This window comes from Pseudomonas fluorescens, assembly GCF_902498065.1.
In the GTDB taxonomy this organism is placed as follows: Bacteria; Pseudomonadota; Gammaproteobacteria; order Pseudomonadales; family Pseudomonadaceae; genus Aquipseudomonas; species Aquipseudomonas fluorescens_BJ.
The window spans coordinates 1-56,632 of the sequence record NZ_CABVIR010000005.1 but is presented as its reverse complement, the minus strand read 5'-3'; the positions used below and the strand labels follow the sequence as shown (position 1 = coordinate 56,632).

53 protein-coding genes and 1 pseudogene (1 of these 54 cut by a window edge) are annotated in these 56,632 nt (G+C 60.2%); 34 read left to right on the top strand and 20 right to left on the bottom strand.

Translation table 11 applies throughout. From position 1 onward, the window contains the following. The 5 genes from F8N43_RS18605 to F8N43_RS18585 all read left to right on the top strand — a co-directional run. A protein-coding gene (locus F8N43_RS18605; RefSeq protein WP_150654151.1) for a cytochrome c oxidase subunit 3 crosses the window boundary here: on the top strand, nt 1–509 show its 3' portion. Its footprint begins 79 nt before the window's first position; only the last 509 of its 588 coding nucleotides appear in the window; the start codon falls outside the window, past its left edge; it ends in the stop codon at nt 507–509. 10 nt (nt 510–519) lie between these two features. Further along, nucleotides 520–777: a cytochrome C oxidase subunit IV family protein gene (locus F8N43_RS18600; RefSeq protein WP_150632305.1), complete on the top strand. Its 258-nt coding sequence runs from the start codon at nt 520–522 to the stop codon at nt 775–777. 194 nt (nt 778–971) lie between these two features. Beyond that, nucleotides 972–1,412: a c-type cytochrome gene (locus F8N43_RS18595; RefSeq protein ID WP_150632306.1), complete on the top strand. Its 441-nt coding sequence runs from the start codon at nt 972–974 to the stop codon at nt 1,410–1,412. A gap of 3 nt (nt 1,413–1,415) precedes the next feature. Further along, the gene (locus F8N43_RS18590; protein ID WP_150654150.1) at nt 1,416–2,843 is read left to right on the top strand and encodes a cbb3-type cytochrome c oxidase subunit I; all 1,428 of its coding nucleotides are present in this window, start codon (nt 1,416–1,418) and stop codon (nt 2,841–2,843) included. A gap of 79 nt (nt 2,844–2,922) precedes the next feature. Next, on the top strand, nt 2,923–4,764 hold the full coding sequence (locus F8N43_RS18585) for a nitric oxide reductase activation protein NorD (protein WP_150654149.1): 1,842 nt from the start codon (nt 2,923–2,925) through the stop codon (nt 4,762–4,764). 8 nt (nt 4,765–4,772) lie between these two features. On the opposite strand, the gene F8N43_RS18580 is transcribed toward F8N43_RS18585, so the two are convergent. Both F8N43_RS18580 and F8N43_RS18575 read right to left on the bottom strand, forming a co-directional pair. Further along, nucleotides 4,773–4,955 (bottom strand): protein DnrP, encoded by a 183-nt coding sequence (locus F8N43_RS18580; protein ID WP_150632352.1) that lies wholly within the window; start codon nt 4,953–4,955, stop codon nt 4,773–4,775. 5 nt (nt 4,956–4,960) lie between these two features. Then, complete coding sequence (locus tag F8N43_RS18575) at nt 4,961–5,644, bottom strand: Crp/Fnr family transcriptional regulator (protein ID WP_150632309.1); 684 nt, start codon at nt 5,642–5,644, stop codon at nt 4,961–4,963. A gap of 470 nt (nt 5,645–6,114) precedes the next feature. On the opposite strand from F8N43_RS18575, the gene F8N43_RS18570 reads away from it, so the two are divergent. Both F8N43_RS18570 and F8N43_RS18565 read left to right on the top strand, forming a co-directional pair. Next, nucleotides 6,115–7,305: an NnrS family protein gene (locus F8N43_RS18570; protein ID WP_150654148.1), complete on the top strand. Its 1,191-nt coding sequence runs from the start codon at nt 6,115–6,117 to the stop codon at nt 7,303–7,305. A gap of 28 nt (nt 7,306–7,333) precedes the next feature. Further along, entirely contained in the window at nt 7,334–7,771 is a 438-nt protein-coding gene (locus F8N43_RS18565; protein WP_150632311.1) for a CopD family copper resistance protein, read from the top strand. Nucleotides 7,772–7,926: 155 nt separating this feature from the next. Here F8N43_RS18565 and ytfE read toward each other — a convergent pair whose 3' ends face one another. Continuing rightward, on the bottom strand, nt 7,927–8,601 hold the full coding sequence (gene ytfE, locus F8N43_RS18560) for an iron-sulfur cluster repair protein YtfE (protein WP_150632312.1): 675 nt from the start codon (nt 8,599–8,601) through the stop codon (nt 7,927–7,929). Between the two features lie 155 nt (nt 8,602–8,756). Between ytfE and norR the strand changes: the two genes are divergently transcribed. The 7 genes from norR (at nt 8,757) to ubiT (ending at nt 15,329) form a co-directional block, all read left to right on the top strand. Further along, nucleotides 8,757–10,286, top strand: a complete 1,530-nt coding sequence (gene norR / locus F8N43_RS18555) for a nitric oxide reductase transcriptional regulator NorR (protein WP_150632313.1) — start codon at nt 8,757–8,759, stop codon at nt 10,284–10,286. Between the two features lie 78 nt (nt 10,287–10,364). Next, entirely contained in the window at nt 10,365–11,012 is a 648-nt protein-coding gene (gene pdxH / locus F8N43_RS18550) for a pyridoxamine 5'-phosphate oxidase (RefSeq protein WP_150632314.1), read from the top strand. Between the two features lie 91 nt (nt 11,013–11,103). After that, the gene (moaB, locus tag F8N43_RS18545; protein ID WP_150632315.1) at nt 11,104–11,658 is read left to right on the top strand and encodes a molybdenum cofactor biosynthesis protein B; all 555 of its coding nucleotides are present in this window, start codon (nt 11,104–11,106) and stop codon (nt 11,656–11,658) included. Beyond that, the gene (gene glp, locus F8N43_RS18540) at nt 11,655–12,890 is read left to right on the top strand and encodes a gephyrin-like molybdotransferase Glp (protein WP_150654147.1); all 1,236 of its coding nucleotides are present in this window, start codon (nt 11,655–11,657) and stop codon (nt 12,888–12,890) included. The genes moaB and glp overlap by 4 nt, the downstream gene beginning before the upstream one ends. 77 nt (nt 12,891–12,967) lie before the next feature. Beyond that, a complete protein-coding gene (ubiU, locus tag F8N43_RS18535) occupies nt 12,968–13,963 on the top strand; it encodes a ubiquinone anaerobic biosynthesis protein UbiU (protein WP_150632317.1) in 996 nt (331 codons plus the stop codon). A gap of 11 nt (nt 13,964–13,974) precedes the next feature. After that, the gene (locus F8N43_RS18530) at nt 13,975–14,865 is read left to right on the top strand and encodes a U32 family peptidase (RefSeq protein ID WP_150632318.1); all 891 of its coding nucleotides are present in this window, start codon (nt 13,975–13,977) and stop codon (nt 14,863–14,865) included. After that, complete coding sequence (ubiT, locus tag F8N43_RS18525) at nt 14,859–15,329, top strand: ubiquinone anaerobic biosynthesis accessory factor UbiT (RefSeq protein ID WP_150632319.1); 471 nt, start codon at nt 14,859–14,861, stop codon at nt 15,327–15,329. The genes F8N43_RS18530 and ubiT overlap by 7 nt, the downstream gene beginning before the upstream one ends. A 59-nt stretch (nt 15,330–15,388) precedes the next feature. Here the strand turns inward: ubiT and F8N43_RS18520 are convergent, their stop codons facing one another. The 4 genes from F8N43_RS18520 to F8N43_RS18505 form a co-directional block, all read right to left on the bottom strand. Continuing rightward, nucleotides 15,389–15,775, bottom strand: coding sequence for a putative zinc-binding protein (locus F8N43_RS18520; protein ID WP_150632320.1), 387 nt, complete (start codon nt 15,773–15,775; stop codon nt 15,389–15,391). Nucleotides 15,776–15,851: 76 nt separating this feature from the next. Next, nucleotides 15,852–16,526 (bottom strand): Crp/Fnr family transcriptional regulator, encoded by a 675-nt coding sequence (locus F8N43_RS18515; protein WP_150632321.1) that lies wholly within the window; start codon nt 16,524–16,526, stop codon nt 15,852–15,854. A gap of 86 nt (nt 16,527–16,612) precedes the next feature. After that, nucleotides 16,613–17,260 (bottom strand): two-component system response regulator NarL, encoded by a 648-nt coding sequence (gene narL / locus F8N43_RS18510; protein WP_150632322.1) that lies wholly within the window; start codon nt 17,258–17,260, stop codon nt 16,613–16,615. After that, nucleotides 17,257–19,059: a HAMP domain-containing protein gene (locus F8N43_RS18505; protein WP_150632323.1), complete on the bottom strand. Its 1,803-nt coding sequence runs from the start codon at nt 19,057–19,059 to the stop codon at nt 17,257–17,259. Before F8N43_RS18505 ends, narL begins: the two co-directional genes overlap by 4 nt. Nucleotides 19,060–19,363: 304 nt before the next feature. Between F8N43_RS18505 and F8N43_RS18500 the strand changes: the two genes are divergently transcribed. The 13 genes and pseudogenes from F8N43_RS18500 (at nt 19,364) to F8N43_RS18445 (ending at nt 35,716) form a co-directional block, all read left to right on the top strand. Next, complete coding sequence (locus F8N43_RS18500; RefSeq protein WP_150632324.1) at nt 19,364–20,668, top strand: MFS transporter; 1,305 nt, start codon at nt 19,364–19,366, stop codon at nt 20,666–20,668. Further along, the gene (locus tag F8N43_RS18495; RefSeq protein WP_150632325.1) at nt 20,646–22,043 is read left to right on the top strand and encodes a NarK family nitrate/nitrite MFS transporter; all 1,398 of its coding nucleotides are present in this window, start codon (nt 20,646–20,648) and stop codon (nt 22,041–22,043) included. Before F8N43_RS18500 ends, F8N43_RS18495 begins: the two co-directional genes overlap by 23 nt. A gap of 69 nt (nt 22,044–22,112) precedes the next feature. Beyond that, the gene (locus F8N43_RS18490) at nt 22,113–25,886 is read left to right on the top strand and encodes a nitrate reductase subunit alpha (protein WP_150654146.1); all 3,774 of its coding nucleotides are present in this window, start codon (nt 22,113–22,115) and stop codon (nt 25,884–25,886) included. A gap of 1 nt (nt 25,887) precedes the next feature. Beyond that, on the top strand, nt 25,888–27,426 hold the full coding sequence (gene narH, locus F8N43_RS18485; protein WP_150632327.1) for a nitrate reductase subunit beta: 1,539 nt from the start codon (nt 25,888–25,890) through the stop codon (nt 27,424–27,426). Between the two features lie 2 nt (nt 27,427–27,428). Next, nucleotides 27,429–28,184, top strand: coding sequence for a nitrate reductase molybdenum cofactor assembly chaperone (gene narJ / locus F8N43_RS18480; RefSeq protein WP_150654145.1), 756 nt, complete (start codon nt 27,429–27,431; stop codon nt 28,182–28,184). Further along, nucleotides 28,177–28,857 carry a respiratory nitrate reductase subunit gamma gene (gene narI / locus F8N43_RS18475; protein ID WP_150654144.1) on the top strand — a complete coding sequence of 227 codons (681 nt, stop codon included), beginning with the start codon at nt 28,177–28,179 and terminating at the stop codon, nt 28,855–28,857. Before narJ ends, narI begins: the two co-directional genes overlap by 8 nt. 10 nt (nt 28,858–28,867) lie before the next feature. Further along, nucleotides 28,868–29,818 (top strand): peptidylprolyl isomerase, encoded by a 951-nt coding sequence (locus tag F8N43_RS18470; RefSeq protein WP_150654143.1) that lies wholly within the window; start codon nt 28,868–28,870, stop codon nt 29,816–29,818. A gap of 25 nt (nt 29,819–29,843) precedes the next feature. Continuing rightward, on the top strand, nt 29,844–30,836 hold the full coding sequence (gene moaA, locus F8N43_RS18465; RefSeq protein WP_150654142.1) for a GTP 3',8-cyclase MoaA: 993 nt from the start codon (nt 29,844–29,846) through the stop codon (nt 30,834–30,836). A gap of 260 nt (nt 30,837–31,096) precedes the next feature. After that, nucleotides 31,097–33,112: a ribonucleoside triphosphate reductase gene (locus F8N43_RS18460; protein ID WP_150632332.1), complete on the top strand. Its 2,016-nt coding sequence runs from the start codon at nt 31,097–31,099 to the stop codon at nt 33,110–33,112. Between the two features lie 32 nt (nt 33,113–33,144). Beyond that, complete coding sequence (gene nrdD / locus F8N43_RS18455; protein WP_150632333.1) at nt 33,145–33,312, top strand: anaerobic ribonucleoside-triphosphate reductase; 168 nt, start codon at nt 33,145–33,147, stop codon at nt 33,310–33,312. Beyond that, nucleotides 33,309–34,004 (top strand): anaerobic ribonucleoside-triphosphate reductase activating protein, encoded by a 696-nt coding sequence (locus F8N43_RS18450; RefSeq protein WP_191623705.1) that lies wholly within the window; start codon nt 33,309–33,311, stop codon nt 34,002–34,004. The genes nrdD and F8N43_RS18450 overlap by 4 nt, the downstream gene beginning before the upstream one ends. Before the next feature lie 38 nt (nt 34,005–34,042). Next, nucleotides 34,043–34,621 (top strand): annotated as a pseudogene (locus F8N43_RS29935) (MCP four helix bundle domain-containing protein); the annotation flags it as partial. Between the two features lie 33 nt (nt 34,622–34,654). Then, nucleotides 34,655–35,716 carry a methyl-accepting chemotaxis protein gene (locus F8N43_RS18445; RefSeq protein ID WP_412072595.1) on the top strand — a complete coding sequence of 354 codons (1,062 nt, stop codon included), beginning with the start codon at nt 34,655–34,657 and terminating at the stop codon, nt 35,714–35,716. A 33-nt stretch (nt 35,717–35,749) separates the two neighbouring features. On the opposite strand, the gene F8N43_RS18440 is transcribed toward F8N43_RS18445, so the two are convergent. The 4 genes from F8N43_RS18440 to F8N43_RS18425 are packed head-to-tail and all read right to left on the bottom strand — an operon-like array spanning nt 35,750 to nt 38,851. Further along, nucleotides 35,750–37,129 carry a 4Fe-4S binding protein gene (locus tag F8N43_RS18440; RefSeq protein WP_150632335.1) on the bottom strand — a complete coding sequence of 460 codons (1,380 nt, stop codon included), beginning with the start codon at nt 37,127–37,129 and terminating at the stop codon, nt 35,750–35,752. Next, the gene (locus tag F8N43_RS18435) at nt 37,117–37,971 is read right to left on the bottom strand and encodes an FTR1 family iron permease (protein WP_150654141.1); all 855 of its coding nucleotides are present in this window, start codon (nt 37,969–37,971) and stop codon (nt 37,117–37,119) included. The genes F8N43_RS18440 and F8N43_RS18435 overlap by 13 nt, the downstream gene beginning before the upstream one ends. Before the next feature lie 22 nt (nt 37,972–37,993). Continuing rightward, nucleotides 37,994–38,326 carry a cupredoxin domain-containing protein gene (locus F8N43_RS18430; protein ID WP_150632337.1) on the bottom strand — a complete coding sequence of 111 codons (333 nt, stop codon included), beginning with the start codon at nt 38,324–38,326 and terminating at the stop codon, nt 37,994–37,996. After that, nucleotides 38,327–38,851: an iron transporter gene (locus F8N43_RS18425; RefSeq protein WP_150632338.1), complete on the bottom strand. Its 525-nt coding sequence runs from the start codon at nt 38,849–38,851 to the stop codon at nt 38,327–38,329. A gap of 206 nt (nt 38,852–39,057) precedes the next feature. Between F8N43_RS18425 and F8N43_RS18420 the strand changes: the two genes are divergently transcribed. Beyond that, the gene (locus F8N43_RS18420) at nt 39,058–39,270 is read left to right on the top strand and encodes a DUF3079 domain-containing protein (protein WP_150654140.1); all 213 of its coding nucleotides are present in this window, start codon (nt 39,058–39,060) and stop codon (nt 39,268–39,270) included. A gap of 76 nt (nt 39,271–39,346) precedes the next feature. Here the strand turns inward: F8N43_RS18420 and F8N43_RS18415 are convergent, their stop codons facing one another. Further along, nucleotides 39,347–39,553: a hypothetical protein gene (locus F8N43_RS18415; RefSeq protein WP_150632340.1), complete on the bottom strand. Its 207-nt coding sequence runs from the start codon at nt 39,551–39,553 to the stop codon at nt 39,347–39,349. 233 nt (nt 39,554–39,786) lie between these two features. Between F8N43_RS18415 and F8N43_RS18410 the strand changes: the two genes are divergently transcribed. Further along, nucleotides 39,787–39,981 carry a hypothetical protein gene (locus F8N43_RS18410; RefSeq protein WP_150632341.1) on the top strand — a complete coding sequence of 65 codons (195 nt, stop codon included), beginning with the start codon at nt 39,787–39,789 and terminating at the stop codon, nt 39,979–39,981. A gap of 54 nt (nt 39,982–40,035) precedes the next feature. Here F8N43_RS18410 and F8N43_RS18405 read toward each other — a convergent pair whose 3' ends face one another. Together F8N43_RS18405 and F8N43_RS18400 are read right to left on the bottom strand one after the other, a co-directional pair. Next, nucleotides 40,036–41,067, bottom strand: coding sequence for an AraC family transcriptional regulator (locus tag F8N43_RS18405; protein WP_150632342.1), 1,032 nt, complete (start codon nt 41,065–41,067; stop codon nt 40,036–40,038). Nucleotides 41,068–41,076: 9 nt separating this feature from the next. Then, complete coding sequence (locus F8N43_RS18400; protein ID WP_150654139.1) at nt 41,077–41,991, bottom strand: GGDEF domain-containing protein; 915 nt, start codon at nt 41,989–41,991, stop codon at nt 41,077–41,079. Between the two features lie 381 nt (nt 41,992–42,372). On the opposite strand from F8N43_RS18400, the gene F8N43_RS18395 reads away from it, so the two are divergent. The 5 genes from F8N43_RS18395 to F8N43_RS18375 all read left to right on the top strand — a co-directional run bounded on the left by F8N43_RS18395 (nt 42,373) and on the right by F8N43_RS18375 (nt 48,935). Beyond that, nucleotides 42,373–44,901, top strand: a complete 2,529-nt coding sequence (locus tag F8N43_RS18395) for a TonB-dependent receptor (protein WP_150654138.1) — start codon at nt 42,373–42,375, stop codon at nt 44,899–44,901. A gap of 74 nt (nt 44,902–44,975) precedes the next feature. After that, nucleotides 44,976–46,889, top strand: a complete 1,914-nt coding sequence (locus F8N43_RS18390; protein ID WP_150654137.1) for a phytase — start codon at nt 44,976–44,978, stop codon at nt 46,887–46,889. A gap of 96 nt (nt 46,890–46,985) precedes the next feature. Next, nucleotides 46,986–47,687, top strand: a complete 702-nt coding sequence (gene tolQ, locus F8N43_RS18385) for a protein TolQ (RefSeq protein WP_150637199.1) — start codon at nt 46,986–46,988, stop codon at nt 47,685–47,687. Nucleotides 47,688–47,700: 13 nt separating this feature from the next. Further along, on the top strand, nt 47,701–48,147 hold the full coding sequence (gene tolR / locus F8N43_RS18380) for a protein TolR (protein ID WP_150632347.1): 447 nt from the start codon (nt 47,701–47,703) through the stop codon (nt 48,145–48,147). Next, nucleotides 48,144–48,935: an energy transducer TonB gene (locus tag F8N43_RS18375; protein WP_150632348.1), complete on the top strand. Its 792-nt coding sequence runs from the start codon at nt 48,144–48,146 to the stop codon at nt 48,933–48,935. The genes tolR and F8N43_RS18375 overlap by 4 nt, the downstream gene beginning before the upstream one ends. Nucleotides 48,936–48,985: 50 nt before the next feature. Here the strand turns inward: F8N43_RS18375 and F8N43_RS18370 are convergent, their stop codons facing one another. The 6 genes from F8N43_RS18370 to F8N43_RS18345 all read right to left on the bottom strand — a co-directional run bounded on the left by F8N43_RS18370 (nt 48,986) and on the right by F8N43_RS18345 (nt 56,379). Then, entirely contained in the window at nt 48,986–49,333 is a 348-nt protein-coding gene (locus tag F8N43_RS18370; RefSeq protein WP_150632349.1) for a DUF6124 family protein, read from the bottom strand. A gap of 348 nt (nt 49,334–49,681) precedes the next feature. Continuing rightward, the gene (locus F8N43_RS18365) at nt 49,682–51,868 is read right to left on the bottom strand and encodes a lipase family protein (RefSeq protein ID WP_150654136.1); all 2,187 of its coding nucleotides are present in this window, start codon (nt 51,866–51,868) and stop codon (nt 49,682–49,684) included. Between the two features lie 12 nt (nt 51,869–51,880). Continuing rightward, nucleotides 51,881–52,675: a hypothetical protein gene (locus F8N43_RS18360; RefSeq protein WP_150654135.1), complete on the bottom strand. Its 795-nt coding sequence runs from the start codon at nt 52,673–52,675 to the stop codon at nt 51,881–51,883. Nucleotides 52,676–52,688: 13 nt separating this feature from the next. Next, nucleotides 52,689–53,462: a hypothetical protein gene (locus F8N43_RS18355; protein WP_150634197.1), complete on the bottom strand. Its 774-nt coding sequence runs from the start codon at nt 53,460–53,462 to the stop codon at nt 52,689–52,691. Then, nucleotides 53,459–54,313, bottom strand: a complete 855-nt coding sequence (locus F8N43_RS18350; protein ID WP_191630142.1) for a DUF4123 domain-containing protein — start codon at nt 54,311–54,313, stop codon at nt 53,459–53,461. Before F8N43_RS18350 ends, F8N43_RS18355 begins: the two co-directional genes overlap by 4 nt. Continuing rightward, complete coding sequence (locus tag F8N43_RS18345; RefSeq protein WP_150654134.1) at nt 54,310–56,379, bottom strand: type VI secretion system tip protein VgrG; 2,070 nt, start codon at nt 56,377–56,379, stop codon at nt 54,310–54,312. The genes F8N43_RS18350 and F8N43_RS18345 overlap by 4 nt, the downstream gene beginning before the upstream one ends. Between the last annotated feature and the right edge of the window lie 253 nt (nt 56,380–56,632).

The following is a 56,632-nucleotide window of genomic DNA, read 5'->3' as shown; positions in this document are numbered from 1 at the left end:
CCGAGCTGTCGGTGTTTGCCATTCTGATTCTGGCGTTCGCCGTGACCCAGACGCTCAAGCCGCAACTGTTCAGCGAAAGCCGACTTTTGCTCAACACCTCGACGGGCCTGGCGATGACCCTGAGCCTGCTCACCGCCGGGCTCTTCGCGGCGCTGGCGCAGGAGCAAGTCAGGCGCTCAAGGCCGCGCCCCGGTGCTTTCTGGCTGCTGGCCGCGTTGCTCGCCGCCAGTGTGTACGTGGTGTTGAAAGTCAGCGAGTACCGACACTTGTTGGCCTCTGGGCTGGACATGGAGCACAACACGTTTTTCACGCTGTACTGGATCCTCACCGGGTTTCATTTCCTTCATGTAGTGCTCGGCATGTTCATCCTCGGATGGCTGGCCGAGCGTTGCCGTCGTGGGCTGCACGACGCCCATAACCGCAGTGGTTTTGAATCCGGCGTGTTGTATTGGCACATGGTCGATTTGATCTGGGTCGTGCTGTTTCCGCTGGTCTACGTGCTGAGTTGACGAGGTTTTCATGTCTGTTTCCAGGGTACTGCTCGTCTGTTGGGCGGCGCTTGCGACGTTAAGTGTGTGCACGGTGGTGTTGGCCCACATTGGCGCGACATCGCTGCTGTCGATTGCCATCTTGCTGGTGGCGGTGGGCAAGGCGTGGCTGATCACCGAGGGCTTCATGGAGATGCGCCACGCTCCGCGACTGTGGCGCCGGTTGATGTTGAGCTGGGCGTTGGTGTTGGCGGTGGTTTTGGGGTTGATGCTGTTAGTGGTTGATTGAGTACATATCCGTTATCGCAGGAACGGATATGTACACCCTCAAATAAACCGACCATCTGACACAAAGCGCTCCCACATTCGATCTGCGTTTCCAGTAATACCCGACCAAAACCATCTGCCTTTCTTGATCGCCATCAAGCAGGTTTCAACCCTTCGCTTCCTATCATGGACGGGCCAAGCAAAGAGGAAGCGACCATGTCAGAGACCTTCACCAAAGGCATGGCCAGGAATATCTACTTCGGGGGAAGCATCTTCTTCTTCCTGGTATTCCTGGCCTTGACCTATCACACGGAACAGACCTTCCCGGTGCGCAGCAATGAAGCGCAGTTAACCGAGTCAGTGATTCGCGGCAAGACAGTCTGGGAGCAAAACAACTGCATCGGCTGCCACACGCTGCTGGGCGAGGGCGCCTACTTTGCGCCTGAACTGGGCAACGTCTTTCAGCGGCGCGGCGGGGAAGAGGGCTTCAAGCCTTTCCTGCATGCCTGGATGAAAATGCAGCCGCTGGGCGTACCGGGCCGGCGCGCGATGCCACAGTTCAAATTGAGCGAGCAGGAGGTGGATGACATCGCCGAGTTCCTCAAATGGAGCTCGAAAATCAACACCAATGGCTGGCCGCCAAACAAGGAGGGCTGAGCGATGAGTATTGCCAATCCACATCTGAAATTCGCCTCGCAAGCCGTGGCCAAACCGTACTTCGTGTTTGCCCTGATCCTGTTCCTCGGTCAGGTGCTGTTCGGTTTGATCATGGGCCTGCAATACGTGATCGGAGACTTCCTGTTCCCGATCATTCCGTTCAACGTGGCGCGGATGGTGCACACCAACCTGCTGATCGTCTGGCTGCTGTTCGGCTTCATGGGGGCGGCCTACTACCTGATTCCGGAAGAAGCCGATCGTGAGCTGCACAGCCCGAAACTGGCGATCATCCTGTTCTGGGTGTTCGCGGCTGCCGGTGTGCTGACGATCCTCGGTTATCTGCTGGTGCCTTATGCGGGCCTCGCCAGACTGACCCACAACGAGCTGCTGCCGACCATGGGCCGGGAGTTCCTCGAGCAACCGACCATCACCAAAATGGGTATCGTGGTGGTGTGCCTGGGCTTCCTCTACAACATCGGCATGACCCTGCTCAAAGGTCGCAAGACCACCGTCAGCATGGTGATGATGACCGGGTTGATCGGGCTCGCGGTGTTCTTCCTGTTCTCCTTCTACAACCCCGGCAACCTGGCCCGCGACAAGTTCTACTGGTGGTGGGTGGTGCATCTTTGGGTGGAAGGCGTGTGGGAACTGATCATGGGTTCGATGCTCGCCTTCGTGCTGATCAAGATCACCGGGGTAGACCGGGAAGTCGTGGAAAAATGGCTCTACGTGATCATCGCCATGGCGCTGATTACCGGGATTATCGGCACCGGTCACCACTTCTTCTGGATTGGTGCGCCCGAGGTCTGGTTGTGGGTCGGCTCGATCTTCTCCGCACTCGAACCGCTGCCGTTCCTGGCCATGGTGATCTTCGCGTTCAGCATGGTGAAGAACCGTCGTCGGCAACACCCGAACCGCGCGGCCACGTTGTGGGCCAAGGGCACCGTGGTAACTGCCTTCTTCGGCGCTGGCGTGTGGGGCTTCTTGCATACCCTGGCACCTGTCAACTTCTACACCCATGGTTCACAACTGACGGCGGCTCACGGTCACCTGGCCTTCTACGGCGCTTACGCCATGATCGTGATGACCTTGATCAGCTACGCCATGCCACGGCTGCGCGGATTGGGTGAGGCCGGCGACGAGCGCTCGCAGACCTTCGAAATCTGGGGCTTCTGGTTAATGACCTTGTCGATGGTGATGATTACGCTGTTCCTCACCGCTGCCGGTGTCGTACAGGTCTACCTGCAACGCTGGCAGGTCGATGGGGTGGCCTTGCCCTTCATGTCCACGGTCGAACATCTGCAGGTGTTGTTCTGGGCTCGTTTTGGCGCCGGTCTCGGTTTCCTCGCAGGGCTGCTCTGTTACCTGTTCAGCTTCAAGCAACGCGGCCGCGCAGCCTTGCGCGCCCCGGCTGCTGTTGTCCCTTCATGAGCCGGTGTAACGGCTAGAAAAGGTCGGCCCGGCTGATACAGCGGGCCGTTTTTTTGGTTTACAGAAAAGGGCAAATACCATGGCCTTTACCGTCGAACTGGAAGAGTGGGTAGGCAGTGTCTGGCATCGTTTCATTACCCGACGCGCCAGCCCGGACTTCCCCGAAGCACGGGTCGAACTGGCCAGCCTGCAACGCCCGCTGGCGCTGCTGTTCCGCGCCATGGGCGGCGCCAGTGGCGTCGGTGTCGAAGCCGCCAGCGACCGCGATCTGCTGCTGCGGCGCAACCTGTTGCAGCAAATCGCCGGCACCTGCAAACAAGTGCCATTGGCGTGGTGCGACGAGGCCAATCTTCGGCTGCCGGCGAGCCTGGCGGTGTTTCCTGAAGTCGCTTTGAACGAGGAACTCTATCGTTGGCTCGCGCTACTGGCGGCTCAGGCCGGGCAGATGCGGCATTGGGGGCGGGACAATCAGCGCTGGACCCAACAGCTGTTGCAGCGCTTTCCCGCGTTGCGCGCTCGGTATAAACGTTTGGTCGATGCTCATCTGCAATTGCGCCCGGATCCGTCCTCCTTGACCGCCAGCGAAGCAGCCTTGGAACGCACGTTGTGCCAGGCATTGCGCGAGCCCGGTAGTGTCGAGCATTTTCCTCGCAGCGAACGCGCCGCCTGGCCGCTGCCTCTGTGGTTGTACCCGCCGCAAAACCTCGCCAGCCCGCAGGCAGCCGATCTGGGGGATGAGTCCGAAGAATCGTTGACCACGTCACCCGGCGAACAGAAAGGCGGACGCAAACGCGCCACGCGGATCGATGAAAGCACCCGTGATGGTGGCCTGTTGATCGTGCGCCTGGAGAACCTGTTCAGCTGGACCGAACACGTCGACCTGGATCGCTGGTCAGACGACAGCGAGGACCCGGACGCTGCCAAAGTCGCGCAGGACCTGGACGAACTGACGCTGTCGCGTACCCGTCTGCGCAAGGGCGGCGGCCTCAAGCTGCACCTGGATCTGCCGCCGGCCGATGTCGACGATATTCCCCTGGGCGAAGGCATCAAGTTGCCGGAGTGGGATTATCGCAAACAGCAGATGCAGGACGGTTTCGTCAATCTGCAAATGATGGTGCCGCGCGACTGTGAAGCGCAGCCGCTGCCGTCACGGCTCAAGGCCTCGGCGCGCCGCTTGCGCCGCCAGTTCGAGCACGTGCGCAATGACCGTCAGTGGTTACGCCAGCAGCCTCAGGGCTCTGAACTCGACCTGCAAGCCTGGCTGGATTTTCACGTTGAGCGCGAACATGGCCAGTGCGCCGAACGGGGTTTGTTCATGGAACAACGACAGACCCGCCGCGACCTCGCGTGCCTGTTGCTGGCCGATGTGTCGATGTCCACCGACGCCCATCTCAACGATGAGCATCGTGTCATCGACGTTATTCGCGACAGCCTGCTGCTGTTCGGCGAAACCCTGTCGGTGCTGGGGGATGATTTCGCCTTGTACGGGTTTTCCTCGTTGCGTCGCCAGCAAGTGCGCATGCAGGAACTCAAGTCGTTCACCCAGCGCTATGACGACAGCACCCGAGGTCGCATTCAGGGGCTCAAACCGGGTTATTACACACGCATGGGCGCCGCCATTCGCCAGGCTACCCAACTGCTGGGCAAGAGCAAGCGGCGGAGCAAATTGTTGCTGCTGCTGACCGATGGCAAACCGAATGATCTGGATGTGTATGAGGGCCGTTACGGCGTGGAGGACACCCGCGAGGCGGTGCGGGAGGCTCGGCGCCAGGGATTGACGCCGTTCTGTATCACGATTGATCGCGAGGCCGGGGACTACCTGCCGTACATGTTCGGCGCCAATGGCTACACCTTGATCCGCCAGCCCGAACAACTACCGCTGCGCTTGCCGCAGTTGTATCGCCAGTTGACCCAGCCGTGACCCTGGCTTCAGCGCGGCAGCCAGAAAAACATCGCCACGCAAAAAATCGTCAGGCCGATGCAGAACCCCATGAACCGACGCTGCCGGCGCTCCCCGGCGCGTTCGGCCAATGCCGGCAGCGGCATGCCGCATTGGCGGCATTCGGTGTCTTTTGATGGATTGGCGTGTTGGCAATACAGGCAGACGGGCATGCTGCTCACTCGAACTGTTCCAGGCGCGGACGATCAAGAATGGCGATCTGGCGGCCGTCCTGGGTAATGATTTTTTCATCGATCAGACGGCGGATGATCCGCGAAAACGTTTCCGGCTGGATCGACAGGTGGCCGGCAATCAGTTGCTTGGCCATCGGCAGTTCGAATTGACTGTCGATGGTTTGCTGGCGCACCAGTTGCGTCAGCAGATAACGCACGACCCGGTGGGTGGCGTTTTTTAGTGACAGGGTTTCGATTTCGTTGACCCGTTGATGCAGGCGAACGCAGAGCTTGCCCAGCAGCGCGAAGGTGAGACGGCTGTTGCTCTGCAGCAAGCGCATGTAGGTGCTGTTGGATAACCGGTAGAGCTGGGTTGGGCAGACCGCTTCGGCCGAGGCCACGTAGTTCGGAGTGTCCATCAGCATCATCGCTTCGGCGAAGGTTTGCCGATCGCCGATGACCTCAAATACTTTTTCCTGCCCGTCGGGTGTCAGGCGGTAGATTTTCACCGCCCCGGCAATCACGAAGTAGAACGAATCGGCCGGTTCGCCCTGACGGAACAACGGCTCGCCTTTGTCGATGCTCAGCAAATGGCTGGTACTCATCAATTCATCCAACTGTTCTTCGTTCAACGGCTCGAACAAATGATGGCTGCGCAGAATCTGGTGATGGACGCGATGGAGCACCATGGGAATTCATCCTGAAAGTTGAGGAGGGGCTTGCGATCAAGAATCAGACAAGGCCCAGGGAAATGCCGCTGGCCAGCGCCAGCACGGAGGTCAACACCACAAACCAGGCCAGAGGCTGGACGACTTTTTTCATGAGGGCTCCCGGGATCGAGGTTGCTTTGAGTTCCCAAGGCTTGAGCAAGACGCGGGCCATGCCTGGAGGCCTTTGTTTATTGGGATAGAAGAGGGGCAGGGTAAAAAAGACCAACGCAATCAGGGTTAAAACAACCCTTTAATGGTCATTTGTACCCTGTGCCAGTCGTCTTGGCAGTAAAGATGCGCCGCCGGCCGTTGATCTGTAGCGGGGGCACGGCCCTTGCACACTTGATCTGCGACAAAGGCAATTGCTCGGCAATACCCGATGATTGCACTTGGATTTACCTGGCGCGCACGTTGGCGCCGGTTCAGCAACAAGGTAAAGGAGTGGCTTTATGCAAGTGCTTGACCGCCGTAAAGCGATGACCATCGCGCCACTGTTACGACTGGCCTTTCGGCCGTTCTTCCTCGCGGGCGGCCTGTTGGCCGTGCTGGCCATCCCGCTTTGGCTGGCGGCCTTCAGCGGTTCGTTGTCCGCCTGGCAGCCGGCCGGCGGTTGGCTGGGCTGGCATCGGCATGAATTGCTGTTCGGGTTCGGGTTGGCAATTATTGCAGGCTTCCTGCTGACGGCCGTTCAGACCTGGACCGGTCGACCTGGCCTTAGCGGCAAACCGTTGGCCGCCCTGGCGCTGCTGTGGTTGGCGGCGCGCGTGGCGTGGCTGGTCAATGCGCCATGGCCGCTGCTGGTGGTGCTGGAAATGGCGTTCCCGCTGGCGGTGGCGGTGTTGATGGGCTTCACGCTGTGGAAGGTGCGGCAAAAGCGCAACTACCCGATTGTGGCGGTTCTGCTGTTGCTGGCCGGGGCCGACGGATTGTCTCTGTTGGGGTTGGTCGAAGGTCATGAAGGCTGGCAGCGTCAGGGCGTGCTGACCGGCATCTGGCTGGTGGCGGCCATGATGGGGTTGATCGGTGGGCGCGTCATTCCGTTTTTCACCCAGCGCGGCCTCGGTCGGGTTGACGCTGTTGCACCTTGGCCGTGGCTGGATTGGCTGCTGCTGATTGGCTCGCCCCTGGTGGCGTTGTTGTATGCCGCCGGCCCTGCGCTCAACCCCAATATTTGGGTGGGCTTACTGTTCGCGGTGCTGGGCGCGGGGCATCTGGTACGGCTGGTGCGCTGGCACGATCGCGCACTGTGGCGCGTGCCGTTGTTGTGGTCGCTGCACCTGGCTTACGGCTGGTTGGCGGTGGCTTGTCTCGGCATGGCGCTGTGGCATTTCGGCGTGCCGCTGAACCCGAGCCTGGCGGTGCATTGCCTGACCATCGGGGCCATGGGCGGTCTGGTGCTGGCGATGATCGCCCGGGTAACGCTCGGGCATACCGGCCGTGCGCTGGAGCCTCCGTCGGGCATGACCTTGGCGTTCATTTTGCTCAACCTGGCGTGTCTGAGTCGGGTCGTGTTGATTGTGTTTTTCCCCCTGCCGGCGTTGTGGCTGGCCGGCCTGTGCTGGGCGCTGGCGTTTGCGCTGTACGCCTGGCGCTATGGGCCGATGCTGCTGCGGGCTCGGGTCGACGGTCATCCGGGTTGAACAGGCCAACGAACAGAGGTGGGTGCTGATGTATCCCTTTTTGCTGATTGCGCATTTGCTGGCAGCCATCGCCTTCATCGGCACGCTGTTTTTCGAAGTGGTGATCTGGCACCGCGCACGCCAGCCGCTGGCAGAGACGACGCGAGTGACGGCGGATCAGGCAATTGCCGTGCGCTCGCGCAAGGTGCTGCACGGTGTGGTGTTGCTGTTGTATGGCGCCGGCATCGCGCTCGCGTGGCAACACCGCGGAGTCTTGAGCCAGCCGCTGGCCAGCAGTTTTGGTACGTTGCTGAGCCTGAAAATCATCCTGGCCCTGAGCATCATCGGCCATTACTTGTTGCTGGCGTATTGGTTGAAAAGCGCGCGGTTGTCCACGACCCGCGCTACCTGGATTCGCCGCAGCATTCTCGCGCACATGGTGTTGATCGTGATCCTGGCCAAGGCCATGTTCTATTGGCAGGGTTGATCGCGACGGTGAATGTAATGGCGTTGAACATCGCGCTGTAAACCCGTCAATCCGAGGTGGCGCCATTCGCGAGCAGGCTCAACGCCCACAGGGGACGGTCATCCAATGTGGGAGAGAGCCTGGCTCGCGAAAGCGGCGTCACGGGTTTAGTGCGATCAATGGCGCGGTTTGAGGGCATTGATGAACAGCACGTTGTTTTCCAGATGAATGTGTTGCATCAGGTCGTCCTTGAATTCCAGCAGCCCGCGATAGAGTGCGCGCCAGGTATTGCAGGCATCGGCCGGTGGCGTGATGTGGTGGGTCAGGGCGAGCATTTTTTCCAGCGCTTCACCATGTTGATCGTGTTCAAAGCGCAACACCTGGATCGGCGGTGCGGCCTGAGGGCCGATGCCCTGTTGCAGCATCGGGAAGAGCACTTGTTCTTCCTTGAGCATGTGACCTTCGAGTTCCTGCTGCATGTCGCTCAGCAGATCGGCCAGGCCATTGGGGCAGCTGCTGCGTGCGCCATGCACTTGCTCGACGCGCCGGGCCAGCCGGATCAGTTCCGGCAGTTGCTCGCGATGGCGGGCGTGGTAGCGCGTCAGGAGGTGGGCAATCAACGCCTCGGACGTTTCGGTGCGCCAGTCGTGCTGGGTTTCGCCAGCGTCCTGCAGGGTGTGCAGGGCATCGGCAATCAGCAGCGGATCGAGGTCTTTGCCGAGGGCCGCGTCCCGCAGGCTTTTATGCCCGCCGCAACAGAAGTCCAGTTTGAAGCTATGGAAGATCCGGGTAGCGCCGGGAATGTCGCAGGCCAGTTGGCCGAGGCTTTGTTCCAGTAGGGTCTGGCTCATCAGGGGTTCCTTGTTTGGGTTTCAACGGTTCCTCTGGCTCGTTGCATCGGGCATGCCATATTTAACTTATTGATAAATATGAATTTATTTTTAGTTGTGGTGATGCGCACCCTGACGCATTAGGGTGAATCCCACCATAGAGGGTAATTAAAACCATGTTGCGTGAAAGCCTGGCGGCCGACCTGATTGTCGAGTTGCCCAATGCTGTGCGGTTGCAACGATTGGTCCAGACCCTGCGCGAATACTTCAACAGTGGCGCGGTGGGATTGTTGCGTCTGGATGACGACAGCCTCAGGCCCGTGGCGACGGTGGGGCTGGTGCATGAAGCGTTGGGGCGCCGGTTCGTCATCGCCCAGCATCCTCGACTGGCGGCGATCATGGCATCGCGCGAACCCGTCTGGTTCGAGCCCGACAGCCGCCTGCCGGATCCTTACGACGGTTTGCTCGACAACCACATCGGCGAACCGCTGCCGGTGCATGACTGCATGGGCGTGAGCCTGTATGTCGAGGGCCGGATCTGGGGCGCGATCACCCTCGATGCCCTGCACGCCGGGACCTTCGACAGCCGTGCCCGGGAGGAACTCAAGCGCTGCACCTTGCAGATCGAAGCGGCCGTGCGGGTCACTCGCCTGGAACAGGAAAACCGCAGCTTGCGTCTGTCCCGCAGCGATCCCCAGGGTTTGCGCATGCCGGTCGAGGAGGGCGAGATCCTGGGTCAGAGTGAGGTGTTGCATCAGCTACTCAATGAGCTGGACGTGCTGGCCGACTCCGATTTGCCAGTGTTGCTGCTGGGCGAGACCGGCGTTGGCAAAGAGCTGTTCGCGCGGCGCTTGCATCGTCTGTCACGGCGCAGCCACAAGCCGCTGATTCAGGTCAACTGCGCGGCCTTGCCGGAGTCGTTGGCGGAAAGTGAATTGTTCGGTCATGTCAAAGGCGCCTTCTCCGGCGCCACCAGTGACCGCGCCGGGCGGTTCGATGCGGCCAACGGTGGCACGCTGTTTCTCGATGAAGTCGGTGAGTTGCCGTTAAGTGTGCAAGCGAAACTGCTGCGCACTCTGCAGAACGGCGAGATCCAGCGCCTGGGCGCCGACAAGCCGCTGCATGTCGATGTGCGCATCATCGCCGCCACCAACCGGCACCTGCCGGACAGCATCCGCGATGGCTTGTTTCGGGCCGATTTGTATCACCGTCTCTCGGTGTATCCGGTGCCGATCCCGTCGTTGCGGGAACGTGGTAATGATGTGTTGATGCTGGCCGGGCATTTCCTTGAGCTCAATCGGGCAAGGCTCGGCCTGCGTGGCCTGCGTCTGTCGCCGGCGGCCGAACGTGCGCTGCTGGCGTATACCTGGCCGGGCAACGTGCGCGAGCTGGAGCATGTCATCAGCCGTGCCGCATTGAAGCAGCTCAGTCGCGGTACCAGTCGTGCTTTGATCATGACGCTGGAACCCGAGATTCTTGACCTCGACAGTGCGACGAACGCACCGCAGGTGACGACAGAATCTTGCGACGCTGTGCCGGCTGATCTGCCGTTCCAGCCGCTGGGTGAAGCGGTCGACGACTATCAACGCAAGAAAATTCTCCAGGCGCTGAGCCTGTCCGGTGAAAACTGGGCCAGCGCGGCGCGGATTCTGGAAGTCGACCCGAGCAATTTGCACAAACTGGCGCGGCGTCTGCGACTCAAGTAATCAACACTGTTGATGGCGGTCAAGGTCGGTTTGCGCAGTGCCTCGCACACTGCGCAAAACCTACCGGAGATCACCGTCATGCCACTTTCCCTGGCCCAGATGCGCCGCAACTACACCCTGTATGGCTTGCAGGACGAGCATGCGCTGGATGACCCTTTGGCGATGTTTCGGCAATGGCTGCAACAGGCCCGTGACACCGAGAGTGCGCCTGTGGAAGCCAATAGCATGATGTTGGCGACGGTCGACAGCGAGGGGCGGCCGCACTGCCGCGTCCTGTTGCTCAAGGGCTTGAGCGAGGAAGGTTTCACGTTCTTCGGCCATTACCAGAGTGACAAGGGCCAGCAACTGGCCGCCAATCCCTATGCCGCCATGACGTTCTTCTGGCCGGGGCTGGAGCGACAGGTGCGGATTGAAGGCCGGGTGTCCAGACTCGACCCGGCGCTGTCGGACGCGTACTTCGATTCCCGTTCCATGGCCAGTCGTCTCGGCGCCTGGGCTTCACCGCAAAGCCGTCCGCTGGCCGGTCGTGCAGCGCTTGAATCGCTGCTGGCCGACACCATCAAGCGCTTCGTCGGCCAGACCGTGCCGCGACCCGAGCACTGGGGCGGCTACTGCCTGCATCCCGAGCGCCTGGAGTTCTGGCAGGGCCGCGCCGACCGTTTGCATGACCGTATCGACTACCGTCTGCATGAAGGTGCCTGGAAACGAAGTCGCCTCGCACCTTGAGCTCGACGAGGTACCTCCTTGGAGGAATAGGCTCATCACGGATTCCGGTTCAGGCTTGCGGCCATATCCTCATCTACGGGAAAACCTGGACATGGCCCATCTGGCGCAACGCACGTTTGAACCCCTGAACATCGCCGTGCTGACCATCAGCGATACGCGCACCTTTGACACCGACACCTCGGGCCAGACCCTGACCGATTTGCTGCAAACCGCCGGGCATGTATTGATCGATCGTGATCTGGTCAAGGACGATATCTATCAGATCCGCGCCACCGTTTCCCGGTGGATCGCCGACCCCGCAGTGCAAGTTGTCCTGATGACCGGCGGTACCGGGTTCACCGCCCGCGACAACACGCCGCAAGCCGTCCTGCCATTGCTGGACAAACACGTGGAAGGTTTCGGCGAATTGTTCCGTCAGGTGTCGCTGGAGGAAATCGGCATGTCCAGCCTGCAGTCCCGGGCACTGGCCGGCATGAGTAACGGCGTGCTGGTGTGCTGCGTACCCGGTTCGCCGGGCGCTTGCCGGACGGCCTGGAACAAGATCCTGCTCGAACAGCTGGACAGTCGCACCGGCCCGTGCAATTTCGCCCCGCATTTGAAACCTCAGGCCCAGCGCATCATGGATGCCTGCGAGACACGCTCATGACCGGTCGGGTGTGCGACCTCGGCAGCCTGATGCCGGTGGACGAAGCCATCATCCGTCTGCTCGATCAGGCACCGCCGCCGCCCCTGGTGCAAAGGATCAGCCTGGATCAAGCGATGGGACGCGTGCTGGCAGCGGATATCCATTCGCCGGTGAATCTGCCCGCCTGGGACAACAGTGCCATGGACGGTTACGCCCTCAGGGCCGCCGACCTGCCGGCGGAGGGTGGTGGGTTGGCGATGGCTGGGCGAATTGCGGCGGGAGATCAGGCGTCCTCACCGTTGCTCGCGCAGCAAACGGTGCAGATCTTTACCGGCGCGCCATTGCCACCGGGCGCTGATACCGTCGTCCCGCAAGAGCGTTGCCGGATCGACGGCGAGCGTGTCTGGTTTCCGCCGGTTTGCGTTGGCGATCATGTACGTCAGGAGGGTGAGGAGGTTCGTCGCGGGCAGCTGTTGCTCAAGGCCGGCAAGCGCCTGCGCGCTCAGGAAATCGGCTTGCTGGCCGGCGCCGGAATTGCACGGGTGGAGGTCTATCGGCCGTTGCAGGTGTGCTTGCTCAGCAGCGGCAATGAGCTGCGCGAGCCGGGCGACGTCTTGGCGCCGGGGCAGATTTACAACAGCAATCGCTATTGCCTCGCCGCGTTGTTGCGTGGCTGGGGCGTCGAGGTGCATGACTACGGCGTGATGGCCGATGAGCTGGCGGCCAGTCGACACGCATTGAGCCTGGCGTCGTCTGAATGCGATCTGTTGCTGAGCAGCGGCGGCGTATCGGTCGGCGAAGAGGACCATCTCAAGCAAGCCATCGAGGAACTGGGCAGCGTCGATTTCTGGCGGCTGGCCATGCAGCCGGGCAAACCGCTGGCCTTTGGCGCAGTGGCCGGCAAACCGTGGATCGGCATGCCCGGCAATCCATCGGCAGCACTGATTACCGCGTTGGTGGTGGTGCGTCCGTTTTTGCTCAGGGCCCAGGGGATGACGGACGTGATGCCGCGACCATTGGCCGTGCCAGCCGGGTTCGACTGGCTGCAACGTAACAAGCGTCGGCAGTACTTACGGGCGAAGTTGGCGCCCGGCGCTGACGGCCAGATGACCGTGGCACTGCACCCTCAGCAAAGCTCTGCGATGTTGACGGCCGCGTGCTGGGCTGACGGGCTGGCAGTGATCGAGTGCGAGCAGCAAGTGCGCAAGCACGACAACGTGATGTTCCTGTCTTTTGCCGACCTGATGCAGTGAGGGCAATTGATTGCCGTCAAGGCCGTTCCTGCCGGTCTGGCTAGACTGGCAGCGCCGCTTTTTCATGAGGATTACCCATGCAACTGGTCTGCCCGGCAGGGAACCTGCCTGCGCTCAAAGCGGCGGTGCGCCAAGGCGCCGATGCCGTCTATGTCGGCTTTCGCGATGACACCAACGCCCGGCATTTCGCAGGGCTGAACATGGACGACAAACAGTTCGACGCCGCCGTCGCCCACATCCGCCAGCATCAACGCAAACTCTATGTCGCCGTCAACACCTACCCGCAACCCAAGGGCTGGGAGCGCTGGCAGCGGGCGGTGGATCGTGCCGCCGATTTCGGTGTGGACGCGCTGATCGCCGCTGATCCGGGGGTGCTCAACTATGCCAGCCAGCGCCATCCGCAACTGGCGTTGCACCTGTCGGTCCAGGGCTCTGCGACCCACGCCGCCGCGCTGGCGTTTTATGCGCAGCGCTACGGTATCCGTCGCGCGGTGCTGCCACGGGTGTTGTCATTGGCGCAGGTGCGCCAGGTCGCCGCCAGCAGCCCCGTGCCCATCGAAGTGTTTGGTTTCGGCAGCCTGTGCATCATGGCCGAAGGGCGTTGCCACCTGTCTTCCTACATCACCGGCGAGTCGCCGAACCTGTGCGGCGTCTGTTCGCCGGCCAAGGCGGTGCGCTGGAGCGAGGACGCCGAAGGTTTGAGCGCACGGCTCAGTGAAGTCCTGATAGATCGCTACACCCCCGACGAACCGGCGGGTTATCCGACCTTGTGCAAAGGCCGCTTTCTGGTCGACGGCAAACGCTTTCATGCCCTGGAAGAACCCACCAGCCTCGACACCCTGGACTTGCTGCCGGAGCTGACGGCCATCGGCGTCGAAGCCGTGAAAATCGAAGGTCGCCAGCGCAGCCCGGCGTATGTCGAGCAAGTCACGCGGGTCTGGCGCGCTGCGCTGGATGCCCATCGCGGCGCGCCGGGCAGTTTCCGGGTCAAGGAAGAATGGCGTCAGGTGCTGGCCGGTTTGTCCGAAGGCAGCCAGACCACCCTGGGTGCTTATCATCGATCATGGCAATGAGAGGACGCGACATGAAGCTCAGCCTGGGACCGGTCCTGTTTTATTGGGACAAGGAGCAACTCAGCAACTTTTACGCCGAGATGTCGGCCATGCCCCTGGACGTGATTTACCTGGGGGAAACCGTGTGCTCGAAACGCCGGGCCTTTTCACTGGATCAGTGGCTGGGACTGGGGCGCGAGTTACAGGAGTGCAGCCAGGCGCAGTTGGTGATCTCCAGCCTGACGCTGATCGAAGCGGCGTCGGAGCTTTCCAGCCTGCGCCGCCTGTGCGACAACGGCCAGCTATTGGTGGAGGCCAATGACATGGGCGCGGTGCAGTTTCTCGCCGAGCGCCAGTTGCCGTTCGTGGCCGGCCCGGCCCTCAATCTGTACAACGGCCACTCGCTGGCGCAATTGCTCGATTGCGGAATGACCCGCTGGGTGCCGCCTGTGGAGTGTTCGTCCGCGCTGATCAGCGATGTGATCGGGCAGGTGCGTGAACTGGGCCGGGCGGTGCCGGAAGTTGAAATTTTTGCCTATGGGCATTTGCCCCTGGCCTATTCCGCACGCTGTTTCACCGCCCGCGCGGAAAACCGGCCAAAAGACGACTGCCAGTTTTGCTGCATCAATTACCCCGACGGCATGGCGCTGACCAGCCAGGAAGGGCAACCGTTGTTCACTCTCAACGGTATTCAAACCATGTCGGCCGAGGTCACCAATTTGCTCGCCGATTATTCCGGGCTGGTGGCCTGTGGTGCCGATCTGTTGCGCCTGAGCCCGCGTGCGCAGGGCATGGCTGAGGTGATCGCGAGTTATCAGCGCGTTCGCTCGGGCGAGACACCGCCGTTGTTTGTCGACGGGTGCAATGGCTACTGGCATGGCCAGGCCGGCATGTTGCGCGTCGAGGAGGTCGGCCTGTGCTGAACCGAAAGAAGTGGCTGCTCAAAGGTGCAGACCGGTTGTTGCCGCTGGTGCGTCGGGTGCCGTTTGCCGTACAGCGCCTGGCGTTGCAACAGGCGCTCAATCGATGCCTCGCCGAGCCGCTGCGCGATGGCGAGTTCGAGGTGTTGCGTGGGCGTTGGTTATGTTTGCGGGTTCCGGATCTGGGGTTGTCCTGGTACCTGACGCTCAGTCGTCAGGGGTTGCGGATTGCCGAGCATGCAACGGCGGCGGTTACCATCAGCGGGAACTGGCGTGAGTTTTTACTGTTGGCCAGTCGTCAGGAAGATCCGGACACACTGTTTTTTCGTCGGCGCCTGGTGATAGAGGGCGATACCGAATTGGGGCTGGCGCTGAAGAACCTGATCGACAGCCTTGATCCTGATGTGTTGCCGGTGTGGTTATGGCGAAACCTTGAGCGGGCGGGGAAGGGCCTGGCAGCGGGCTGACCGCCCGGCACAACGGTGGGAGCGATCAGGCTCGTTCCCACATTGGATTTTCGTCGCCCTCAACCCCGGCTTTCATGCTGCCGGGTATCACTGGCAATCAACTGCCTGATCCCCTCAAACAACTCATCGCTCTGTGCCTCGGTGCAATCCTCGCCATAACGTTTACGCACCCCGTAATGGCTAAGAATCAAATGCACATCCGCATGCAATCCGTGTTGCTTCAGACAGTTCTCGACACATTGCAGCGGACAACCGTCCAGCGCAAAGATCCGCCGCCCCGACCGCGCCTTGTTGACCAGCGCGGCCACATGCCCACCCACGCCGGCGATGCAGGACATTTCCGCGACACCGCTGCGATCCAGGCGCACCGCCAGGGTGTTGGCCAGTTGGGCCACATTGGAGCAGCCGGAGCAGGCGTAGACCAGAGGCAAAGTCGAAGGGGGCATGACGCTCTCCATTATTGATGAAGTATCACAGTGTGCAAGGCGCAGGGCATTGCGCATTGATGGCGGTCAATTGCGGCTATTGGAACGCCGCCAGGTCCTCTTCCGCGAGGATGCTGATGTGGCGTCGCTCCATCGCGATCAGGCCGCTGTCCACCAGGCGATGCAATATCCGCGAGAAGGTTTCCGGCTGAATCCCAAGCTTCGACGCCACCAGGCGTTTGGACATCTGCAAGACAATCTGGCCGGTGACCGGGTGGCGTTCCTGGAACAGGAAATTGATCACCCGACGACTCGCGCTCGCCATGGTCAAGGTGTCGATGTCGCGCAGCCGCAGGTGCAGGTGAACGCTCATGCTCGCCAGGATGGCCAGGCAGACTTTCGGCTGGTCCTCCAGCGCATGGCGATAATGGTTGCCCTCGATGCTGACCAGCACACTGTCCTTCAGGGCGGTGGCGCTCACAGGGTAGAGCCGGGCCTGGCTGAACAGCAGCGCTTCGGCAAAGGTTTGCCCGGGCTGAATGATTTCCACCAGATTTTCCTGGCCTTCGCCCGTCAGCCGATACAACTTGATCTGGCCGCTGACCAGCAGAAAAAAGCGTTTGGCCGGATCGCCCTGATGCATGAGCGTGCTGTGACAAGGCAAGCGTTTGAGCATGGCCAGGGCACAGACTTCCTCGAAGACTTTTTCCGGCAATTGGCTGAACAGATGATGACGACGCAACGTTAAAACGATGGAAGGGTGGGTCAGCATGGCGTACCTCCGCTGACGGTCATAGTAGAGAGCGCAGGCCGGTTGACCTATGCCTCTGCAGGCCTACCTCCAAGGAGGCATGGCCGTCAGCCCGCACTGCGCAGATGCTCCATGGCCCACACGGCCGCCTCCACCCGCGAGCGCAAACCGAGCTTGTGCAGCAGGTTCTTGACGTGAACCTTGACCGTCCCTTCGGTGATGCCCAGCTTGTGCCCGATGACTTTGTTGCTGAAGCCGCTGGCGATGGTTTTCAGCACCTGGCGTTCGCGCTCGGTCAGTTCCACCACCGATTGGCGCGGCGGCGAGCGCAGCGCCTGGGCCATGACTTGGGTCAGACCGGGGCTGATGACCAATGCGCCGTTCAGGGCATCGCGGATGTACTGGATCAACAGTTCCGGTTCCATGTCCTTGAGCAGATAACCGTCGGCATCCAGTCGAAGGGCATCGCGAATATCGTCTTCGGCGTCCGATACGGTGAACAGCAATACTTTGCCGGTGTAGTGCATCGCCCGTAACCGGCGCAGGGTTTCAATGCCGTTCATTTGCGGCATGTTGTTGTCGAGCAACACCAGGTCCGGTTGCAGTGGCTCAATCAGACTGAGGGCCTCTTCGCCATGGTTGGCTTCACCGACGATCAGGAAGTCGTCCTCGAGTTCGAGCATCTGGCGGATGCCGCGACGCATCATGGGATGGTCGTCTACCAGCAGGATTCTATGGTGTGCGGGCGGGTTCATGTGACGCTACCTTCTGTGTGCTGTCCGAGAAACTCCGGGTGGAATTCCAGTTGGACGAGGGTGCCTTGCGGTTCCCTGGAGAATATCTGCAACCGGCCACGCAGGCTTCGCGCCCGCTCATCCATGATGTTCAGGCCGTGATGTTCGCGCTGGTCAACGTTGCCGCTGAACCCGCGTCCGTCGTCTTCGACCGTGAGCCTTACGGTTTCGCCCTCCTGGCGCAGTTCCAGCCAGGCGTTTTGTGCATGGGCATGACGCAGGCAATTGGAGAGTGCTTCGCGGGTGATCTGCAACATGTGGATCTGCTCGCTGGCCGAGAGCTGAAAGGCCAGCGCATCGACGTGCAGGTGCACCTGGAATTCGCCGCGACGGGAGAATTCTTCGGCCGTGTCCTTGAGTTCCTGCACCAGCCCGGCATCGTGAATCTGTAAGCGAAAGGTGGTCAGCAATTCGCGCAGTTGGCGGTAGGCATTGTTCAGCCCCTCGCGCAATTCGGCGGTGACATTCTCCAGGGTCTGCACCGGTTCGCCACGGCGCATCAGGGTCTGCATGCGGCTGACTTGCAGCTTCATGTAAGACAGGGCCTGCGCCAGTGAGTCGTGCAGTTCGCGGGCGATAATCGTGCGCTCTTCGAGCAATAGCAGGCGATGATCCTGCTCCCGTTGGCGCTTGAGCGAGAGCGAAGTGCCGATCAGGTTGGCCAGGGCCTGGATCAGCTGGGTTTCCCAGGCTTGCGGGGGATGACCGTCGACGAAGTGCGCCTTGAGCTCACCCAGTTCGCTGCCCTGGTTGCTGATGCTGAAGGTTTGCGGTTTCGCGTCATGGTGTTTCTGGCACGTGGCGCAGTCGCTGCTGGCGCAGACTTCGCGGATGTTGGCGCCATGCAGGGCGATCAGCTGCTGTGCGGGCGCCTGCGTCTGGCCTTGCAAGCACAGCGACAGGCGCAAACCCGGCAGGCGTTTCTGGAAGCGCCTGATCAACTCGTCCAGCCCTTCGGCATTGGCCAGGCGTGTGGCCAGGCTGCGGCTGCTTTGATACAGCAACTCCAACGCGGCATTGGCCTGTTGCAGGTTCAGGGTTTTTTGCTGGACCTGACTCTCCAGCGTGTGGTGCGACGCTTCAATCGTCTCGGCCATGGCGTTGAAGCTCGTGGCCAGCTGACCCAGTTCGTCCTGGGACTGATGGTTGACCCGCACCTTGAAATCACCGCGCCGAAAGCGCTGGGTGGCGTCCACCAATTCCTTGAGGGGCGTGACCACCCCGTACTGCAACTCATACAACCCGATCAGCAGGACAATCATTGTGGTGAACAGCGCCATGCCCTGGATCACTTGTTGCCAGCCTTGCTTTTGCTCGCTCTGGCGCTGTAACAGGCTGACGAACTGGTTCAGTTGATCAACGAACGGCCGGGCCTGGGCTTGAAACGCTACGGCATCGCTGCGTTCCAGCGCCGGGCGCAACGCCTCGTTCCATTGTTGCTGGAGTTGCCCATAGCTGGTTTGCAACGCGGTGGTCGGGCCATCTTCCAGCACGGCCTTAAGTGACTGGCTGTTGAGGCGACGTTGCAGGCTGTCAGTGATGTGGCTGATCTCTTCAGGTGTGGCACCGGCGGCGAGTTTCCAGCTCAGGTGGTACGTCTCCATCCGCACCGAACCGGCCGTGTTGATTGCGGCGGCATCACCCTGGCTGAACCAGGCGATCAGCCCGGCGCTCAACGAGCTGGCGAGGGCAAGCACGGCGATCAGGATTACCGCCAGCCCGGCGCGCGCGGGCAGGGAGCTGCGCAACCAGCGAATCATCAGCGCAGGTCCGTAGAAAAGTCAGGAAAGCAGAGCATGCACAGCTCCAGAGTGAGATTGGCCACCGATCCGGGAGGCGCTACCTCTAAAGAGTTGTCGACGGTTCCTTGTCGACAGAACACTGGGTGTAAAAAATTAAAACACTGATAAACAAGGGGTTTTAAGCATTTTCTGTACTACCTCCTTAGAGGTAGGCGGCACAAGCATAGGCCTGAGTCCCCTTGGGCTTCGTTGATGTGGATCAAGTTTTTGCGGGGTTTGCCTCTCTAGTCTGCGGCCATGGCTAACTGACTGGAGAGCATTTGTGACCCAACCCCGTGTACGACAAGGCTTGGTGCTGGGTATGAGCACGCTGGCCTTCACTGTGTGTTTCATGGTCTGGATGATGTTTGCCGTGCTCGGGGTGCCGATCAAGGAACTGCTCCAGCTCAACGAAACCCAGTTCGGCCTGCTGGCTGCGACCCCGGTATTGACCGGTTCGCTGGTGCGCCTGCCACTGGGCCTGCTGACTGACCGCTTTGGCGGGCGCAGCGTGTTCTTTCTGCTGATGCTGTCCTGCGTCGCGCCGCTGTACCTGATCAGCCACGCCACCGCCTATTGGCAGTTCCTGGTCCTGGGCTTGTTCGTCGGCCTGGCCGGCGGTTCTTTCTCGGTGGGGATTGCCTACGTCGCCAAATGGTTCGACAAAGAGAACCAGGGTTTCGCGATGGGTATCTTCGGTGCCGGTAACGCCGGGGCCGCGGTCACCAAGTTTCTCGCCCCCGCACTGATCGCGGCCGGTAGCTGGCAGCTGGTGCCGAAAGTCTTCAGCGCCATCCTCTTCATCACCGCGTTGCTGTTCTGGTTCCTCAGTGCCGAAAACAAGGACCACCACAGTGCCTCGGGCGCGACGTTGCGTGAGCAACTGAGTTCGCTGAAAGATCCTGCGGTGTGGCGCTACTGTCAGTACTACTCGATCGTCTTCGGCGGCTACGTGGCCCTCGCGCTGTGGATGACCAAGTACTACGTGCAGGAATACGGTTTCAGCCTGCAAAGCGCGGCGCTGCTGGCGGCCTGTTTTTCCCTGCCCGGTGGCGTGCTGCGTGCCGTCGGCGGTTGGATGTCGGATCGCTGGGGCGCGCAAAGCGTGACCTGGTGGGTGTTGTGGGTCAGCTGGATCTGCCTGTTCCTGCTCTCGTACCCACAAACCCAACTGCAAGTGCAGACCCTCAACGGCGCAGTGGATTTTCACATCGGTCTCAATCCCGCGCTGTTCACCGTGCTGCTGTTCGTCATGGGCATTGCCTTCGCGTTCGGCAAGGCCTCGGTCTTCAAATACATCGCCAATGACTACCCGACAAACATGGGCGCGGTGTCCGGCATCGTCGGTCTGGCCGGCGGTTTGGGCGGCTTCGTGTTGCCGATCATGTTTGGCGCCCTGGTGGACCTCACCGGCGTGCGCTCGTCCTGCTTCATGTTGATGTACGGCGTGGTGTGGGTCTCCCTCACCTGGATGTACTTCAGCGAAATACGCAAAAGCCCGGTGCTTGGTACAGAGCCGCCGCGGACCTCGTCCACGATTTCGAGCATTGCCCAAGGAGAACAACATGTCCGTTCTGCAAAAGCCTGACAAAGGCCCGGTCATTCATGACTGGCGTCCCGAGGACCCGGCGTTCTGGGGAAGCAGCGGCAAACAGACCGCCACGCGCAACCTGTGGATTTCCATTCCCGCGCTGCTGCTGGCCTTCGCGGTGTGGATGGTCTGGAGCACGGTGATCGTGCGCCTGAACGCCATTGGCTTCACCTTCACCACCGACCAGTTGTTCTGGCTGGCGGCGTTGCCGGGGTTGTCCGGCGCGACCTTGCGCGTCTTCTATTCCTTTATGGTGCCGATCTTCGGTGGCCGGCGCTGGACCGCCCTGAGCACCGCGTCTTTACTGTTGCCATCGATCTGGATGGGCTTCGCGGTGCAGGATCCGGGCACCCCGTACAGCGTGTTCGTATTGATAGCCTTGCTCTGCGGTTTTGGCGGTGGCAACTTCGCCTCGAGCATGTCCAACATCAGCTTCTTCTACCCCAAGTCCCAGCAGGGCACAGCCCTTGGCCTCAACGCCGGGCTGGGTAACCTGGGTGTCTCGGTGATGCAGTTCTGTGTACCACTGGTGATTACCTTCGGCGTGTTCGGTTTCATGGGTGGTTCGCCGCAAGCCCTGCCGGACGGCGGTCAGTTGTGGTTGCAGAACGCCGGCTTCATCTGGGTACCGTTTATTGTCCTGGTGACGGTGCTTGCCTGGTTCGGCATGAATGACCTGTCCAGTGCCCGCGCTTCTTTCAGCGAGCAGGCAGTGATCTTCAAACGCAAGCACAACTGGCTGATGTGCTGGTTGTACCTGGCGACTTTCGGCTCGTTCATCGGTTTTTCTGCCGCGTTCCCATTGCTGATCAAAACCTCGTTCCCTGACGTGATTGCGCTGAAATTCGCCTTCCTCGGACCGTTGGTGGGTGCGCTCGTGCGCCCATTGGGCGGTTGGCTGGCGGACAAACTCGGCGGCGCGAAAGTGACCTTGTGGAACTTCGTGGCGATGATCGTGATGGTCTTCGGCGTCATGCACTTCCTGCCGCAGAACGGTTCGGGCGGCAACTTCTACGGCTTCCTCGGCATGTTCATGCTGCTGTTCATCACCACCGGTGTCGGCAACGGCTCCACCTTCCGCATGATCCCGGTGATCTTCCGCACCCAGCATGAAAAAGCCGCTGCCGGAAAATCCCCGGCCGTACGCGAACAAGCACTCAAGAGCGCCGGCAAAGAGTCGGCGGCGGTCCTGGGCTTCAGTTCGGCCATGGGCGCCTTCGGTGCGTTCTTCATTCCCAAATCCTTCGGCACTTCGATGGCCCAGACCGGCGGCCCGGAGATGGCCTTCTACATGTTCGTCGGCTTTTACCTGAGCTGCATCGTCGTGACCTGGTGGTGGTACGCCCGCAAAGGCGCCGCGACACCCTGCTGAGACGACCCGAATCCAACCATTGCGTGGGCGGGGCACAGAACCCCGCAGCAAGCCTGAGAGGACTACACCGTGAGTCATTTACTGGATCAATTGCGGTTTTTCAATCGCAAGCAAAACGAATTTTCCGACGGTCATGGCGAGACCCGCAAAGAGTCGCGTGACTGGGAGAACGTCTACCGTTCACGCTGGCAGTACGACAAGATCGTGCGCTCCACCCACGGGGTGAACTGCACCGGGTCTTGCTCGTGGAAAATCTACGTGAAGAACGGCCTGATCACCTGGGAAACCCAGCAGACCGACTACCCGCGCACCCGCAACGACCTGCCCAACCATGAACCGCGAGGCTGCCCGCGTGGCGCCAGTTACAGCTGGTATATCTACAGCGCCAACCGGCTCAAATACCCGAAAATCCGCAAGCCGTTGCTCAAGCTCTGGCGCGATGCGCGGCAGACCATGGCGCCGGTCGAAGCCTGGGCCAGCATCGTCGAGGACAAGGTCAAGGCCGACTCCTATAAAAGCAAGCGCGGCATGGGTGGCTTCATTCGCTCCAACTGGGAGGAAGTCAACGAGATCATCGCGGCGGCCAACGTCTACACCATCAAGCAATACGGCCCCGACCGGATCGTCGGCTTTTCGCCGATCCCGGCGATGTCGATGGTCAGCTACGCCGCAGGCTCACGTTACCTGTCGCTGATCGGTGGCGCCTGCCTGAGCTTCTACGACTGGTACTGCGACTTGCCACCGGCCTCGCCGATGGTCTGGGGCGAGCAGACCGACGTGCCGGAATCGGCGGACTGGTACAACTCCAACTACATCATTGCCTGGGGCTCCAACGTTCCGCAGACCCGTACCCCCGACGCGCACTTCTTCACCGAAGTCCGCTACAAGGGCACCAAGACTGTGGCGATCACCCCCGACTACTCGGAAGTCGCCAAGCTCACCGACCTGTGGCTGAACCCGAAGCAAGGCACCGACGCTGCGCTGGCCCAAGCGTTCAACCATGTGATCTTCAAAGAGTTCCACCTGGACAAACCGAGCGCCTATTTCACTGACTACGCCAAGCGCTTTACCGATCTGCCGGTGCTGGTGTTGCTCAAGCAAATGGTCGACAAGGCGCCGGGCGCCGGTTACCAGCCGGATCGCTTCCTGCGCGCCAGCGACCTGACCGACAACCTCGGCCAGGAAAACAACCCGGAATGGAAAACCATCGCCCTCGATGTGAGCGGTGAACTGGTGTCCCCTCAGGGTTCCATCGGTTACCGCTGGGGCGAGAAGGGCAAGTGGAACATCCTCCCGCGTGAAGGCGGCGAAGGTCGCGAGATCGACCTGAAACTGAGCCTGATCGGCGATGACGTCGCCGAAGTGGCGTTCCCGTATTTTGCCGGCGAGTCCCACGAGCACTTCCAGCACGTGGCCGGCGATGCTGTGCAATACCGTCGTGTGCCGGTGCACAGCATCGTTCTGGCGGACGGCAGCGTGGCCAAAGTCGCCACCGTGTTCGACCTGTCGGCCGCCAATCTGGCGATCGACCGTGGCTTGGGTGGTGAAAACGTCGCCAAGGATTACAACGACGCCTCAGTGCCCGGCACCCCGGCCTGGCAGGAGCAGATCACCGGCGTCAGCCGCGAGAAAGCGATCCAGATTGCCCGTGAGTTCGCCGATAACGCCGACAAGACCAAGGGCCGCTCGATGATCATCGTCGGCGCGGCGATGAATCACTGGTACCACATGGACATGAACTACCGCGGGCTGATCAACATGCTCATGCTCTGCGGGTGTGTCGGTCAGACCGGTGGCGGTTGGGCGCACTACGTCGGCCAGGAAAAACTCCGTCCGCAATGCGGCTGGCTGCCCCTGGCGTTCGGCCTCGACTGGAACCGTCCGCCACGGCAAATGAACGGCACCAGCTTCTTCTACGCCCACAGCTCGCAGTGGCGCCACGAGAAAATGAGCATGCACGACGTGCTCTCGCCATTGGCCGACAAATCGCAATTCCCCGAGCATGCACTGGACTACAATATCCGCGCCGAACGCGCCGGCTGGTTGCCCAGCGCCCCGCAACTGAACACCAACCCGCTGCACATTTGCCGCGATGCGGCGGCGGCCGGTATGGAGCCGAAAGACTACGTGGTCAAGTCGTTGCAGGACGGTTCGCTGCGTTTCTCCTGCGAACAGCCGGATAGCCCGGTCAACTTCCCGCGCAACATGTTCATCTGGCGCTCCAACCTGCTGGGCTCCTCGGGCAAGGGCCACGAGTACATGCTCAAGTACCTGCTCGGCACCAAGAACGGGGTGATGAACGAAGACATCGGCCAGGTTGGCGACTGCAAACCTGAAGAAGCCGAATGGGTGGACGAGGGCGCCATCGGCAAGCTCGATCTGGTCACCACGCTGGACTTCCGCATGTCCTCGACCTGCGTCTATTCCGACATCGTCTTGCCGACCGCCACCTGGTACGAAAAAGACGACATGAACACCTCGGACATGCACCCGTTCATTCACCCGTTGTCGGCGGCGATCGACCCGGCGTGGGAATCGCGTTCCGACTGGGAAATCTACAAAGGCATCGCCAAAGCGTTTTCCAGCATGGCCGAAGGGCACCTGGGCGTCGAAAAGGACCTGGTGACCATCCCGTTGATGCACGACAGCGTCGGCGAACTGGCCCAGCCGTTTGGCGGCACCGACTGGAAGAGCGCCGGCGTGGCCCCGGAACCGGGCAAGAACGCGCCGAACCTGCATGTGGTCGAGCGTGACTACCCAAACATCTACAAGCAGTTCTCGTCCCTCGGGCCATTGCTGGAAAAACACGGCAACGGCGGCAAGGGCATCAACTGGAACACCGAGGCCGAAGTGAAATTCCTCGGTGAGCTCAATCACCACGAACGGGACGCGGGCATCAGCCATGGTCGGCCGAAAATCGACACGGCAATCGATGCCGCTGAAGTGATTCTGTCCCTGGCACCGGAAACCAACGGTCATGTAGCGGTCAAGGCCTGGGCCGCGCTGTCGGAATTCACCGGCATCGACCACAGCCACCTGGCCGTGGGCAAGGAGCATGAAGCGATTCGTTTCCGCGACATCCAGGCGCAGCCGCGCAAGATCATTTCCAGCCCGACCTGGTCGGGGCTCGAGGACGATCACGTCAGCTACAACGCCGGTTACACCAACGTTCACGAAGGCATCCCGTGGCGCACCATCACCGGTCGCCAGCAGTTCTACCAGGATCACCCGTGGATGCAGGCGTTCGGCGAGCAACTGATGAGTTATCGGCCACCGGTCAACACCCGCACCATCGAAGGGGTGAAAGGCAAACGCAGCAACGGCCACAAGGAAATCGTCCTGAACTGGATCACCCCGCACCAGAAATGGGGCATCCACAGCACCTACAGCGACAACCTGCTGATGCTGACCCTCAGCCGTGGCGGGCCGATTGTCTGGCTCTCGGAGAACGACGCGAAAAGCGCCGGCATCGAGGATAACGACTGGATCGAATGCTTCAACGTCAACGGTGCGCTGACCGCTCGTGCAGTGGTCAGTCAGCGGGTCAAGGACGGCATGGTGATGATGTACCACGCCCAGGAACGGATCGTGAACGTGCCCGGTTCGGAAACCACCAAGACCCGTGGCGGCCACCACAACTCGGTGACCCGCGTGGTGCTCAAGCCCACCCACATGATCGGTGGCTATGCCCAGCAGGCCTACGGTTTCAACTATTACGGCACGGTCGGTTGCAACCGCGATGAATTCGTCGTGGTGCGCAAAATGTCCAAAGTCGACTGGCTCGATGGTTCGTCCGGTGATGACCTGCCGCGTCCTTTGCCGACCGATATCGAGGAGAACTGAGATGAAGATTCGCTCACAAATCGGCATGGTTCTGAACCTGGACAAATGCATCGGTTGCCACACGTGCTCGATCACCTGCAAAAACGTCTGGACCAGCCGCGAAGGCATGGAATACGCGTGGTTCAACAACGTCGAAAGCAAACCCGGGATCGGCTACCCGAAAGAATGGGAAAACCAGGACAAGTGGAAGGGTGGCTGGATCCGCAATGCCAACGGCACGATCAACCCGCGCATCGGCGGCAAGTTCCGCGTGCTGGCCAACATCTTTGCCAACCCGGACCTGCCGAGCCTCGACGACTACTACGAGCCGTTTGACTTCGATTACCAGCACCTGCACACCGCACCGTTGGGCGAGCATCAGCCCACCGCGCGCCCACGCTCGCTGATCTCCGGCAAGCGCATGGAAAAAATCGAGTGGGGCCCGAACTGGGAAGAAATCCTCGGCACCGAATTCGCCAAGCGTCGCAAGGACAAGAACTTCGACAAGATCCAGGCGGACATCTACGGCGAATACGAAAACACCTTCATGATGTATTTGCCGCGTCTGTGCGAGCACTGCCTCAACCCGACCTGCGCGGCGTCGTGCCCGAGCGGGGCGATCTACAAGCGTGAAGAAGACGGCATCGTCCTGATCGACCAGGAAAAATGCCGTGGCTGGCGCATGTGCATCAGCGGCTGCCCGTACAAGAAAATCTACTTCAACTGGAAAAGCGGCAAGTCCGAGAAGTGCATTTTCTGCTACCCGCGTATCGAAGCCGGGATGCCCACCGTGTGCGCGGAAACCTGTGTCGGACGGATCCGGTACCTCGGGGTGTTGCTGTATGACGCCGACCGCATCAGCGAAGTGGCGAGCACCGCCAATGAGCAGGATCTGTACGAGAAGCAACTGGAAATCTTCCTCGACCCGAATGACCCGGCGGTGATCCGTCAGGCCCTTGCTGACGGTGTGCCGCAATCGGTGATCGATTCTGCCCAGCGTTCGCCAGTCTACAAAATGGCCGTGGACTGGAAACTCGCGCTGCCGCTGCACCCGGAATACCGCACCTTGCCAATGGTCTGGTACGTACCGCCGTTGTCGCCGATTCAAAACGCCGCCACTGCCGGCACCGTTGGCATGAACGGGGTGATCCCGGACGTCGACAGCCTGCGTATTCCACTGAAGTACCTGGCGAACCTGCTGACCGCTGGCGATGAAAAACCGGTCAAGCGTGCACTCAAGCGCTTGCTGGCGATGCGCGCGTACAAGCGTTCCCAGCAAGTCGATGGCGTGCAGGACCTGCAAGTGCTGGCGGACGTCGGCCTGAGCGTGGACCAGGTCGAGGAAATGTACCGCTACCTGGCCATCGCCAATTATGAAGACCGCTTCGTGGTACCGAGCGCCCACCGCGAAGACGCCATGAGCGACGCTTTTGCCGAACGCTCCGGTTGCGGGTTCAGCTTCGGCAGCGGTTGCAGCGGCAGTTCCGACACCAACATGTTCGGCGCGAAGAAAGCCAACCGTCGCGACATTCTGAAAACCGTGCAGTTGTGGGAGGAATGAGCATGCAAATTCTCAAAGTGATTTCGCTGTTGCTCGATTACCCGACCGAAACGCTGATCAGCGGCCGCGCCGAACTGGAACAGGCGATCATTGAGTCGCGGGAAATCAGCCCGAAGCAGCGTGGTGCGTTGTTCGAGTTGCTGGAACTGATCTGCGCCAATGACCTGATGGACGGGCAGGAGCATTACGGTGCGCTGTTCGGTCGGGGGCGCTCGTTGTCGTTGCTGTTGTTCGAGCATGTGCACGGCGAATCCCGCGACCGCGGTCAGGCCATGGTCGACATGATGGCGCAGTACGAAGACGCCGGTTTTGCCATCGGCGTCAAAGAGCTTCCGGATTACATCCCGTTGTACCTGGAGTTTCTTTCCACTCGTGAAGACATTGAGGCTCGCGAGGGCCTGGCGGATGTCTCGCACCTGCTGGCCCTGCTCGCGGCACGTCTGGAAGAGCGTGAAAGCGCCTACGCCAGTTGCTTCCGCGCGCTGCTGCAAATTGCCGGGGCCGAGCCTCATCAGGCCGTTGCCGACCTGCGTGCGCAGGTCGCGGCGGAACCGCGCGACGACTCGCTCGAAGCCCTCGACAAGATCTGGGAGGAGGAGGCCGTGGACTTTCTCCAGGCCGAACAGCAGGACCGTTGCAGTTCGCTGCCAAGCGCGCCGGGCAAGGCCCGGGAAGAAAGCGCGGTGCCATTGCACTGGGTGGATTTTCAGCACGAAGGGCTGGCCGCTGCGCCAGCCAAGGAGGTGGGCAATGTCTAAATGGAATCTTTTGTTGTTCGGGATCTATCCCTATGTCGCTTTGGCCATTTGCCTGATTGGCAGTTGGGCCCGCTTCGACCTGTCGCAGTACACCTGGAAGGCGGGTTCGAGCCAAATGCTCAACCAGCGCGGCATGCGTGTGGCGAGCAACTTCTTCCACATCGGTGTGTTGTTCGTGCTGGCCGGGCATTTCGTCGGTCTGCTGACACCCGCGTCGGTTTATCACCATGTCATCAGTACTGAGAACAAGCAGTTGCTGGCGATGGTGTCCGGTGGGTTCTTCGGCCTGCTGTGCCTGATCGGCCTGCTGATGCTGGTCAACCGGCGCCTGACCGATCCTCGGGTCCGCGCCACATCCAGTCCTTCGGACATCTTGATTCTGCTGGTGCTGTTGGCGCAGTTGCTGCTCGGTCTGCTGACCATCATCGCGTCTACCGCGCACATGGACGGTTCAGTGATGGTGATGCTCGCCGACTGGGCGCAGAACACCGTGCTGCTGCGGCCAATGGAAGCGGCGGCGTCCATCGCTCCGGTCGGGCTGACCTACAAGCTGCACGTGTTTCTCGGCCTGACCCTGTTTGTGCTGTTCCCCTTCACCCGTCTCGTACACATGATCAGTGCACCGATCTGGTACCTGGGACGCCGTTATCAAATCGTTCGGCAGAAATTCTGAGGAGACAATCATGTCAGGTGGATGTGGATGTGGTGGCGGTAACGGTGGCAGCGGTGGCTGCGGATCTTCCAAAAAAGCAGAGACTGCGATGCCGGCCGATATCGCGCAGTTTGAAGCCCTCGCGGTCGAGCCTGCGGCGGTCGATGACGCGCCGGCGCAGTTGATCGCCAGCAGTGAACAGGAATGGCCGATCGTCAGCGTCAACGAGGTGTTGATCACCCCGGAGGCGATGGCCCAGGAACTGCAATACCACCCGGCCGAAAGCCGCGAGGAGGCGGTCTTCCTGGCCGCCCGCGCGCTGGTGATCCGCGAGTTGTTGCAGCAGCGCATCACCGAACTCGGCGTGTCGCTGGAGATCGGCGCCGGTGAGAACGAAGAGGAAGCGGCCACGCGCTTGCTGCTTGAACGTGAGGTGAAGGTGCCGCAGTGCGACGAGGAGTCGAGTCTGCGTTACTACGAAAACAATCGCGGACGCTTCCACAGCGCGCCGTTGCTGGCGGTGCGGCACATCCTGCTCGAATGTGCACCGGACGATCTCGAGGCCCGAGAGCTTGCGCAGGGTCAGGCCGAAGTCCTGCTGCAACAGCTGGATGAATTCCCCGGCAGTTTCGCCGAACTGGCGGTGAAATATTCGGCCTGCCCGTCGAAAGCTCAAGGCGGTTCTTTGGGACAGATCAGCAAGGGCCAGACCGTGCCCGAGCTGGAGCGTCAGCTGTTCACCCTGGCACCGGGGATAGCGAGCAAACCGTTGGAAAGTCGTTACGGCTGGCATGTGGTCAGTGTCGATCAGCGAATCGAAGGCATGCCGTTGCCCTATGAAGTGGTGTCGACGGCGATCCGCACACAGTTGCAGCAAGGCGTCTGGCAAAAGGCCCTGGTGCAATATCTGCAAACCCTGATTGGCGGGGCGGATATTCGCGGTATCCATTTGCAGGGCGCTGACTCACCGCTGGTGCAGTGAGCACCAAGGCCAACCGGGAGATGTGATGAACGCTGTGATGCAGGATGGTTTTGGGCGGCAAATCGATTATCTGCGGATGTCGGTGACGGACCGGTGTGATTTTCGTTGTGTGTATTGCATGGCGAAAAACATGACCTTCCTGCCGCGTCAGCAGGTGCTCACACTGGAAGAGTTGCAGCGCCTGGCAACGCTGTTCGTCGGCCTGGGCGTACGCAAGATCCGTCTCACTGGCGGTGAGCCGCTGATCCGTCCCGGCATTGTCGATCTGTGCCGCAACATCGCAGCGTTGCCCGGTTTGCGCGAACTGGTAATGACCAGCAATGGTTCGCAGTTGGGCCGCCTGGCGCGACCGTTGGTGGAGGCGGGTGTCAAACGGATGAATATCAGTCTCGACAGCCTGGACGCGCAGAAATTTCGTGCGATCACCCGTAACGGCGATCTCGATCAGGTGCTGGGCGGCATCGAAGCAGCGCGGGATGCGGGGTTTGAGCGCATCAAGCTCAACTGCGTGGTGATGAAGGGACGCAACTTCGATGAAGTCCCGGCGCTGGTGCAATACGCCATCGACCAGCGCATCGATATCAGCTTTATCGAAGAAATGCCGTTGGGCGATGTCGGGCGATCCCGGGGCGAATCGTTTTGTTCCAGTGATGAAGTACGCACGTTGATTGCTCAGCATCATCGCTTGCTCGACAGCACGGAAAACAGTGGCGGACCGGCGCGCTACGTGCGCCTGGAACGCCATCCCGAGACCCGGATCGGCTTCATTTCACCCAACAGTCACAACTTCTGTGGTAGCTGCAACCGGGTGCGGATGACGGTGGAAGGGAAGTTGTTGCTGTGTCTGGGCCAGGACGATGCCCTTGATTTGCGCGGACTACTGCGACGGTATCCGCTGGACGACCAGCCCGTGATCAACGCGGTGCAGAAAGCATTGCGTGGCAAACCGCTACGCCATGATTTCACCCCCGACGGTGAGGTGCAGATTGTCCGCTTCATGAACATGAGCGGCGGTTGAACCGATCTGTAATGCACGGCAAATCCAATGTGGGAGCGAGCTTACTCGTGATGACTGCAGCCCAATCAACATTGAAGTCGACGGGTCTGACGCTATCGCGAGCAGGCTCGCTCCCACACTGGATCCTCGCTGGCCGACGTATTTTTTTCACCGGCAGATCTTGATGTTGATCAATTGCAGATTCCCGCTTTGTCCGTAACCTACACTGCATATTGTGTTTTTAGATTAATAAAAATCTATATGTAGTGTCTGGAGGCCGAATGCAGAGCACGCTGATCTCAGTAGGAAGTAACCGTTTGCACAAACGCAATGGTGATCTGGTTGCCTTCGACGCCGACAAGATCCGTCAGGCGTTGATCGCTGCCGGCAGGGCAACCGGGGAGTACACCGATGTCGAAGTCGAAGGCTTGCTCGAGACGGTGCTCGCCCGTCTGGAAGGGCTGCCAAGACTGCATGTCGAGCAGATCCAGGACCGTGTCGAACGGGTGTTGATGGACGCCGGTTTTTTCTTCGCCATGCGCGCCTACATCGTCTACCGCGAACAGCACGGGCGCTTGCGCCGCGACCGCCGGACGATGGTCGAGGTCGCCACTTCCATGAACGAATACCTCGACCGTGAAGACTGGCGAGTCCAGGCCAACGCCAATCAGGGCTACTCCCTGGGCGGGCTGGTGTTGAATGTGTCGGGCAAGGTCACCGCCAACTACTGGCTGGACGAGGTCTACAGCGAAGCCATCGGCCAGGCCCACCGCGAGGCGGATTTGCATGTGCATGACCTGGACATGCTCGCCGGTTATTGCGCTGGCTGGTCACTGCGCACGCTCTTGCACGAAGGGCTCAACGGTGTGCCGGGACGGGTCGAAGCCGGTCCGCCGAAGCACTTGAGCAGTGCCCTGGGGCAGATGGTGAATTTCCTTGGCACCCTGCAAAACGAATGGGCCGGTGCCCAGGCGTTCAGTTCGTTCGACACCTACCTGGCGCCCTATGTGCGCAAGGACCAGCTTGGTTTTGAGCAGGTACGCCAGGCGATCCAGGAGTTCATCTACAACCTCAACGTACCGTCACGCTGGGGCACGCAAACGCCCTTTACCAACCTGACCTTCGACTGGGTTTGCCCGCAGGACCTGTGCGAGCAGATCCCCATCATCGGCGGTGAGGAAATGCCGTTTGCCTATGGCGACCTGCAGGTCGAAATGGACCTGCTCAACCGCGCCTACATCGAGGTGATGCAGGCCGGCGATGCGAAAGGGCGGGTGTTCACCTTTCCGATCCCGACCTACAACATCACCCATGATTTTCCGTGGGACAGTGAAAACGCTGACCGCCTGTTCGAGATGACGGCGCGTTACGGCCTGCCGTATTTCCAGAACTTCCTCAATTCGGACATGCAGCCCAATCAGGTGCGCTCGATGTGTTGCCGCTTGCAACTGGACGTACGCGAGTTGCTCAAACGCGGCGGCGGCTTGTTCGGCTCGGCGGAACAGACCGGATCGCTCGGCGTGGTGACCATTAACTGCGCGCGCCTGGGCTACGTATTCAAGGGCGATACCAGCGGTTTGCTCAAGCGTCTGGACACGCTGATGGAGCTGGCGATGGAGAGCCTGGAGGTCAAACGCAAGGTGATTCAGCATCACATGGACGCCGGTTTGTACCCTTACACCAAGCGTTACCTGGGGACCTTGCGCAATCATTTCTCGACCATCGGCCTCAATGGCCTGCACGAAATGCTGCGCAATTTCAGCGGCGACGAGGAGGGCATGCACACCGAACATGGCCGGCAGTTTGCCCTGAAGATGCTTGATCATGTGCGCGCCACGCTCGTGCGTTTCCAGGAACAAACCGGCCATCTTTACAACCTGGAAGCGACGCCGGCCGAGGGCACCACCTACCGCTTCGCCAAGGAAGACCTCAAGCGCTATCCCGACATTCTTCAGGCCGGCACCGCGCAGGCGCCGTACTACACCAACTCCTCGCAATTGCCCGTGGGCTACACCGAAGACCCCTTCGAGGCTCTGGAGCTTCAAGACGAATTGCAATGCAAATACACCGGCGGCACGGTCTTGCACCTGTACATGGCCGAGCGAATTTCTTCGACCCAGGCCTGCAAGCAACTGGTGCGTAAAGCCCTCGGGCGTTTCCGCCTGCCGTACCTGACGGTGACCCCGACGTTCTCCATCTGCCCGGTGCACGGCTACCTCGATGGCGAACATGAGTTCTGTCCCAAATGCGACGAGGTCCTGATGCTCAAAGAACAGCATGCCGGCACCGTTCACTGATTTCGATCCACTCAACCGCAAGGAGCTTCACCATGAATGCATCGCAAACACTGCCCCAGGCTCAACGTCAACGCTGCGAAGTCTGGACCCGGGTGATGGGTTATCACCGTCCGGTGTCGGCGTTCAATCCGGGCAAACAGTCAGAGCACCGCGAGCGGGTCCACTTCACCGAAGGCGCGGCAGTGGCCGGGCGCCAATGAGTCGAATGCTGCGGGTCGGGGGCATGGTGCCCCTGACCACTATCGACTATCCGGGACAGCTCGCCTGCGTACTGTTTTGCCAGGGTTGCGCCTGGCGTTGTCGCTACTGCCATAACCCGCAGCTGATCCCGCCTCGTGGCACCGAGGAAGTGGATTGGCGGCGGGTTATGGCGTTTCTGCAACGTCGGCAGGACCTGCTCGATGCCGTGGTGTTCAGCGGCGGTGAGCCGACCTTGCAGGACGCGTTACCCGGTGCCATGGAGGAAGTGCGGGCCATGGGATTTCGCATCGGTTTGCACAGCGCCGGCATCAAACCTGCCGCGTTCGCCAAGGCACTGGCCGGAGCTGACTGGGTGGGCTTCGACGTCAAGGCGTTGCCCGAGGATTGCCAGGCCATCACCCGCGTCGAGGGCAGCGGAACGGCCAACTGGCGCAGCCTCGAGTATCTGCTGGCCAGCGATGTCGACTACGAATGCCGCACCACCGTGCATTGGCATCTTTTCGAACCGGCACGTCTGTTGAGCCTGGCGCAGCGATTGAGCGCGCTGGGCGTCAAGCGCTTCGCCGTGCAACTGGTGCGCACCGAGCGGATGTTCGATCCGCTGCTGCCGAGTGTTTCGGCACACGCCTTGCTACCCGATCTTTGGGCGGCGATGCGCGAGTTGTTTCCAGCGTTCGTGTTACGGGGCTAACCGAACCTGCGAATCAACGTTCAACAGTGACATCCACCATGAATTTCAAATGCGCTGCCAATCAGGCAGGTATCAAACGGGGAGCATTTGATATGGCTAAATTAACCACGGCACAACGGATCGTCATCGGCTTTGCAATCGCGCCACTGGCGCTGATGGGCATGGCGTTTTATGCGTTGCACGATCTGGCAACGCTCAAGGAACAGGCGGTGGTTATCGTCAAACAGGACTGGCCGAAGATCGAACCGATCATGGTCATTGCCACTGGCGTGCGCGATAACGCCCGAAACACCCGGGATTTGTTGATCGAGAAAGACAACCAGCAAGCGCAACAGTCGATCGACACCACCAAAAAACGCATCACCCAGGCGCTCGAAACCCTTGAGCCGTTGTTCTATTTGCCAGAGGGCAAAGCCGCTTACCAGGCCCTGAAAAAGAATCGCGAAGCCTACGTCGCCGCGTTCACCCAGGTGCAGGTCTTGATCCGCCAAGGGGCTTCCGGCGACGCCATGGCCCAGTTGAAACAGAAAGTCATACCGGCCGAAGCCGAGGTGTATCGCAGCCTGGATGAGTTGATGGCGCTGCAAGGAAAAATTTTCGTCGACCGTGAGCAGTCCGCGCAGGCACTGTACAGCGACGCTCGGCGCAACATGCTCGGGTTGTTCCTGTTCTGCCTGGTGCTGGTGACTGGCGCTGCGATCGTCGTCACGCGCAGCGTGACACGGCCGTTGGGTGGCGAGCCGGATGATGCCGCACGGTACTTGAGTCAAATCGCCGAGGGCGACCTGACGATTCAGGTGCCGGTGAGTGCAAGTGTCGATGGCAGTGTGATGATGAACATGCATCAGATGCAGCAAAGCCTGAATGCCATGGTCAAGCACATCGCCTCTTCGGTTGACCGGGTCGCCAGTTCCTCCGAAGAACTGAGTGCCGTCAGCAGCCAGACCGCCAGCAACCTGCAATTGCAAGGGTTGGAGATCGAGCAGGCGGCGGCCGCGGTGAATCAGATGACGGCTGCGGTGGATGAAGTGGCGCGCAACGCCGTCAGCACTTCAGAGGCCTCCAAACAGTCCGAGCAAACCGCGCAGCGCGGCCGTGAACAGGTTCAGGAAACGGTGGTTGCGATCGGCGAACTGGCCGATGGCGTCACCGACACTTCGCAACGCATCGAACAACTGGCAGGCCGCGTGCAGGACATCAGCAAAGTCCTGGACGTGATTCGCAGCATTGCCGAGCAGACCAACCTGCTGGCCCTCAACGCGGCCATTGAAGCCGCGAGGGCCGGGGATGCCGGGCGCGGCTTTGCCGTAGTCGCCGATGAAGTGCGTGCGTTGGCGCATCGCACGCAAGTGTCCACCCAGGAAATCGAGCAGATGATCGGCAACATTCGCCTGGATACCGGCCATGCCGTGACGGCCATGCAAAGCAGCAGTCATCTGGTGCGGGCCACACTGGAAGTGGCGCAGCGCTCGGGTGAGGCCCTGGATCAGATCACCCGGTCCATCTCGCAGATCAATGAACGCAACCTGATGATTGCCAGTGCCACGGAGGAACAGGCGTTGGTGGCGCGCGAGGTGGATCGTAATCTGGTGGGTATTCGCAATTTGTCCGAGCAAGTCTTGCTGGGCGCCCGCCATACCGACACCGCCGGCCATGAGTTGGCACAGATGGCGGGCGCGCTGCACCAGACAGTGGCGCGGTTCAAGGTCTAGGCCATCGAGGCGGGTGGTTGTGGATGTGGGCGCTCAGGACCAGCCCCAGAACTGCAACCACCAGCCAAACCCGATTAAACCGTTGGCCAGCAGCAGACAGGCGCTGCCGGACACGCGCCGCGCCAGAGAGCGGTTTTCGCGGCTCAGTCGCTTCCATCCCAACAGCAAACTCCAGCCCATCGCGGCCACCAGCAGACAGGCCCTGACCGGTTGCACCCATTCCAGCAGCAAACCTTCATAGCGCAGTAATTTCACGGTGGTGGCCGACAATCCGAGAAACAGTCCGGCACCACCCAGGGGCGTGAGTGTGAGCGCCATGGGCCAGTACAGTGCACGGTCACCCGCCAGTCGAGCCGTCAGGCGCAAGAGAACCATTAACACGGTGCCGAGCAGCACCGAACTCAAACTCAGGTAAGTGACGATGCTGAACCCGTCGAGCCAACTGAAGCTGTCGTTGAGCTGCGGGTAATGGGTGAGCAGCCACCAGGGGGCGTTGTCTTGCAGGGCCCAGAGTTGGTCGTGTTCGACCAGCCATTGGGCGAGCGTTTGTTTGAGGGCGACGAACCAAGGGCTGACCGTCCACTGAAACGCGCCCATTGCCAGGCCGATCACACCGAACAGCAGCAAGCGAGCGTCCCAGGGGGACAGTGTCTGCGCAGTCGCGTGAAGAATCTCTTGATTGCCCGAACGGGCGATCAGTTGGACGGCACCGCGTTGCCCGCTACAGCGCCCACAGGCATGGCAATCACTGGCGCCTTGCAGGCGGCGGATATCGAGCAACGGTGCGCAGTTAGGTGGCGGCAGGCGTGGCGCAGCGTTTTCTATCCAGCGCTGTTCATCGACCTGGAAATGCACCGGCGCCAGGCGGGCGAGCAGCGCAAACACGCCGCTGACCGGGCACAGGTAACGGCACCAGACCCGCTTGCCTCGGGCGAACAACAACCCGACCACCACCGCTGCGACGGTCGACCCACCCAGAATCAGCAACGCCGCCTGAGCGTAGTCATAGACGCTGATCAACTGGCCATAAAGGGTCGTCAGGCAGAACGCCAGGGTTGGCCAGCCACCCCAGCGCAACCAGCGCGGCACGCCCATGCCTTTACCGTATTGGCTGGCCCATTCGCTGAGCGAGCCTTCCGGACACAGCACGCCACACCAGAGTCGGCCGAACATCACGATCGACAGCAGCACGAACGGCCACCAGATCCCCCAGAACAGAAACTGCGCGAGCAAAGTCAGGTTGTCGAGCATCCGTGCCTGGCTGTCCGGCAGCGGCAGCAGTGGCGGGATCACCAGCAGCAACGCGTAAAACAACACCACCAGCCATTGCACGGCGCGAATGATCGGCGCGTGGCGGCGCATTCCGTCGCCCAGGCGCTGGAGCCATCGATTGCGCCCACTCAGTTCAGGCATGGGACTTTTTCCACGGTCCGTTGCCGTAGCCATCCGCCGACGACCAGCCAGTAACCGATCCACACCAGCAAAGTCAGGCCACTGGGGGTTGCCCGATAACCGGCAAAACCGGCCAGAACACCACCCCATCCATGGCTGTCGCTCAGTAAGGCGCTGCTGTCCCAGAACGCGTCGCCAATGATGCTGTAAACCTGCTCCGGCACATCGAGGGCGAGCAGTTGGCCGCCGATTCGCTCGGTGCCACTGACCAGCAATGCAGCGCCGAGCATGAGCAAGATCACTTCACTGATGGCAAAGAACCGTTGCCAGGAAATGAACCGGCGACTGCTGTACAACAGGGTTATGGTCAACGCCGACAGCATCAGCCCCATAGCGCCGCCGATGGCAAACAAACCGAGCTGCGGGCCTCGCAATCGAGCGCCGGCGCCGTAGAGAAACACCACGGTTTCGCTGCCTTCGCGACTGACCGCGAGCATTGTCAGCAGCAACAACCCCATGCCGCCCTGCCGGGCCAGGTGGCTGTCGGCGTGGCGCTGCATATCCTGTTTGAGGGTGCGCCCGTGACGGTGCATCCAGCCCACCATCTGCACGATCAACAGGCTGGCAATCAACGCGAGCGCGGCCTGGAACCATTCACTGGCTGACCCGCTCATGGCCTCGCCGGCGAACAGAATCAGTACCGCCAGCAAACCCGAGAGCAGCAACCCCAGTACCACGCCGACCCACAGGAATTTGACCAGCCGATGGCCCTGGCCCTGCTGACTGGCCCAGGCCTGGAGTATGCCGATCACCAGCAACGCCTCGACGCTTTCGCGCCAGACGATGAACATTGATTGATTCATGAAATCTCCGTGCGCTGACAGGTTATTTCGCGAGGATGCCGCCCTCGGGCAGTTGCGGATTGAACTCGTCGAAAAACGGGTAGTGGCCGGGCCTGAGCGGATGAATGACGACAAAGGTGGTCACACCCGGCGACATGACTTTTTCGACCCGCAACGGTGTGCTCTCGAATTCGGCCGGCCCCTGACCGCTGTTTTTCAGGACGATCTTGAATCGCTGTCCGGCCGGGACTTCCAGCAAGGCCGGCGTGAAGTGGCCATCGCGCAGGATCAGTTCATAGCTCGGTAGCTCGGCATGAACGGTCAACGGCGCAACTGCTGCGGCCGTCATCAGCCAGGCAACAGGCAGGCGCTTCATTCAATAGCCACCTTTTTTGCCGATGCCGGCGTAGATGAATTCGTAATGAAGTTCGCAGCGTTCGAACCAGGGCGCCACGCCGGTTTCCTTGTCGGTGTGGCGACCGAGGGAGCCATGACCACCGGGTGGCAGGATGGTGAAGGTAAGTTGATATTTGCCCGGCCCCATCAGCTTCACATTGTCGCCGTAGTGCGGACCGTCGTTGGCGACCATGGCGTGGAAATCGCCTTTGAGTTGCGGGTCGCTGCCATGCTTTTTCAGGTTGAAAGAGACGTTGAGATAGGGCACGAAACTGCCTTCCTGAAAGCCCTGGCGATTATCCGCCGTGGCGCGGATGTCGGCCTCCAGATGCACATCCGAATCCGCCGTGGCGCGCATCATGCCCGCCGGTTCCATCTCGATCGGTTGCAGATAGACCGCCCCGACTTCCAGCCCCGGGCACAGCTGTGGTTCGCCGATCGGGTATTCCTTTGCTTGGGCCAGTGGTACCAACAAGAGCAAGGCGAGTGTGAGAGGGGTACGCATGATTTCTTCCTGAGCACTGACGAGTAGGAACCCGAGTCTAGGAAGGTTTTCTGCGAACAATAATGATTACTATCAAGTTTTGAACAATTTAAACCGGGGTTTTGTTGGGGGCAGGCTTTCGATATCGGTAATTGATATCCATCAAGGATGGCGCTACGCAAAGGCTGTAGCTTGAGAAGCACATCTCTCAATGACCGGAGATCGGCATGGCCAAGCACTTCCCCGTCAACCCCAGCCACCCCGAGCGAATCTGCTGGGGATGCGACCGTTATTGTCCGGCCAAGTCAATGGCTTGCGGCAATGGCTCCGACCGTACAATGCACCCGGCCGAATTGTTTGGAGAGGATTGGAGCGTACCGGGTGACTGGGGTCTGGAGAAAGTCATCGTGACGGACAAGGCGCAGGATGAAGGTCTGTAGTGGTGGCGTCCCCTTGGAGAAACGCCACGTAACCTGCGCCCGGCATCACGTCGGTTGCCTTGCGTTGGCTTTTGAGTCAGAGCAAATAACCCGCAGCCTGCCCAGGCGGGTTGTCCTGCGCGGCGGCGATGAGATGCAGCGCAATGTGCGGCGGCTCGTCAACGGACGAAACCTCGAAACCACCCACTACCAGCGGAAGTCGCTCACACATTTCGGTCGACTCTCCCGCCAGTTTTTTCGCCATTTTCGCGTGGTTCGCTGCGATTTCATTGAGAGTTGACACGTTACATCTCCGGGTAAAAGACCCAGCTCAGGGCTGGCGTCCGTAACATTGATTTGATAGTTGCCGCGTCAGAATTACGTCGTTCCCGGGCGGCTATGACCGGCGTTTGCAATCCCTGCGCCAGAGGCTGCGGCGATTCTTTGTCGCGGTTACCTAAGCGACGAATGGTGACACTTGGATGTCCTTGAATCGGGCGTAAACTGGCAGTGCTACTTCATCAGGAGGAGCCGCATATGATTGCCGACCGAATGACCAGCCGGACGTCCGAGGACAAAGCTGTCTGGGATCAATACTTCTGCGCTGCGCTGATTGCGGAAAGCAATCTGACGGCACCGGTGGTGGGAGGCGCCACTCATGAGGACAGGCAGAATCTGTTGATTGAAAGAGCCAAGGCGCTCGCCGACAAAATGATGGACAGCCGACAATAGTGATCAGGCCCAACCTTTTCAGGTTGGGCTTTTTCATGCCTGACATGCCGTCTCTCAACTGAAGAGCTGCCGAATCAGGTTGGGTGTACTGCCTGTCCAGCGTTTGAACGAGCGCCGAAAATTTGCCGCATCGTTGAAGCTAAGGTACTCCGCGACCTCTTCGTTGCTGAACCCCTTGATCTGATACAGGTACAGCGCCACGTGCTTGCGCACCAGGTCTACCTGTTGCTGAAAACCGGTGTCGTGTTTTTGCAGTTTGCGCTTGAGCGTGGCCGGGCTCATGGCGAAGGCCATGGCGGCCTGTTCGAGGCTTGGGGTCTGTCGTACATGGGTTTGCAGGTAGCGATAAAGGCAATCGACAAAGCTTGAGGTAAAGCCCAGTTGATCGATTTGCCCTTGAGCTTCCTGGCGGGCGACCTGGCCGGCGGTGGCTGCTGCGCCAGGCCAGGCAAGCGCGAGATATTCCCGTGGGATGCGCATCAGGTCGAGTGGGCGTTTGAACTGCGTGTGCTCGCCCAAATGCACCCAGTATTGCTCGACATAGCGCGGCTCGGCATGGCTGAAACTGCACTCCCACGGCAAACGCTGGCCGCTCATTGCCCGACTCATGGCCACCAGCGACGTCATGCTCGCCTCCAGCAGAAAGCGCCATTGTTCGCCTGCGCCGCAGCTGTCCAGCCAATACAACCAGGCATGTTTGTCATCCAGCACCCACCGTGGCGTCGCTAACGGGCTGAGCAGTGCCTGTTGCTGAACCAGCGTGTCGAGGGCCTGGTGCAGGTTTTGCGCATGGCGCAAGGCGTGGCTCGCCGGGCCGTAATGCCCCGGCAGCAAGCGCTGGCCGAAAAGGAAGCTGCTGTCGTCGGCGTCCAGCAAGCGTCGGCCGTTGCTGATCAGGCCGAAAAACTGCTGCGGGCTGAGGCGGGTCTGGCCGGCGAGGATGTCGTCATGGAACAGGCCGGTCCCGCGCAGCAGGCGATGGCTGTCGATGTCCCGGGACAGCGCAAGGTCGATCAGGGTCGCGGGCTGGTAATGCCCGGGAATGAAGCGGCTGTCGGTTTCGTACCATGTGGTTTTCAGGGTCATGAGCGCGCCTCAGGCCGATTTCGCCAGTGGCTGCTTGGCTCGGGCCAGTGCGAGGTTGAGACGTTTGAGCAGGGCATTCGGCGCCTCGTTGACCGCCATGACCACGGCGGTGCTGGCCGACAGGTGTACGCGCTCGCCATGCTGTCGGGTTTTGTGCGCCAAGCCTTGCACCGCTTGTTGCAGCTCCAGCGCCAGCAACCGTGCCTGGCTTTCGCCGGTGTTGGGCAGCAGCACCACGAAACGGTCGCCGGCCAGCCGGCAGAGCAAATCCTGGCGCCGCAGATTGAGCAGCAGCAAATGACTCAGCGCCTGCAACACCGCGTCGCCCTCAGCATGCCCGAACGTCTGATTGATGGCGGTGAAATTGTCGACGTCCAGCGCCAGCAATGACAACGGCTGCTGTTGTCGCCGACTTTCTTCAAGGCTGACGGTCAACTGACGCTTGAGGTAGTCGGCACCGCCCAATGGCGTGAGCTTGTCGAACAGCCGGTGTTCGCGAAAGAGCTTTTCGCGTTTCTCCATTTGTGCGCTGATCGCCAGTTGCTCGCGGTGCCAGTGATAGATGCCGATAGTCAGCAGAATCAAGCCCACCGGCATCGGACCGGACTCCAGCCAGTGGTCCCAGGTGATGCTGTCGGGCAGGCGGATGAACTCGTCGAGGCTGTCGATCCACCAGGAGAAAAAGATCCCGCTCAAACCGAGCGCGAGGTAATTGGTGACGCGCCCGGCCGGGCGGCTCTTGAGCACCAGTCCCAGCCAGACCAATGCCAACAGCGCGGAACCGCCTTCGCCGATGATGTCCAGCCAGACCCATTCGCTGACGCTTTTCAACTCGCCACAAGCCAAGTGCAGCAGCAATCCCGCGTTCGCCGCCAACAGCAGCAGGGCGAGTTTCCAACGATGGGGTTTGAGCACTGAGAACATGGCCGGAATCCTTTGGCGAAGAGGCAATGCGCGTCAGCACACCAGATGTTTGTGACAGCGGGGTGACTGTGCTGAAACGCAGGTGAGGGGTCGAATCAGCTCACCCGGTCACGCCATTTTTGTAGGCGCCGGCTTGCTGGCGATCAATCTCAAACGTTTCGGCAATGTCGGGAACGCCATCGCTGGCAAACCAGCTCGAACAAGTGTTCAGCGTTGACGGGTCAAATCAGCTCAGTTTTACCCTCAAACTCCGGCAAAACCCCGGTTTACAGCACTTGCCGCCAACCCCTGTCACAGAACGGTCATCCCCCGACCCTAGCGTGCCCTCCCAGTTGCCGGGCGACTTGCCTGGCGTTATCGGACTCTTGGGGGAGGACCATCATGTACCAGCGCAGCAGCACCGCCGGGCTCGTCAGCTTCACGCTCACCGCATTGGCCATGGCGATGGCCAGCGAGCGCCTGAGCGCCGCCGAAACCGCAGCGAACACCGAGCACGTCGAAGTGGTGGGGCAGGCGGCGAGCATCGACCAGGCACTCAAGGAACAACGCAATTCCGACAGCATCAAGAGCGTGGTACATGCCGACGGCGTGGCGCAACTGCCGGACGAAAACGTGGCCGAAGCGGTGCAGCGATTGCCGGGGATCAGCGTCGAGCGAGATCAGGGTGAAGGGCGGTTCGTCAGCGTGCGCGGTCTGGGGCCGGACCTCAACAGCGTGACCATCAACGGTACGCTGGTGCCGTCGCCGGAAAGCGAACGCCGCGCCGTCGCCCTCGACGTGTTGCCTTCGGAGCTGGTGCAGTCACTGTCGGTGATCAAGACCCTGACCCCGGACATGGACGCCAACTCCCTGGGCGGCACCGTCGATGTGAAAAGCCTCTCGGCATTCGATCACCATGGCCTGTTCTACACCGGCAGCAGCGAAGCCAGTTACGACAAGAACTCCCACCAGACCAGCCCGAAGTTTTCCGGCGCCATCAGTGACCGTTTCAGCCTCGGCGACGGCATCGACAACTTCGGTGTCGCCGCCGCACTGAGCTGGCAGAAGCGCGACTTCGGTTCCGACAACGTCGAAACCGGCGGTGCCTGGGATTTCGCGCAGGGCGCCAAACTTGAGGAGTTCGAACAGCGTGATTACGACATCAGCCGCGAACGCGCCGGCGGCGGCCTGAACTTCGATTACAAACCCGATGACCTCAGCAGCTATTACCTGCGCACGCTCTACAGCCGCTACAAGGACAGCGAAACGCGCAACTCTACCAGCCTCGAATTCGCCGATCCGCAGGCCGCGGGTGAGTTGGGTGATGCCGAAGGTTCGCGCAAGCTCAAGCAACGTGAAGAGACCCAGGAAATCCAGTCCTATGTGTTCGGCGGCGAGCGCATGTTCGGTCTCTGGACGCTCAGCGGCCAGGCCGGTTACAGCCGCTCCAGCGAAGACAGCCCCGGCCACATCGCCAACGCGGCGTTCACCGGCATTGACGATTTCGCCAACACCGGCTTCTACGACAATGACAAACCCCGGCCGATCATCGGCCAGGCCTTCTATGACCCGAACAACTTCAGCCTCGACAAAGTCGACTGGGAAAAACAGAAAACCACCGACACCGAGAAAAACCTGCGCCTGGACCTCGCCCGCGACTACGACTTCAAAGGCTATGCGTCTCAGGTCAAATTCGGCGGCAAGGTCAGCCGGCGCAACAAGGACAACGATCTCGACGCCTGGGTCTATGAAGACTTCGACGATCTGGGGTTCAGTGACGAGCAGCTCAACCTGACGAAATTCAAGAAGGGTAACGTCGACTACCGTCTGGGCCAGTTCGGTCCGGGCATCAGTGGCAGCGCGATCAAGCAGTTGATCGGCGGCCTGAATCAGGCGGACTTCTACGACGAGGCCGAATCGCGGGTCAACGACTTCAAGATCAGCGAAGACATCAACGCCGGCTACCTGATGAACACGATCGATATCGACGACTGGCGCTTCATCGCCGGCCTGCGCTACGAGGGCACCGAGTTCGAAGCCAGGGGCACCGGCGTGACGGATGGCGCGTTCGAGTCCACCGAGACCAAACGCCGTTATCACCATTGGCTGCCGGGGCTGCATGCACGCTATCAACTGGGCAAGAACACCCAGGTGCGCGCGGCCTGGACCAAATCCGTGGTGCGCCCGACCTTCGGCCAATTGGCGCCGGGGTTTGTCATCGACGATGACGAGGCCACCTTCGGCAACCCGGACCTCAAACCGCTGGAATCGAGCAACCTCGACCTCGGCATCGAGCACTACATGGGGCGCGCCGGTACCGTCTCGGCGTTCGTGTTCTACAAGGACATCCAGAACTTCGTCTACAACACCGACCTGGCCGGCACCGGTGCGTGGGTCGATTTCACCGAGGCTCACACCTTCGCCAACGGCGACAGCGCCAAACTCTATGGCCTGGAACTGGCGTACTCACAGAAATTCGACTGGCTGCCGGCGCCCTGGAACGGCCTGCTGATTGGCGCCAATACCACCTTCAGTCGTTCCGATGCCGAGATCAAAGGCTTCGACTCCGCCAGTGGCGTCAACCGCAAACGCAGCATCGATTTGCCCAACCAGTCCGACACGGTCGGCAACCTGATGCTCGGCTGGGAAGACGACAAGCTGAGCCTGCGTCTGTCGGCCAACTACAAATCGGATTACCTCTATGAGCTGGCCTCGATCAACGACAAGGCCCACGACCTCCACGTCGATGCCCAGACCTTTATCGACTTCAGCGCCCGTTACTCGCTGACCAAGAACCTGCAGGTCAGCTTCGAGGCGCAGAACCTCACCGACGAGCCGTATTTCGTCTACACCGGCCACCGATCCTATAACGGCCAGTACGAAGAATACGGCCCGACCTACAAGCTCGGCCTGACCTTCACCCATTTCTAAACCCATGCCCATCGCTTCTGTAGGAGCCGGCTCGCCGGTGATGGCCGTCGCACGATTTCACGACAAGGACTTTCATGAGTATTTCGTTTCCATCCAAGCACCACTGGCTGGCCGTACTGATCAGCCTGGCCGCCGGCCCGGTACTGGCGGCTGCGCCAAGCCTGACCCTGACACCCTGGGCAGCCAATCTGTCGGTCGATGCCGTGGCGTTTCTGCCGGGTACCCAAGGCACCGAACGCCTGGCTGCCAGCGAGCGTGACGGCTTGCTGCAACTCGATGCACAAGGCCAGGAGCTGGCGCGTTTGAAGGGATCGTTCAGTGGCGTCGACAGTCGCGTCGCCGGCCAACAGATACTGGTCGCCAGCCTCGATAACAGTCGTCAGCAAGCGCTGCTGGTCAGCCTTGATCCGGGCAAGCGCATGTGGGGTCAGCCGGTGTATCTGCCGACGCGGGATTACCCGGTCAACGGTCTGTGCCTGTATCGCGACGAAGCCAGCAACCTGTTCCTGTTTCTGGTGGGCGAGGAGGGCAAGGGCGAGCAATGGCTGGTGGGCAACGGCGCAGCGCTGAACCCGCAACCACAACGGGTACGCGGTGTGCCGCTGCCACCTTCGGCCACGGATTGTCAGGTCGATGACGGCGCCAATCAGTTGGTGGTCAACGAGGAAAACGTCGGTTGGTGGGCGTATCCGGCGCATCCCGAAGGGGATGTCACGCGCAGCCCGGTGGCGATGCGCGAACCGTTCGGCGCGATCAAGAAAACCGCAGGCGCCATGGCATTGCTGCCGGGTGGCATCGTTGCGCTGGATCCGAAAGCGGCGCAGCTGCATGTCTATCAACAACAAGGCGAACGCTGGACGGCTGAGGGCAGTGTGGCGCTGTCAGGTTTGAAGGAGCCGGAAAACCTTGCCCTGCGCCAGACCGATAAAGGCCTGCAAATCCTGCTGCGCGACGATGACGACGGTCGTCTGTATCAGGGCGAACTGAACTGGCAGCCGACGGCGGTGCCCTTGGCGCCAGTGCTGGCGAACGTAAAAGCGCTCAGCCAGAGCGACCCGGTGGGGCGTCAGGGCGATGCGGCAGACGATCCGGCGATCTGGATTCATCCGCAGCAACCCTCTTTGAGTCGCGTACTCGGCACCAACAAAAAGCAGGGATTGCTGGCGTATGACCTGCAAGGCAAGTTGTTGCAGGAGTTGCCGGTCGGGCGCCTGAACAACGTCGACCTGCGGCCGAATTTCAAACTTGGCGCACACACCGTCGACCTCGCTGTCGCCAGCAACCGCGATCGCAACAGCCTCAGCCTGTTCAGCATCGACCGCCAGAGCGGCGAGCTGCGTGAAGCCGGCGAGATCCCCACGCCGCTCAAGGAAATCTACGGCATCTGCCTGTTTCAGCCAGCGAGTGGCGAGCTCTACGCAATCGCCAATGGCAAGGACGGAACGTTCCTGCAATACCGCCTGAGCGCGCCGAACGGCAGTGTGCAAGGTGAGCTGGTGCGCCAGTTCAAGGTCGACAGCCAGCCAGAAGGTTGCGTGGCCGATGACCAGCGCCAGCGACTGTTTCTCGGTGAAGAAGATGTCGGCGTGTGGGCGGTGGATGCCCGCGCCGATCAACCGGCGACATTGACCAGCGTGATCAAGGTCGGGTCGCAACTGCATGCCGATGTTGAAGGTCTGGCGCTGTACCAAAGCGCGGCGCGTGACTATCTGGTGATCTCAAGTCAAGGCAACGACAGTTACCTGGTGCTGGACGCCGAGCCACCGTTCGCCTCGCGTGGCGCCTTTCGCGTCGGTCTGAACGCGGCACTGGGCATCGATGGCGCGTCGGAAACCGATGGCCTGGAAGTCACCTCGGTGAACCTCGGCGGACCCTGGAGCCAAGGCTTGCTGGTGGTGCAGGACGGCCGCAAACGCATGCCCGAGCAGACGCAAAACTTCAAGTTCGTGCCCTGGGCGCAGGTCACTCAAGCCCTGAATCTGCCCTGAACCGGCCTGTCATCAACGTGTCATCCCACTTTCATCCAATAGCTCGGCAGCCGTCGCGCATCGACGGCCCGAGTGCTTCAGATAAGGAGTTTCACCATGCAGGCCACGCTCGAACACATGACAATCTGGGGGCTGATCAGCGACGCCAGTTTGTTGGTCAAGGCGGTCATGCTCACCCTGTTGCTGGCCTCGTTGCTCAGTTGGTACCTGATCATCCAGCGCGGTCGCTTGTTACAGCAGCGCGAACGGCAGATGAATGCCTTTGTGCAGCGCTTTCGCGGCGCTTCGGACCTGCTGCCGCTGTATCGGGAAACGGCTCATAACGAGAGCGGCGTGGAGCCGATTTTTCATGCAGGGCTTCACGAGTTCAATCATCTCAACCAGCATCCGGGCAACGCCGCCGACGTGGTGCTCGAAGGGGTGGAGCGTGCGCTCTATGTGGCGATCAGCGAGCAGGAAGTGCAGCTGGAGAAAGGCTTGCAGTTCCTCGCGACGGTCGGCTCGGTCAGCCCTTACATCGGCCTGTTCGGCACGGTGTGGGGGATCATGAATTCCTTCCTCGGCCTGTCCCAGGTGCAGCAAGCCACGCTGTCGACCGTGGCGCCAGGCATCGCCGAGGCGCTGATCGCCACGGCCATCGGCCTGTTTGCGGCGATTCCGGCGGTGATTGCCTATAACCGCTTTTCCTCCCGCAGCCAGACGTTGCTCACTCGCTATTACGCCTTCGGCAATGAGCTGCAAGTGCGCCTGCATCGCACGCTGCACGGCACACCGATGAACCTGGCCGTCGCCGCCTGAGAGGAGCGTGAACATGCTGATCAAACCGCAACGCAAGCACGGACCCAAAGCCGAAATGAACGTGGTGCCGTACATCGACGTGATGTTGGTGCTGCTGGTGATTTTCATGGTCACCGCGCCGATGCTCACCCAAGGCGTGAAGATCGAGCTGCCCAAGGTCGCCAGTGAAGCCCTGGCCTCTGACAGCCGTCAGCAGATTCTCACGCTGTCGGTGAAGGCCGAGGGCGGTTACTACTGGAACCTTGGTGGTGAACTCGACACTCAACACCAGACTGACAGCGCTGTGACCCTCGACGACATGCGCGTGAAGGTGGCGAACATCGTCGCCGAGCGCCACGACACCCAGGTTTACATCCGAGCCGACAAGGATGCCGGTTACGGCAGCGTCGTCGCGGCCATGGCGGCGTTGCAGCAGGGCGGCGTCAGTCATCTCGGGCTGGTGACCGAGGCCCCGCAATGACGGCGATGATCATGCATAGCCCAGCGATGACGTTGCCGCGCAGTGTCCGCAGTGGGTTCTGGCAAAACAGTCTGGCGGCGAGCCTCGCGGTGGCGTTGCATGTCATCGTTCTGGCGCTGCTGGTGCATGGCTGGTCACCGGAACAACCACGCGTCGAATCGCCGGCCGTATTGAAGACCCAACTGGTGATGTTGCCTGCGGCATTGCCGCCCGTGGCACCGGAACCGGCGTTGGTCGAGCCGGCACCGGCCGAACCGGTTGTCGCAGCCCCGGCCAAACCTGCCGTCGACCCACACATCCAGGCACAAAAACTCGAGCAGGCGGCGTTGGCGCGTAAACGGGTCGAAGACAAAAAGCGTGACCTTCAGGCCGAGCAACAACGCCAGCGTCTTGAATCGGAAAAGCGCGCCCGCGGAGCGGAACAACTACGCGTCGCCGAGCAACAGGCACAACAAGCCGAACAAGCACGCCTGAACGCAGACCGCGCCCGTCAGCAAGCGGCACAGGCCGCTGCCAACAGCCGCCAGTATTTGCCGTTGAGCAAGGAAGCGCCGGATTACCCGCAACGGGCGCTGGACAAGAACATCGAAGGCGATTGCACCGTGGAATATACGGTCAACCCACAGGGCAAAGTCGAAAACCCAAGAGTGCTCGACGGTTGCCATCCACTGTTCATGCGTCCGTCTCTGATCGCTGCCAACACCTTTCGTTACCAGCCGAAAGTCGTTGAGGGTCAGGCGGTATCGGTGCCGGCGGTGCGCAATACCTTTCATTATCGGATCAAGTGATTCGATCAGTGGCCGTGACGAGGGCGCACGCCCTCGCCGCAGGGCAGCGATTACTCGACCGGATCGAGTTGATCCAGCGCCCGGTTCACGTTCAGTTCGCCCAGCATGATCACTTGGGCAATGCCCAGCAGGGTATTGCGACTCGGCCCGTGCGTTCGGTCCGCCAGATCCATGGTCATGACATGGGCTGAGGCCAGTGACTCGCAAGCGTGTCCTAACAGGTCTTCGGTGTTGATGTGTGGATCGAGGGTGTACATCGTGCTCGGTGTGCGTGGGGTGGCACGGATGTCGGCATGGGAGGGGATGCGTTCCGAGGTTTCGTCGGGTTTTTCCGGGCTGAGATTTTCGGAGGGGGATGTCGGATCGGTTTCCGGCGGGTTGGGTGTTGGCTTAGGCATAGATGGATCTCCAGTACTTTCTGAATGGAGCCATCACTCTCGCTACCAAACGAGGGGTGGTGGCCATGCACAGGTTGGTAGACCGGAGTACTGGAACCGGCGCCTTCGAAAAGGCCCTGCGCACGACCACCATAAAAGCCACGACCTTGAAAGGGCGTCAGCATAATGGAGCGTTGTACGCAGTACTCCGGGCTACCAAACCCGATCACTGTTTTTCAGCGACCGACCAACGATAGAACCCGGGCCCAAGGCGCACAAGCCGGCGGATTCTGGCGTACCCGTAGGCAATGACGCAAGGCGCTGTAGCTTTCGCGAAGTTACCGGCGAGGCTTTTAAACACGGGCGTGTTTAACAGATCGAATCGATATCCAGCGTGTACGGCGCGCCGATAGTGCGCCCATAGATTGAACTCATCAGCGCGTCCCCCTCAGGGTCCTCCGGCGCCATGGCGAACGGGTCTTTAACCTTGTTCTCAGGATGAGCCAGCCAGCGCGCCACGTTAGCCTTCAGTTGCTCAGGCTGTTCCAGCAGCGACCCGTAAAGCGCGTGTGCGGTCACCCTCTCTTCACGCACGCGTTTCAAGCGATCGACTGTGATTGCAATCCTGTTTTTTTCCAGGCCGAGTGCTCGGATGTTGTCCTCCTGGGTGCGCACGTAAGCCTCCGAACGCGCCGTTAAACTACGTTCTATTTCACGCAACTGTGTGGTGATTCGTGCCAGCGAATTCGCGACCCGATCAAACTCAAGATCCGTCACCCGCGAACGCTTTTTCTCGTGCGCTTGCTGCCACCGCAACAGAACCGCCCAACACGCCGGAACATATCCGCCGGCCATTAAATGATTTCCGGCCTGGAAGATCTGTGCCAGTAATGGCGGCCGATGGGGCAAGCCGTTTTTCTGCTGAATCGCCAAGCTGCAAGCCGCATGTTGGGTGATGGTGTCGCAGCCGGGTTCCCACAGGATCGCGGACTTTATCCCACGCTCAAATTCCACAGGCATGAAATGCCGTAACGAACCATGGTGATCGTACGGCTCGCCCGTCCAGTTCGTGATGCCCGCAAAAAACACCGACAACCCGAGCGGCACGTTGACAAACGTCAACGCCAACCCCGTTCCAAAAACATCGGCCTTGGTGTCCATCCAAGTCCCCGGCACGCTCGGCACCGGGTCGTTGTGGTTGACGATGCGGTGATGCACCAGGCCCTTCGCGCCGGCGACGAAATTGGCATCGCCTGCGCGGGGTGCGCCGTAGGTGTAGAGCTGGATGGAGTAACCCTCAGTTCTGCGACGCAGCATTTCCGAGAGGATCAATGCGACCGCGCCACCGAGGCTGTGGCCGCAGATCAGGAGTTTTTGACCGGAGTAGAATTTATCCAGGTATTTCACGACGAAGTCGTAAGCTTTTTGCGCAGATTCGTAAAAGCCGCGATGGACTTTGCTGTCAGTGTCTTCAAACGGAACTTGGGAGGCATCAACATCGCGCAGGCCATCCGCCCAAAGTTCGGATGTGCCGCGTACGGCAATCAGGATCAGTTCGTCGTTGTGGGTGATGAACGCTTGAGTATCAGTCGTTTTCGCTCCTTGCTTTCTGTCATCGAGAAAGTGAACTTTCGCAGGGTTTTCCTGATTGTCTTTCCGATCAGGTTTGTTGACAACGTAAAGGTTTGGATCGAATGGCACGATTTCCAGACGCTTGGAGTACGGCACATCCTCATACAGCGGGTAGAAGGCATTGGTCTGCGCTGCATCGACACGCCATAGCTCATCAGACTTTGCCAATGCATCGCCGAACCAGTTTCCAACGCTGGGTTGGAGAGGGAATGACACTGGACCTGTTTCGATGGGGCGTTTTTCCGGTTTCATGCCAAACGGGCAGTAGCTCAGTGTAGCCATCAGGGCGAGTTGATAGAGATTCAGGGCACAGAACTCGGGACTCGTAGACAGCATAGGGCGTAAAGCCCGAAGAGGGCGCACTTCCAGGATTGTGTGTTTCTTTGGCATCAGGGCAACGCCTAGCTTGCGATGCTCGCCCATGATTTTCGACGTTCCCGTACTGTGGGGGTAATGGCGATAAACCTCGGGGGGTAAGTGTGTGGCATGCTTAACCAGATGACGCACTTCTACTTGGAGGAATGTGTCAGCACAGGCTTGTGCGGGATTATTTTTGGTGCGGGTTGAATTCTTGTTCAGATAGCGGGTTTGCTCCGCACGTACTTGAAGTTCGGTAATTTCGAGAGGGTAATGCGGGCGCTCTTTAGCTCGCACGTATACCGTTTCCTGTCCTTTGTATTTCTGGTCAAGAATTAACGTAACAGGCCCTGCAAAATGGTTGGTGATTTTTCCTGTACCCGCGATATCGAGATGGCCACTATATGTCTGGCCTTCCGAGTCAAAAGCGGTATAGGCCAATCCGGCATACGGTTCGCCAGAGCCAAACTCGTCGACCAACTGAAAACTGGTCCATTTAACTTGTACCGGGCAGGCGAGTACGCGACTGCTCAAGCTTGATGCCAAGTCCTTTTCCAATGACGTCATATCAATATCTCCTTAATCCGTGCAGCCGGGGTAAATGGTGCAGATGCGCCCATCCACCATTTGGAAGGTGCTGAAATCGGTGTAGTTACCGAAGCAATAGGCGTCTTGATCCTCGAAACCTTTGCCCATGCAACGCTTCCAGCCGCCGGGAACCTTGACCCATGTGTCTCCCCAACCTGGTTTTTCCTCATCCGCCAGCTTGATTTTCATCTTCACGGTCTTACCCGGCAGTTGGTCGAGGGTGTACGCCGAAAACGGATGGCCCCGGTCAAGCTCGCCATTTGCATCTGCTGACTTGCAGTCAAGAATTTTTCTGAGGATGCGAGGCTTGCCTGAGGTGCGAAACAGCCACTGACATTGACCGTGAAAGGCACTTTTCCCCGTTTCGTCGAAAGTGCTCCTGTATTCGTCTTCCACCTCATTGCGAATGACTACAGTTGCAAAATCCCCACCGAAATCGCCTCGTGCTTTTCCGTAGGAGGAATTGATTTCCAGATCAATTTTCCAGATCACCAGCGGGCAGCCACTGACTGTCCTGTACATAGCGATTTCGGAGTCCGGCGTGTAACTTTCACGCCACTTCATGTTGTACCCAACTTCCGTATTTCTTTCCCCCGGCACGGTGCAGGTTTCGCCCTTGGCGGGCACGTATACGGCGACGGCTTGGTAGGCAAAATCAGGCGGTAAGTCGGCGGTGAAGGTGAACGTATTCGGCGGGCTCTTTGCACAGCCGGTGATTAATGTGATGCAGCAACTCAATGTAGAAAATTTCAACAGCAACTTCTTCTGCGAAGAACAGAGTGGCATGTGATTAATGTCCTTATTCCGTGCAGCCGGGGTAAATGGTGCAGACGCGTCCATCCACCATTTTGAAGGTGCTGAAATCGGTGTAGTTGCCATCGCAATAAGCACGTTCGTCTTCGAAGCCTTTGCCCAGGCAACGCTTCCAGCCACCGGGCACCTTGACCCATGTGTCTCCCCAGCCAGGTTTTTCCTCATCCGCCAACTTGATCTTCATTTTCACGGTCTTGCCCGGAAGTTGATCGAGGGTGTAAGCCGAAAATGGACGGCCACGTTTAAGCTCTCCCTGTTCATCAGTTGCTTTACAGTCGAGGATTTTAACGATGCGTCGCTGAGCTCCCGCTGTGCGAAACAGCCACTGGCACTGACCGTAAAAGACACTTTCACCCGCTTCACTAAAAGTGCCTTTCGATTGCTCCTTCAATTCCTGGCGAATGACGACCATGGCGCTTTCCCTGCCGAAGTCGCCTCGATCTTTTCCATACGCCGAGTTGATCTCCAGTTCGATACGCCTAACGACCAACGGGCAGCCCTTGCGCGTTATATGAATCTCTATTTCGGAATCTGGTTTGTATTCTTTCCGCCATTGGTCATTGAAAACCGGCGCCAAGTTGTCCTTTGTTTTAACAGTGCAGGTTTCACCTTCGGCGGGTGTGTAGTAAACCGCTGCGACGTAAGCAAAATCGGGTGGTAAGTCGGCGGTGAAGGTGAATGTGTTCTGCTGCCCGGTAGAGCAACCCGCGACCAACGCCATACAACAAACCACCCCTGCAATACTCGATATCCGCTTCATATCGGCACATCCCCTCGCCAAAACCCCACCCAGTGCTGCACCCGTTCAAAGTGCTCCGTCGGGCTCTCATTCCCCCGCACCTCCCACTCCGGCGGCAACGTAAACCCCGGCGCCTGCAGGCTCTGAATCAGCAGAAATTGCAACTGCTCCGGCGCTACCCACCCCCACGCATCCGCAAGGGCCAAACGCTCACGCAACCACGTATCAGGTTCATGCTCTTCGGCGACATTGGCGTAAGCCTCAACATGCTCGGCCAACAAGTAGCGATGGGCGTTGAGCCGGCGAATTTCCGAGGCCTGCGGTTGGGGCTGGGGGATGCGCAACCAGTGTGGGTTGTTGGGTACGGGATACGTGCCGGGGGCGGGGTTGTGAGTTGTGTTCCACGTTGCGCCGTCCCAGTAGCAGAGGCTGATCGCCGGCCCAAGAAAGGCCGGATATTCTTCGGCTGGCAGATGTTTTAGCGCTCGGCTCAGCACTCGATTGTCGTGAAAGCGGTACAGCGCCTGATAGGGACGTGTCCCGACAATCAATCGTTCTTGCCAGTGATTGGCCAACCCACGCAGGGCACCTTTTTCCACGCTCGCGAGCCAGCCCCAGTTGCGCTCGGGATGATCCAGCAGGGCGTCGAGGCGTCTGTCGCCGGGCTGTTCCAGGGTGAACATAAACGGACCGGCATCGGCCAGGTTCGCGAGGGTTGTTGCGTTGTAGACGCTCAGGTATTGGTCATGTCCGCTGGACTTAAACAATAGCTGACGGGTTTCGCGCTCGTTCTGCGAGTCCAGCACCAGACACACTTCGTGGCCCGAGCGGTGCTGTTCGTTCATCCATTGACGGGGGAATGTGTTGATCATGCGGCGGCTCCTTCCGTTGGGCAGACGCCATCCCGGCAGGCTTCGCAGATCGGACAGAAGTCCGCCGCCAACGCGTTGCTTGCCGCCATCAGTGCGGGCTGGGACGAGGCGAGCATGGGCGGCAGTTCTGGTGGCACGGAAAAACCATCAATTGACCGAGGCATTGCGATCGAGGCGGCCGGTATGCGCAGGGGAGCACCACCCACCTGGAGTTCGCTGCTGCCGAAAATTCCGCCGCCGCCGACCTGTAAATGTTCACCACCGGCTTCGATCGTGATCTTCGTCCCGGCCTTCAGAATGATCAGATCGGCTTCAATGACAACCGCCCGGCCAGCGCCAAATGCCAGGGTTTGATCAACATGGGTATGGCTGTTGCCGGCAACCTGCAGGTAATCGTTGGCCTTGAGCTGTGTCTGCCGATCACCGCGGGTGGTGCGGTGTTCCGTGGCTTGCAGCACGGTAACGCTGTCGCCCTTGACGGTGGTGTGCTGCTCGTTGCCGACCTCCAGACGGCTGTCGTTTTCTATTCGTTGTTCCATGTCCCGCTGGGCGCGCAGGTAAATCAGTTCCCGGCCGGCACGGTCTTCAACGTGCAGTTCGCTGAATCCCGTGCTGTCGGGCGAGCTGCGGGAGCGGAAGACGCTGCGGGTTTTGTTGGCGGGTAATTCGTAGGGCAGCGGATTGGCGCTGTTGGTGAGGCACCCGATGATTTCGGGATGATCAGGGTCGCCGTCCTGAAAGCTGACCTGGACCTCCATGCCGACTCTCGGCAAGGCGACGCCGCCAAAGGCGTTGCCGGCCAAGAGGGAGGAGACTCGCAGCCAGCAGCTGCTTTTATCGTCGTTGCGACCTTCGCGGTCCCAGAAGAACTGCACCTTGACCCGACCGTACTCGTCACAATGGATGTCCTCGCCTGTCGGGCCGGTGACCACGGCGCTTTGAACGCCGGCAATGCGCGGTTTGTGGTGGGTTAGCGGCGAGCGGTAGATTGCGTCCCAGGGCGTGGCGAGGAACTGGTTGCGATAACCCTGAAAGCCGTTTTCAACGCCGGTGCCCGTGTAGCCCGCGTACTGTTGCAGGACTTGCGGCTGCGCCCCTTCATGCTCGATTTCAGTCAGTAGCCACAGGTCGTTCCATTCGTCATCCGGGTGTTCAGTCAGTGGCAGGAAGTGCCCGGAGAGCAGCACCGGTTGATCGCTTTTACCCCGCGCCACACGGCCCTCGGCGCCGTGACGCTCCTGCGCGCGTTGACTCAACAACTTGCCGCGATCGCGCTGGATGAAACGACCGGGGTAGTGGTAATCCTCAAGATCCGGCTGAGCTCGGGAAGTATCAGGCCTGCTCTCGGCCTCCAGTAAAATCCGTGCTTTTTTGAAATCGTAATCGCGGCGTGTGGTGCGGCTGGTGCCTGCTTGCACCTGCACGTCAAAGTGATTGATCACCGGCGTTTCGGCGACCATGCCGTTGTCGTGTTTATAGCGGGTCGGACGGTCGAGCCGGGGAAACACGGTCTGGTCGTCGCCGAACACCATGACGTGTTTTTCGCGGCTGTGCCGGAAGTGGTAGTGCAGACCTTCCTCCTGGCAGAGGCGTTCTATGAACGCTTTGTCTGACTCCTGATACTGAACGCAGTACTCGCGATCCGGATACACGCCGCCCAGGTGAAACTGGTGGAAATCACGGTGGATGCCATGGGGTTCCAGCACCTGCGCAATGATTTGCGGGACGGTCATTTGCTGGAAAATGCGGCAATTGATGCGGTGGTCCAGGTACGCCAGGCGAGGCACCAGCGTCACGCTGTAGCGGGTCAGTCCATTACCGAGACTGCCTTTGCTCACACCATGTATTTGCCCGTGAATGCCATCGCCAGCGTTATTGAAGGCGAGGAAGGCCAGTGTGTTCAGCAGGTCGTTCTGATTCAGGTCGCGCCTGTCGCTGACCAGTTCGATCTCAAAGGTGTATGGCTGGCTGATGAGTTCCTTGCCGGTGAACCCGAGCACCTGAAGGTCATGTTGAACGTCATCGATCGTGAGGCTGAAGCGGGCGTGAGGGTTTGCATTAACCATCCAGGTTTCCTTTTCCTGTGACGAGGCACAGGCTCCGGGACGTTGATGCAGCACGCGTAAATGACCTTCCTTGGCCAGATCACAACAGAACGCCCCGTAGCCGGGTTTTGTATGAGGCTACCACTTTCCCTTATACACATCCGACGCTGCCGACGAATAGAAAGGTGTCGAGTTGGTGGGTCGCTGACTAGCCCACCAAACACACAAAACTACCACACAACCAACTAAGTACCGAGAACGCACGTGAACGCTA

Bases quoted from the DNA above. Each gene is read 5' to 3' on its own strand.
- narJ (WP_150654145.1), top strand. From the start codon at position 27,429: ATGCAAATTCTCAAAGTGATTTCGCTGTTGCTCGATTACCCGACCGAA.
- F8N43_RS18430 (WP_150632337.1), bottom strand. From the start codon at position 38,326: ATGAAGCGCCTGCCTGTTGCCTGGCTGATGACGGCCGCAGCAGTTGCG.
- F8N43_RS18585 (WP_150654149.1), top strand. From the start codon at position 2,923: ATGGCCTTTACCGTCGAACTGGAAGAGTGGGTAGGCAGTGTCTGGCAT.
- F8N43_RS18400 (WP_150654139.1), bottom strand. From the start codon at position 41,991: ATGTTCTCAGTGCTCAAACCCCATCGTTGGAAACTCGCCCTGCTGCTG.
- ytfE (WP_150632312.1), bottom strand. From the start codon at position 8,601: ATGAGCCAGACCCTACTGGAACAAAGCCTCGGCCAACTGGCCTGCGAC.
- ubiU (WP_150632317.1), top strand. From the start codon at position 12,968: ATGCAACTGGTCTGCCCGGCAGGGAACCTGCCTGCGCTCAAAGCGGCG.
- F8N43_RS18565 (WP_150632311.1), top strand. From the start codon at position 7,334: ATGTATCCCTTTTTGCTGATTGCGCATTTGCTGGCAGCCATCGCCTTC.
- F8N43_RS18370 (WP_150632349.1), bottom strand. From the start codon at position 49,333: ATGCCTAAGCCAACACCCAACCCGCCGGAAACCGATCCGACATCCCCC.
- norR (WP_150632313.1), top strand. From the start codon at position 8,757: ATGTTGCGTGAAAGCCTGGCGGCCGACCTGATTGTCGAGTTGCCCAAT.
- F8N43_RS18350 (WP_191630142.1), bottom strand. From the start codon at position 54,313: ATGATCAACACATTCCCCCGTCAATGGATGAACGAACAGCACCGCTCG.
- F8N43_RS18445 (WP_412072595.1), top strand. From the start codon at position 34,655: ATGCTCGGGTTGTTCCTGTTCTGCCTGGTGCTGGTGACTGGCGCTGCG.
- F8N43_RS18440 (WP_150632335.1), bottom strand. From the start codon at position 37,129: ATGCCTGAACTGAGTGGGCGCAATCGATGGCTCCAGCGCCTGGGCGAC.
- F8N43_RS18495 (WP_150632325.1), top strand. From the start codon at position 20,646: ATGTCCGTTCTGCAAAAGCCTGACAAAGGCCCGGTCATTCATGACTGG.
- F8N43_RS18515 (WP_150632321.1), bottom strand. From the start codon at position 16,526: ATGCTGACCCACCCTTCCATCGTTTTAACGTTGCGTCGTCATCATCTG.
- F8N43_RS18505 (WP_150632323.1), bottom strand. From the start codon at position 19,059: ATGATTCGCTGGTTGCGCAGCTCCCTGCCCGCGCGCGCCGGGCTGGCG.
- pdxH (WP_150632314.1), top strand. From the start codon at position 10,365: ATGCCACTTTCCCTGGCCCAGATGCGCCGCAACTACACCCTGTATGGC.
- F8N43_RS18570 (WP_150654148.1), top strand. From the start codon at position 6,115: ATGCAAGTGCTTGACCGCCGTAAAGCGATGACCATCGCGCCACTGTTA.
- F8N43_RS18575 (WP_150632309.1), bottom strand. From the start codon at position 5,644: ATGGTGCTCCATCGCGTCCATCACCAGATTCTGCGCAGCCATCATTTG.
- glp (WP_150654147.1), top strand. From the start codon at position 11,655: ATGACCGGTCGGGTGTGCGACCTCGGCAGCCTGATGCCGGTGGACGAA.
- F8N43_RS18355 (WP_150634197.1), bottom strand. From the start codon at position 53,462: ATGAAGCGGATATCGAGTATTGCAGGGGTGGTTTGTTGTATGGCGTTG.
- narL (WP_150632322.1), bottom strand. From the start codon at position 17,260: ATGAACCCGCCCGCACACCATAGAATCCTGCTGGTAGACGACCATCCC.
- F8N43_RS18345 (WP_150654134.1), bottom strand. From the start codon at position 56,379: ATGGTTAATGCAAACCCTCACGCCCGCTTCAGCCTCACGATCGATGAC.
- narI (WP_150654144.1), top strand. From the start codon at position 28,177: ATGTCTAAATGGAATCTTTTGTTGTTCGGGATCTATCCCTATGTCGCT.
- tolR (WP_150632347.1), top strand. From the start codon at position 47,701: ATGCTGATCAAACCGCAACGCAAGCACGGACCCAAAGCCGAAATGAAC.
- moaB (WP_150632315.1), top strand. From the start codon at position 11,104: ATGGCCCATCTGGCGCAACGCACGTTTGAACCCCTGAACATCGCCGTG.
- F8N43_RS18375 (WP_150632348.1), top strand. From the start codon at position 48,144: ATGACGGCGATGATCATGCATAGCCCAGCGATGACGTTGCCGCGCAGT.
- F8N43_RS18390 (WP_150654137.1), top strand. From the start codon at position 44,976: ATGAGTATTTCGTTTCCATCCAAGCACCACTGGCTGGCCGTACTGATC.
- F8N43_RS18520 (WP_150632320.1), bottom strand. From the start codon at position 15,775: ATGCCCCCTTCGACTTTGCCTCTGGTCTACGCCTGCTCCGGCTGCTCC.
- F8N43_RS18450 (WP_191623705.1), top strand. From the start codon at position 33,309: ATGAGTCGAATGCTGCGGGTCGGGGGCATGGTGCCCCTGACCACTATC.
- F8N43_RS18530 (WP_150632318.1), top strand. From the start codon at position 13,975: ATGAAGCTCAGCCTGGGACCGGTCCTGTTTTATTGGGACAAGGAGCAA.
- narH (WP_150632327.1), top strand. From the start codon at position 25,888: ATGAAGATTCGCTCACAAATCGGCATGGTTCTGAACCTGGACAAATGC.
- F8N43_RS18470 (WP_150654143.1), top strand. From the start codon at position 28,868: ATGTCAGGTGGATGTGGATGTGGTGGCGGTAACGGTGGCAGCGGTGGC.
- nrdD (WP_150632333.1), top strand. From the start codon at position 33,145: ATGAATGCATCGCAAACACTGCCCCAGGCTCAACGTCAACGCTGCGAA.
- F8N43_RS18435 (WP_150654141.1), bottom strand. From the start codon at position 37,971: ATGAATCAATCAATGTTCATCGTCTGGCGCGAAAGCGTCGAGGCGTTG.
- tolQ (WP_150637199.1), top strand. From the start codon at position 46,986: ATGCAGGCCACGCTCGAACACATGACAATCTGGGGGCTGATCAGCGAC.
- moaA (WP_150654142.1), top strand. From the start codon at position 29,844: ATGAACGCTGTGATGCAGGATGGTTTTGGGCGGCAAATCGATTATCTG.
- F8N43_RS18405 (WP_150632342.1), bottom strand. From the start codon at position 41,067: ATGACCCTGAAAACCACATGGTACGAAACCGACAGCCGCTTCATTCCC.
- F8N43_RS18580 (WP_150632352.1), bottom strand. From the start codon at position 4,955: ATGCCCGTCTGCCTGTATTGCCAACACGCCAATCCATCAAAAGACACC.
- F8N43_RS18410 (WP_150632341.1), top strand. From the start codon at position 39,787: ATGATTGCCGACCGAATGACCAGCCGGACGTCCGAGGACAAAGCTGTC.
- F8N43_RS18590 (WP_150654150.1), top strand. From the start codon at position 1,416: ATGAGTATTGCCAATCCACATCTGAAATTCGCCTCGCAAGCCGTGGCC.
- F8N43_RS18460 (WP_150632332.1), top strand. From the start codon at position 31,097: ATGCAGAGCACGCTGATCTCAGTAGGAAGTAACCGTTTGCACAAACGC.
- F8N43_RS18425 (WP_150632338.1), bottom strand. From the start codon at position 38,851: ATGCGTACCCCTCTCACACTCGCCTTGCTCTTGTTGGTACCACTGGCC.
- F8N43_RS18395 (WP_150654138.1), top strand. From the start codon at position 42,373: ATGTACCAGCGCAGCAGCACCGCCGGGCTCGTCAGCTTCACGCTCACC.
- F8N43_RS18595 (WP_150632306.1), top strand. From the start codon at position 972: ATGTCAGAGACCTTCACCAAAGGCATGGCCAGGAATATCTACTTCGGG.
- F8N43_RS18365 (WP_150654136.1), bottom strand. From the start codon at position 51,868: ATGACGTCATTGGAAAAGGACTTGGCATCAAGCTTGAGCAGTCGCGTA.
- F8N43_RS18600 (WP_150632305.1), top strand. From the start codon at position 520: ATGTCTGTTTCCAGGGTACTGCTCGTCTGTTGGGCGGCGCTTGCGACG.
- F8N43_RS18360 (WP_150654135.1), bottom strand. From the start codon at position 52,675: ATGCCACTCTGTTCTTCGCAGAAGAAGTTGCTGTTGAAATTTTCTACA.
- F8N43_RS18420 (WP_150654140.1), top strand. From the start codon at position 39,058: ATGGCCAAGCACTTCCCCGTCAACCCCAGCCACCCCGAGCGAATCTGC.